This window comes from Rivihabitans pingtungensis (assembly GCF_003201855.1).
GTDB classification, from domain to species: domain Bacteria; phylum Pseudomonadota; class Gammaproteobacteria; order Burkholderiales; family Aquaspirillaceae; genus Rivihabitans; species Rivihabitans pingtungensis.
The window spans coordinates 85,569-138,196 of record NZ_QJKI01000008.1; the positions used below are offsets into that span (position 1 = coordinate 85,569).

General features: G+C 58.6%; 47 protein-coding genes and 4 tRNA genes. 23 read left to right on the top strand and 28 right to left on the bottom strand.

The window, feature by feature from the left end:
* The first annotated feature begins 373 nt into the window (after nt 1-373).
* The gene (locus DFR34_RS08175) at nt 374-3,427 is read left to right on the top strand and encodes a DotA/TraY family protein (protein ID WP_110390702.1); all 3,054 of its coding nucleotides are present in this window, start codon (nt 374-376) and stop codon (nt 3,425-3,427) included.
* A gap of 21 nt (nt 3,428-3,448) precedes the next feature.
* Here DFR34_RS08175 and DFR34_RS16850 read toward each other — a convergent pair whose 3' ends face one another.
* The 3 genes from DFR34_RS16850 to DFR34_RS16855 all read right to left on the bottom strand — a co-directional run bounded on the left by DFR34_RS16850 (nt 3,449) and on the right by DFR34_RS16855 (nt 5,152).
* Nucleotides 3,449-3,868, bottom strand: a complete 420-nt coding sequence (locus DFR34_RS16850; RefSeq protein ID WP_146215096.1) for a hypothetical protein — start codon at nt 3,866-3,868, stop codon at nt 3,449-3,451.
* Nucleotides 3,869-3,960: 92 nt separating this feature from the next.
* A complete protein-coding gene (locus tag DFR34_RS08180; RefSeq protein ID WP_110390661.1) occupies nt 3,961-4,359 on the bottom strand; it encodes a hypothetical protein in 399 nt (132 codons plus the stop codon).
* 208 nt (nt 4,360-4,567) lie between these two features.
* The gene (locus DFR34_RS16855) at nt 4,568-5,152 is read right to left on the bottom strand and encodes a hypothetical protein (RefSeq protein ID WP_146215097.1); all 585 of its coding nucleotides are present in this window, start codon (nt 5,150-5,152) and stop codon (nt 4,568-4,570) included.
* A gap of 420 nt (nt 5,153-5,572) precedes the next feature.
* Here DFR34_RS16855 and DFR34_RS16860 point away from each other — a divergent pair, with 420 nt between their 5' ends.
* Nucleotides 5,573-6,106, top strand: a complete 534-nt coding sequence (locus DFR34_RS16860) for a hypothetical protein (RefSeq protein ID WP_146215098.1) — start codon at nt 5,573-5,575, stop codon at nt 6,104-6,106.
* A gap of 1,310 nt (nt 6,107-7,416) precedes the next feature.
* Here DFR34_RS16860 and DFR34_RS08185 read toward each other — a convergent pair.
* Together DFR34_RS08185 and DFR34_RS16865 are read right to left on the bottom strand one after the other, a co-directional pair.
* The gene (locus tag DFR34_RS08185; protein ID WP_110390662.1) at nt 7,417-7,731 is read right to left on the bottom strand and encodes an H-NS histone family protein; all 315 of its coding nucleotides are present in this window, start codon (nt 7,729-7,731) and stop codon (nt 7,417-7,419) included.
* Nucleotides 7,732-7,785: 54 nt separating this feature from the next.
* Nucleotides 7,786-8,268, bottom strand: coding sequence for a hypothetical protein (locus tag DFR34_RS16865; protein WP_146215099.1), 483 nt, complete (start codon nt 8,266-8,268; stop codon nt 7,786-7,788).
* A 51-nt stretch (nt 8,269-8,319) separates the two neighbouring features.
* Between DFR34_RS16865 and DFR34_RS08190 the strand changes: the two genes are divergently transcribed.
* Nucleotides 8,320-8,394, top strand: a tRNA-Arg gene (locus tag DFR34_RS08190).
* A 282-nt stretch (nt 8,395-8,676) separates the two neighbouring features.
* Here the strand turns inward: DFR34_RS08190 and DFR34_RS08195 are convergent.
* From DFR34_RS08195 to DFR34_RS08215, 5 genes are all read right to left on the bottom strand, one after another.
* Entirely contained in the window at nt 8,677-8,889 is a 213-nt protein-coding gene (locus tag DFR34_RS08195) for a DUF1289 domain-containing protein (protein ID WP_110390663.1), read from the bottom strand.
* Nucleotides 8,889-9,818 carry a polyprenyl synthetase family protein gene (locus DFR34_RS08200; protein ID WP_110390703.1) on the bottom strand — a complete coding sequence of 310 codons (930 nt, stop codon included), beginning with the start codon at nt 9,816-9,818 and terminating at the stop codon, nt 8,889-8,891. Before DFR34_RS08200 ends, DFR34_RS08195 begins: the two co-directional genes overlap by 1 nt.
* 124 nt (nt 9,819-9,942) lie before the next feature.
* The gene (locus DFR34_RS08205; protein ID WP_110390664.1) at nt 9,943-10,122 is read right to left on the bottom strand and encodes a hypothetical protein; all 180 of its coding nucleotides are present in this window, start codon (nt 10,120-10,122) and stop codon (nt 9,943-9,945) included.
* Between the two features lie 10 nt (nt 10,123-10,132).
* A complete protein-coding gene (locus tag DFR34_RS08210; protein WP_146215100.1) occupies nt 10,133-12,574 on the bottom strand; it encodes a tetratricopeptide repeat protein in 2,442 nt (813 codons plus the stop codon).
* Between the two features lie 14 nt (nt 12,575-12,588).
* Entirely contained in the window at nt 12,589-13,401 is an 813-nt protein-coding gene (locus DFR34_RS08215) for a DUF3025 domain-containing protein (RefSeq protein ID WP_245906844.1), read from the bottom strand.
* Nucleotides 13,402-13,570: 169 nt separating this feature from the next.
* On the opposite strand from DFR34_RS08215, the gene cysG reads away from it, so the two are divergent.
* The gene (gene cysG / locus DFR34_RS08220) at nt 13,571-14,965 is read left to right on the top strand and encodes a siroheme synthase CysG (RefSeq protein ID WP_110390666.1); all 1,395 of its coding nucleotides are present in this window, start codon (nt 13,571-13,573) and stop codon (nt 14,963-14,965) included.
* A 159-nt stretch (nt 14,966-15,124) separates the two neighbouring features.
* Here the strand turns inward: cysG and DFR34_RS08225 are convergent, their stop codons facing one another.
* From DFR34_RS08225 to DFR34_RS17750, 5 genes are all read right to left on the bottom strand, one after another.
* On the bottom strand, nt 15,125-15,388 hold the full coding sequence (locus DFR34_RS08225; RefSeq protein WP_110390667.1) for a YkgJ family cysteine cluster protein: 264 nt from the start codon (nt 15,386-15,388) through the stop codon (nt 15,125-15,127).
* Nucleotides 15,385-16,158 carry an NAD-dependent protein deacylase gene (locus DFR34_RS08230; protein WP_110390668.1) on the bottom strand — a complete coding sequence of 258 codons (774 nt, stop codon included), beginning with the start codon at nt 16,156-16,158 and terminating at the stop codon, nt 15,385-15,387. Before DFR34_RS08230 ends, DFR34_RS08225 begins: the two co-directional genes overlap by 4 nt.
* Entirely contained in the window at nt 16,155-16,493 is a 339-nt protein-coding gene (locus tag DFR34_RS08235) for a nucleotide pyrophosphohydrolase (protein ID WP_110390669.1), read from the bottom strand. The genes DFR34_RS08230 and DFR34_RS08235 overlap by 4 nt, the downstream gene beginning before the upstream one ends.
* A gap of 24 nt (nt 16,494-16,517) precedes the next feature.
* Nucleotides 16,518-20,615, bottom strand: coding sequence for a P-loop NTPase fold protein (locus DFR34_RS08240; protein ID WP_110390670.1), 4,098 nt, complete (start codon nt 20,613-20,615; stop codon nt 16,518-16,520).
* A 96-nt stretch (nt 20,616-20,711) separates the two neighbouring features.
* On the bottom strand, nt 20,712-22,043 hold the full coding sequence (locus tag DFR34_RS17750; RefSeq protein WP_110390671.1) for a methyl-accepting chemotaxis protein: 1,332 nt from the start codon (nt 22,041-22,043) through the stop codon (nt 20,712-20,714).
* A 79-nt stretch (nt 22,044-22,122) separates the two neighbouring features.
* Here DFR34_RS17750 and DFR34_RS16870 point away from each other — a divergent pair, with 79 nt between their 5' ends.
* Nucleotides 22,123-22,317, top strand: a complete 195-nt coding sequence (locus DFR34_RS16870) for a hypothetical protein (RefSeq protein WP_146215101.1) — start codon at nt 22,123-22,125, stop codon at nt 22,315-22,317.
* A gap of 313 nt (nt 22,318-22,630) precedes the next feature.
* Here the strand turns inward: DFR34_RS16870 and DFR34_RS08250 are convergent, their stop codons facing one another.
* Together DFR34_RS08250 and DFR34_RS08255 are read right to left on the bottom strand one after the other, a co-directional pair.
* Nucleotides 22,631-24,604 (bottom strand): peptidase U32 family protein, encoded by a 1,974-nt coding sequence (locus DFR34_RS08250; protein WP_110390672.1) that lies wholly within the window; start codon nt 24,602-24,604, stop codon nt 22,631-22,633.
* Between the two features lie 34 nt (nt 24,605-24,638).
* Complete coding sequence (locus tag DFR34_RS08255; protein ID WP_245906842.1) at nt 24,639-25,553, bottom strand: LysR family transcriptional regulator; 915 nt, start codon at nt 25,551-25,553, stop codon at nt 24,639-24,641.
* 209 nt (nt 25,554-25,762) lie between these two features.
* On the opposite strand from DFR34_RS08255, the gene DFR34_RS08260 reads away from it, so the two are divergent.
* A complete protein-coding gene (locus DFR34_RS08260) occupies nt 25,763-27,190 on the top strand; it encodes an MFS transporter (RefSeq protein WP_211309338.1) in 1,428 nt (475 codons plus the stop codon).
* A gap of 31 nt (nt 27,191-27,221) precedes the next feature.
* Entirely contained in the window at nt 27,222-28,421 is a 1,200-nt protein-coding gene (locus DFR34_RS08265; protein WP_110390674.1) for a glycosyltransferase family 4 protein, read from the top strand.
* A 162-nt stretch (nt 28,422-28,583) separates the two neighbouring features.
* Here DFR34_RS08265 and DFR34_RS08270 read toward each other — a convergent pair.
* The 6 genes from DFR34_RS08270 to cutA all read right to left on the bottom strand — a co-directional run bounded on the left by DFR34_RS08270 (nt 28,584) and on the right by cutA (nt 32,247).
* A tRNA-Thr gene (locus tag DFR34_RS08270) sits at nt 28,584-28,658 on the bottom strand.
* 110 nt (nt 28,659-28,768) lie between these two features.
* A tRNA-Lys gene (locus DFR34_RS08275) sits at nt 28,769-28,844 on the bottom strand.
* Nucleotides 28,845-28,880: 36 nt separating this feature from the next.
* Nucleotides 28,881-28,955 (bottom strand) — tRNA-Lys (locus DFR34_RS08280).
* A 177-nt stretch (nt 28,956-29,132) separates the two neighbouring features.
* Nucleotides 29,133-30,035: a DMT family transporter gene (locus DFR34_RS17105; RefSeq protein ID WP_158281768.1), complete on the bottom strand. Its 903-nt coding sequence runs from the start codon at nt 30,033-30,035 to the stop codon at nt 29,133-29,135.
* A 146-nt stretch (nt 30,036-30,181) separates the two neighbouring features.
* Complete coding sequence (dsbD, locus tag DFR34_RS08290; protein ID WP_110390675.1) at nt 30,182-31,903, bottom strand: protein-disulfide reductase DsbD; 1,722 nt, start codon at nt 31,901-31,903, stop codon at nt 30,182-30,184.
* Nucleotides 31,903-32,247: a divalent-cation tolerance protein CutA gene (cutA, locus tag DFR34_RS08295; protein ID WP_110390676.1), complete on the bottom strand. Its 345-nt coding sequence runs from the start codon at nt 32,245-32,247 to the stop codon at nt 31,903-31,905. Before cutA ends, dsbD begins: the two co-directional genes overlap by 1 nt.
* Before the next feature lie 20 nt (nt 32,248-32,267).
* Between cutA and DFR34_RS08300 the strand changes: the two genes are divergently transcribed.
* Nucleotides 32,268-32,705, top strand: a complete 438-nt coding sequence (locus DFR34_RS08300) for an FxsA family protein (RefSeq protein ID WP_110390677.1) — start codon at nt 32,268-32,270, stop codon at nt 32,703-32,705.
* 17 nt (nt 32,706-32,722) lie between these two features.
* On the opposite strand, the gene DFR34_RS08305 is transcribed toward DFR34_RS08300, so the two are convergent.
* The 3 genes from DFR34_RS08305 to DFR34_RS08315 form a co-directional block, all read right to left on the bottom strand.
* Nucleotides 32,723-33,274: a response regulator transcription factor gene (locus DFR34_RS08305; RefSeq protein ID WP_110390706.1), complete on the bottom strand. Its 552-nt coding sequence runs from the start codon at nt 33,272-33,274 to the stop codon at nt 32,723-32,725.
* A gap of 74 nt (nt 33,275-33,348) precedes the next feature.
* Nucleotides 33,349-33,915 (bottom strand): DNA-binding response regulator, encoded by a 567-nt coding sequence (locus tag DFR34_RS08310; protein WP_110390678.1) that lies wholly within the window; start codon nt 33,913-33,915, stop codon nt 33,349-33,351.
* A 109-nt stretch (nt 33,916-34,024) separates the two neighbouring features.
* On the bottom strand, nt 34,025-35,035 hold the full coding sequence (locus tag DFR34_RS08315) for an aldo/keto reductase (RefSeq protein WP_110390679.1): 1,011 nt from the start codon (nt 35,033-35,035) through the stop codon (nt 34,025-34,027).
* A gap of 372 nt (nt 35,036-35,407) precedes the next feature.
* Here DFR34_RS08315 and DFR34_RS08320 point away from each other — a divergent pair, with 372 nt between their 5' ends.
* The 8 genes from DFR34_RS08320 (at nt 35,408) to DFR34_RS08355 (ending at nt 44,356) form a co-directional block, all read left to right on the top strand.
* A complete protein-coding gene (locus tag DFR34_RS08320; RefSeq protein WP_110390680.1) occupies nt 35,408-36,718 on the top strand; it encodes a condensation domain-containing protein in 1,311 nt (436 codons plus the stop codon).
* Nucleotides 36,719-36,763: 45 nt separating this feature from the next.
* Nucleotides 36,764-38,476, top strand: coding sequence for a thiamine pyrophosphate-binding protein (locus tag DFR34_RS08325; RefSeq protein WP_110390681.1), 1,713 nt, complete (start codon nt 36,764-36,766; stop codon nt 38,474-38,476).
* A gap of 27 nt (nt 38,477-38,503) precedes the next feature.
* The gene (locus tag DFR34_RS08330; RefSeq protein ID WP_158281769.1) at nt 38,504-39,988 is read left to right on the top strand and encodes a class I adenylate-forming enzyme family protein; all 1,485 of its coding nucleotides are present in this window, start codon (nt 38,504-38,506) and stop codon (nt 39,986-39,988) included.
* 29 nt (nt 39,989-40,017) lie between these two features.
* Entirely contained in the window at nt 40,018-40,275 is a 258-nt protein-coding gene (locus DFR34_RS08335) for an acyl carrier protein (protein ID WP_110390683.1), read from the top strand.
* Between the two features lie 42 nt (nt 40,276-40,317).
* A complete protein-coding gene (locus DFR34_RS08340) occupies nt 40,318-41,052 on the top strand; it encodes an AfsA-related hotdog domain-containing protein (RefSeq protein WP_158281770.1) in 735 nt (244 codons plus the stop codon).
* Nucleotides 41,053-41,056: 4 nt separating this feature from the next.
* Entirely contained in the window at nt 41,057-42,664 is a 1,608-nt protein-coding gene (locus tag DFR34_RS08345) for an FAD-dependent monooxygenase (RefSeq protein ID WP_158281771.1), read from the top strand.
* A 208-nt stretch (nt 42,665-42,872) separates the two neighbouring features.
* Nucleotides 42,873-43,700 (top strand): alpha/beta fold hydrolase, encoded by an 828-nt coding sequence (locus DFR34_RS08350; RefSeq protein ID WP_110390686.1) that lies wholly within the window; start codon nt 42,873-42,875, stop codon nt 43,698-43,700.
* A gap of 2 nt (nt 43,701-43,702) precedes the next feature.
* A complete protein-coding gene (locus DFR34_RS08355) occupies nt 43,703-44,356 on the top strand; it encodes an HAD family hydrolase (protein ID WP_158281772.1) in 654 nt (217 codons plus the stop codon).
* 43 nt (nt 44,357-44,399) lie between these two features.
* Here DFR34_RS08355 and DFR34_RS08360 read toward each other — a convergent pair whose 3' ends face one another.
* The gene (locus DFR34_RS08360) at nt 44,400-44,852 is read right to left on the bottom strand and encodes a DUF6841 family protein (RefSeq protein ID WP_110390688.1); all 453 of its coding nucleotides are present in this window, start codon (nt 44,850-44,852) and stop codon (nt 44,400-44,402) included.
* Nucleotides 44,853-45,015: 163 nt separating this feature from the next.
* Between DFR34_RS08360 and speB the strand changes: the two genes are divergently transcribed.
* Genes speB through argJ form a run of 3 tightly spaced genes read left to right on the top strand, consistent with a single transcriptional unit; the run spans nt 45,016 to nt 48,587 of the window.
* Nucleotides 45,016-45,882, top strand: coding sequence for an agmatinase (speB, locus tag DFR34_RS08365; RefSeq protein ID WP_110390689.1), 867 nt, complete (start codon nt 45,016-45,018; stop codon nt 45,880-45,882).
* Nucleotides 45,879-47,387 (top strand): asparagine synthase-related protein, encoded by a 1,509-nt coding sequence (locus DFR34_RS08370; RefSeq protein WP_110390690.1) that lies wholly within the window; start codon nt 45,879-45,881, stop codon nt 47,385-47,387. Before speB ends, DFR34_RS08370 begins: the two co-directional genes overlap by 4 nt.
* 36 nt (nt 47,388-47,423) lie before the next feature.
* Nucleotides 47,424-48,587, top strand: coding sequence for a bifunctional glutamate N-acetyltransferase/amino-acid acetyltransferase ArgJ (gene argJ, locus DFR34_RS08375; RefSeq protein WP_110390691.1), 1,164 nt, complete (start codon nt 47,424-47,426; stop codon nt 48,585-48,587).
* Nucleotides 48,588-49,033: 446 nt separating this feature from the next.
* Here the strand turns inward: argJ and DFR34_RS08380 are convergent, their stop codons facing one another.
* Entirely contained in the window at nt 49,034-49,339 is a 306-nt protein-coding gene (locus DFR34_RS08380) for a DUF167 domain-containing protein (RefSeq protein ID WP_110390692.1), read from the bottom strand.
* A 32-nt stretch (nt 49,340-49,371) separates the two neighbouring features.
* Here DFR34_RS08380 and DFR34_RS08385 point away from each other — a divergent pair, with 32 nt between their 5' ends.
* The 4 genes from DFR34_RS08385 to DFR34_RS08400 all read left to right on the top strand — a co-directional run bounded on the left by DFR34_RS08385 (nt 49,372) and on the right by DFR34_RS08400 (nt 52,236).
* Nucleotides 49,372-49,866, top strand: coding sequence for a Dps family protein (locus DFR34_RS08385; RefSeq protein ID WP_110390707.1), 495 nt, complete (start codon nt 49,372-49,374; stop codon nt 49,864-49,866).
* A 376-nt stretch (nt 49,867-50,242) separates the two neighbouring features.
* Nucleotides 50,243-51,157, top strand: coding sequence for an energy transducer TonB (locus tag DFR34_RS08390; RefSeq protein ID WP_110390693.1), 915 nt, complete (start codon nt 50,243-50,245; stop codon nt 51,155-51,157).
* 24 nt (nt 51,158-51,181) lie between these two features.
* Nucleotides 51,182-51,559, top strand: coding sequence for a VacJ (locus DFR34_RS08395; RefSeq protein ID WP_110390694.1), 378 nt, complete (start codon nt 51,182-51,184; stop codon nt 51,557-51,559).
* A 266-nt stretch (nt 51,560-51,825) separates the two neighbouring features.
* Entirely contained in the window at nt 51,826-52,236 is a 411-nt protein-coding gene (locus DFR34_RS08400; protein WP_110390695.1) for an acyl-CoA thioesterase, read from the top strand.
* Nucleotides 52,237-52,628: the final 392 nt, after the last annotated feature.

Consider the following 52,628-nt stretch of genomic DNA (forward strand, 5'->3'; position numbering starts at 1 on the left):
GATTATGATCCTCAATGAGAAATTCGAAAACGCGGTGAGATGTTGGGACTGGAACTCTGGGGTTGGATTGTAAAAAATACCTTATGGTGCTTGACAATTTAAAATTGTTCATTATATTTACAGGTGAACGAAATAAAATCTCCCAAAGATAATTATCTTGTTCATAAAAAGCAGATGTATAAACCATCTGCTTTTTTTGTTTTACACATTGACAATATAAATTTTTTGATTAAATTTATTAAACCATCTCTCCATCTAGTTTAAGAATCACTCCGATTCTTGAGGTGCAAATAAAAAGGCAAGTTAAATACTTGCCTTTTGTTTTTTGTTTAGTAATCTAATTAAACAACTAGAAAAATAATGGAGAGATAGTATGTATAAAATATTGTATGTCTTACTAGCAATGCTACTTCCTGGGATGGCATTTGCAGGGCCTTTTACCCCAGTATCTGATGACATCAGTGTGAAAGTCATCAATCAGATTTTTGGTGGTTTAGTCAATGGTGGTAATGATGCTTTTGCTGGTGCAATATCAACATTTAACGGTGCAGTTTTGATTGTAGGTGGAATTTTAGCCACATACACATTGTTAGCAGGAACTTTAGGAACTGCGCATGATGGAGAAATGCTTGGAAAGAAATTCTCATCAGTTTGGATTCCAATTCGTTACGCTCTTGGAACTGCTTTAGTTCTTCCAGTCGTGGGTAATGGTTACTGCATCATGCAACAGTTGGTGATGTGGCTAATTCTTCAAGGAATCGGATTGGCTGATTCTGTATGGGATTCATACATGCAAACACCAGGTGTAGCAGCAAATTTAAGTGTCAATAAAAATACTCAAGACAAAATTAAAGCACTTGCTGAAAACATTTTTATGGCTCAAGTGTGTGTTAAATCCAATGCTTATGGTGTTCAACACTCAGACAGTATTCTTACTATTGCTAGTAGATACAACTACAGCATGGTTTATGATAGTACAAAGCGTGTTTATAACTTTGGTGATCAAAAAGGTCTTACATCTGGTTGGACTACAAATGATTGTGGTGAAGTGAATTTTGGTGAATTAATTCCAAATTCAACTGTGGCTGCTGGTCCTTCCACAACTAACACCGGGCATCTTGGACCTTTAGATAATTTATTTGCAGCAACAGATATTCAACCAATAAATAAAGCACATGAAACAGCTACTGCTGCTTTAGTTGCAAGCATGGGAACTGCTGCTGATTCATTGATGGGAAAAGATACTTTAGATGCAGCAGGTGCAGCCGATATTTATAAACAGATTGATGCAGCATCAAAAACCTATCTTGATTCAATAAAATCAGCAGCAACATCAGTTGCAATGTCACCTAGTGACACAACCAAAACTGCACATCAGTATGGTTGGTTCATGGCTGGTGCTTACTTCATGAACACAGTAGTGACTAACAATAAAATAACAAATGCAATTGCAGGTGTTCCAGATAGTAAATTTGCAAAATCAGCATTCAATGATGATGCTGAAGCTACACAAGCATTAGGATTGAAAGTTTTGGCTTCTGGAAACCCTGATTATGGTTCTGCTGCTAATGCTATCAATCAGAAACAAACTATTGAGAGTTCAAGAGAAACAGAAGAACTTGGTTGGTCTGGTCGTATTGTTAATGCAATAACTCGTGGATTTACTTCAATTGATTTGTATCAGTTGAAAAATGACACAAGACATCCAGTAATTGTTATCAATGAGATGGGTAACAGACTTCAAGCATTATGGACAGGTTTAGTTGTTACATTACTTGGTGTGAGTGCAGCAGCAGGTATTGCAGCACTTTTAAAATCTTCAATCGCTACAACAGTAAGCAATATGTTGTTAGTTATTATTGGTTTCCTTGGTTTGCCAATTGTAGCATTAGCAGCTACATCATTCACAGCAAGTTACTTGATTCCAATGCTACCTTTTATGATGTGGCTTGGAATATTAGGTGGATGGTTGATTGCAGTTGTTATAGCAATCCTTGCTGCGCCACTATGGGCGATTATGCATCTTCATCCAAATGGTGATGATTTAACTGGTCGTGGTGGTAACGGTTACATGATGGTTCTTAGTTTATTATTAAGACCAGCATTAGCAATTTTTGGATTTATTGCTGCAATCACAATCTCATCTGTGATGGGTGAGTTCATCAATAAAGTGTTCTTCCAGGTGTTTTCATTCAGTCAAGGTGATGGTAAAGGATTGGGCTTCTTCATTGGTATCATTGCTGGAACTGCAATCTATGTTGCGATAATGTTCTCTTTTGTAAAGAAAACTTTTGGTTTAATGCATGTCGTTCCTGATGAATTGATGAGATGGATTGGTGGTGGCGGTGATCAGCTTGGTCACTATGCTGGAAAAATGGGTGAAGGTTCAACAGGTACTGTTGGTGCAATAGCTGCATTTACTGCTGGCCGTGGTTTAAGTCAGAATTTACAAAATACAGGAAGACAATTGAATGATCTTGGAAAGGCTCATTCTGCAACTGCGAAAAACAAAGAAAATGAAAATCAGAATAAAAAAATGCAAGGATTGAAAAACGATAAAGAATTTAATGATTTCAAAGAAAAACTTGATAGCAAGTTTGGTCCTGGCACCGGAGAAAGAATAGCATCAGCAATGGGAATTACCGCCGATAATATAGATAGTTTTGATAGTCAAGAAAAAATGTACTCTGTTGAAAGTGCTATGAAATCTCTTGAACCATACGGATCTGAAGCTCAAGATAAATTCATTGGTGCATTAGAAAAGGCATCTTTCAGTGGATTCTCTAGTCATGGTGGCAGTGCTAAAAATGCATCTAATGAACTTTCACAAGGTGTTGTTAGTGGTGAAATTTTAAGTCAAGCACAAGCACAATTTGGAAGTAATGGAGAGCAGTATTTAGCAACCGTTGCAGGTGATGGTCATGGAGGAATTGACAATGCAAAAGCGCAACGTGCATTATCTGATTTAGTAAAAGCTAAAGATGTTCTTGGTTCAAATTTTAGTTATGTGTTCAATGAAGCTGTTAGCAATCATGGTAGTAATGCTGCTGCTATGACTGCATCTATTGCTAGTGCTTATACAGCAGCTAAATCAGGTGGTGATGTTGGTGGAACTACTGGAACAGTAGTAACTGCTGAAAGCATCCCTGATAGCCAATTTGAAATTCCAATGTTCAATCCTGCAACCAATGAAGTTGATTATCCAGCAGCTAAATCAGGTGGTGATGTTGGTGGAACTACTGGAACAGTAGTAACTGCTGAAAGCATCCCTGATAGCCAATTTGAAATTCCAATGTTCAATCCTGCAACCAATGAAGTTGATTATCCAGCAGGAACAAATAGATCAGAACAACATGTTAAAATGGAAATGGATTTAACTCCCACAGAACCTGTACAAATTAAATCTGACTCTGATAATAAAATGTAAAAAAGCACCTTCGGGTGCTTTTTATTTTGAACTACTTAAAATTATTGAGTAAAGCTCTTTTGCTACTGATTCTCTTAAAAGATTAGCTAATACTACATCTTTACCTTTTACAGTCGCCAAGATTGCACCAACGCCACAATTAACATCTATTTGAATATTTGAAATATCTTTAAATGCAATGTTGTGTTTTTTTAAAATCAATCCGTCACCTGGCTGTACAAGAAGTTTTTCTTTTACCTGAACTAAGTAAAATGCAATCACTAAAACAAGTGGAATTGGTAGCAAGATAATTCCTATTAATATAAAACACAATGGAATAACAATGGCACAACTAATGATTGCCAAGATGCCAAGGATTAAACTACTTCGTTTATAATTTACTTCAATCAAGCCATCATTGTTGGTGGTTAAATTTACACTTCCTTTAATTGTTGTTTCCATGAAAATCCTTTGTTTATCGTATAATATTTATATTAAAATCAAAGTATTTTGTCAAACAGCAATAAAAAAGCACCTTCGGGTGCTTTTTTATTTTATTCAGGCTTAGGATTTTTGTAGGTTTCTTTAATCTCTTTAGCGGCTCTTGTTTGAGTGATTCTTCTAGCCACAGAATTTTTGGCACTTTCAGGAATCTCTGTTTTTTTCATATTGCAGTCGTCATCAAAATCCAACTCGTAGACAGGGATGAACTTTGACAGTGCTTTAATGTTCTCTGGTGTGGCAGGTGCCGTGAATGGAATTCCACCTACTGTAAAGAAAATAAACTTAACACCATTTGGAAGTGTCTTAATTTCTGCAAATCCAAAGCCCATAAGCTGGTTGCAATCAATTGGTGTTGATGGCTTCTGACCGTCAAGGGTGATTGTTTGTTCCACAAAAAAATCCTTGATAACAAAAAATAATGATGAAATTAATGTACAAGCCAAAGACATATGCTGTTCTCCTATTTGAGAACAACATAAGAAACTATCAATGGAAGTCAATAGTTAATAAAAAAGCACCATATGGTGCTTTATTGAGATTGTTCAGAATGTTCTTCTTCGGCCTTTTGAATTAACCAATCTAAAAATTGCTTGCTGGCTTCTGACTGGAGAAGTTCATCAAATTTTTCATTGTTAGTTTGCAATGATGACTGTTGTGTCATGCCTTACCATTTTTCTTTCTAATTGCAAGAATAGCTGCTGCATGTGAAGAAAGTGTTGGATCAGTACTGGCATCACTACCGAATTGTGTTTTATTTTCTAAAACAGCATTTATATTTCCAATACCCATTTCTCGTACTTGTTCAGGTGTTTTACCTAGTTCCATACCTAGCTTCATAGCTGTTTCACGATAAGCTTTTTGAGTGAGAATCCAATCAGCTAGAAGCATCTGTTGTTCTTCATAAGTTTTCTTGAAATCGCCTGAAGCATCGGCAATTTCTTTCATTGGACGTGAAAGTAATTTTCTGTAAAATTCATTTTGAATTTCTAGTTCAGCTTTTTCATCAATTAGCTTGGATCGTGCTATTGCTTGCTGTCTTTCCTCATATTGCATTTTAGCAATCTTACTTCTGAGAATTTCAGCAGTTTCAACAGCACGTTCATTCATTCGCGCTCTGTGTTCTGCATCCCATGCACGTTGTTCAGCATCGATAGCTCTAGCTTCGTTCTGACGCACTATTTCATTTTTACCTATGTTTTCGGCTAGTAAGCCATTGATTACTGCTGCTTGACGGGAAGACATAAAAACTCCTAACTAAATTTCGTCTATTCTAACAAATATATTGACAAAAAGCAAATAGTGTGAACCATCTGAATTTTGGTGGTATCTTTCACAATGATGCTGTTCTTGGTTAAGGGTGTCAAGAATTTCATGTAAAAGCAAAAAAATCAAGCACCTATGAGGTGCTTGATGTTTGAGACCGCCGGATGTTATCCTCATTGTGGGTCCTGAAAGAGACTTCCCCTTGTAGAGTTAATGCAAGAATGAGAAAAAACGGAGAATAAAAATGAACATTAAAAAATCATTCTCTAAAAAAACTCTAAAAGTTTTGCTTATACTTTTATTGTGGTGTATATCTAGCTGTGCATATTAAATAAGCAACTGGGGCGGCACTGTTACAGCAGTGTTGCCCCTTTTATTTTATATAAATAATTATCTTGAATGTCAATCTGGTTTGACATTTTATTTCTATTTGCGAAAATAGAACAAAAAGGAAAACCAATGAGTGATGTTATAAAAACAATAAAAGGAAAAGCTGTTGAGTTTGGAGCTTCAAAACAACTTTATCACTATGTTATTTACGATTATGTAAAGTTTAAGACTGTAGAGGATGAAGAGATAACAATTCAAAAACTTGGAGTTTTTTTGAAACTACAGAAGGATTTTGAAGATGGTAAGAATGTAGCTTTTCAAATAGCACTTGCTGAAGAATTAAAGCAAAGTGAAGGTATCAGTTATGTTTGTGGTATCCAAAAGAAAACTGGTGCAGTTTTATCTGATTCTCATCCTGTTCATACTGGATACAAAACTAGATTGTTTGCAGCGATTGCATTAACAATCATACCGCCAGGAATTTTAGCTGCTCCTTTTTACTATAAAAGAGCATTTAAAATAAAAAATGCAATCCAAGAGGTTGGTGAATTTGAACCACTGGAAAAGAATTTTGTAAGTACAGCCAAGAAAAAGAAATTTTAAAAGCACCACGTGGTGCTTTTTATTTGCTTTTCTTGATAAATACAATCATTACGAAAGAAACTATCGTATTAATTATAATTCCATGTGTAGTTAATCCTAGATTTTCTTTTGGAACCTTGGCTATCAATCCGAGTATGTTTATAATGATGTTTATAGACATAACCTGAACTCCAATCGCCATAACACCTTCTTGAATTGTTTCACTTTTAAATAGTTTTCTAACCTTTTTGTTTTGTTTTTTATATGAAGTAGCTTTCAACTTGTCAAATTTTTCGCCGTAGCAATTTTTCCTTCTTTGTTGTTTGTGGGTTTAATTTATTCTTTGCTGTACTCTTAATTCATTATTGCTAGGTACTATTTATTAATTATGCTTATATTAAGTACATGGCTTTGCTATTTTTCTACGAAAAATAGGCAAAGCCTTATCCCTTGCTGACTAGAAAAATCTCACGAATTTGAGTTCTAGTGCAATTCCGCTTTGCCTATTTTCATTCTCTTGAAAAATGGCCCTTGCAAGCCGTTAGTAACTTGCCCGAATCTTGGTTTCTTTCTACCAATCTAACGGTAGGGTGCAGGGTATCCAAGACGCTCATTTCTGAACTAAGCCTAAACCTATATTGCTAGCACCGCCCAACATCTCGCTTAAACAGGTCGTCATGAATAACCTGTCATCAGTAGCTTGAAAGTAACTCCCTCACTGCTATGCAAGGGCATTTGTGCTATTGGGCTCGTTCATTTGGCTGTTGGTGGTAACTTCTCGACTGTTACCGATCGGTCTTATCTTATGCCGTGTCGCTGTATATTTGCGCCAAACTACTCACTTTAATGAGCCATGCTATTTTAGTCACACAAATGACTGATTGAATACTTCCATTCCTTTGAAATTGTCTGTTGTGTGGGTCACAGGATTCTTCCTGGTTGCTAATTAATACCCAATCACTTAAATTCTGTTTCTTCATTCGTCGCTATGCAACCAAGAACAAACACTTCCAAATTCATGTCTTCTTCACAGATTGACCGAAACTGAGGCATGGGGCTTTTTAGTCGTTTGATTACTCTCACTGCCCATTGACATATAACACTTCAATCTGTCTTCTCAGAGCAAAAAAAATTGCTCAACAGTTTTTTCACTGGTTGAGCAATTTTTTAATATTCTGTCTTGACAAATTGTTAAAATTTAATATTATCCAATTACACAGCCTCGGAAACTGTTATTACCAAGATATTGAAAATTTAATAATTGTCAATAGCTGGTAATAGAAAATAAAAGCCAGTCAATTGACTGGCTTTTTGTTTTGTGCTGGAAGTTCTTACTTCACACGATATTCTTCAATGTCTCCACCTGCTTCAAGAATTTCTTTCACCCAATCAGGTTTGCGACCACGAGTAGCACCAGACCAAGTTTGATCACCTTTCTTGTACATCACGGTGCTTTCTTTGGTAGCTGCCTTTTTTGAAGTCTTCCCAGTTGCTGAGGAAAAACCAAGCTGTTCAGCAGTCAACCCATACTCAGAAATTTTCTTCTTGATGTCTGCAACGACAGTTTCAAGCTCCTTGGCTTTAACCTGTTCAGCTTGCTCTTGAAGCTTCTTGATTTGTGCTTGAAGTTCAGCATAGGTGGTCATTCTGGGGTCCTTGATGAAGTGATGAAGTGTGGTTTCAATTATTATCACACAACACTAAATTTTTCCATCATTGGTGCTCTGACTTCCTTTTGAAGAGAACTTGTTTTCAAACCGCTCTTTCAATTCATAGGAGTTGGCATACTTCTTCAAGCTATCAGACAACTGCAACATTGCTGTTGCTCTGTCTTCCAAAGATTGAGCAAAGGCGCGGACCATGAAGATGTGAGATAGATCCTGAACCGTGCTACTTGGTGACTTCTTGACTTTCGGTTTTGTTACTGTGGCCACTGGTGCTACTTCTTGAACTTCCTCAGAAGGTGTTGTTTCACCATTCAACAAGAAGTTAGCAACATCATAAATTGAGTAGTAAACAAGCCTTCCAATGTTCTTGAATGGAATAGGAAATCTTCCTTCCTTTCTTAGCTTGGATTGTTGCTTAGTTGGAATTCCAATTTCTTCTGCAAGTTGTTCTGGCGACATCAACAACTTACCTTTTGTCTTTTCTTTCAAATAATTAAGCAGTTGTTCTTCTACCATACATCTTGTTCCAAGAGGGTGTTGGTTGCTATACTAGCAGGCTGTGTGCAAGTCCCTGTAGTTCAATGGATAGAACAGGTTCCTCCTAAGAATCAGATCCAGGTTCGATTCCTGGTGGGGACGCCAAAGCACTATCACGGTGCTTCTGGTGATAGCTCTAAGTTATCGGCACACCATAAAAAAACCACCTTCCGAGGTGGTTTTTTTGTGCCTTCTGGTTCCAAATTTGTTCCAAGACTGGCTTGGAACTGGGTGGATTTGGAAGGATTTGACTGGGTGATGATCCAGTAAAATCAACAACTTAGCATCGTTGCGATCCCCTCCAGAATCGCTTAGGAGGGGGCCGTTATATCCATTTAACTACAGGGACTTGCGCCAAGGTCAGCGAGCGCCGACCCAAGAAAAATATTATACCGCAGGCATGTCCGGCGGTGTGGCCGCAGCGCGCTCGGCGGTGATGCGCGCCAGCACGGCTTGCTTTTGCGCGTCGTCCATCACATTCCAGAACGTTACTTCTTCAAACGTGCGGCCGCAGCCCTTGCACACCGCGTCGCCCAGCGCGGTGGAGCAGCGCGCCACGCAGGGGCTGTCCACGCCGGGGGTAAGGATGACGCCGGCCATTAGGCTTCGCGGGCCACCGACAGCCGCGCCAGCTCAATCATCGCCGTGCGGGTGTCGCTGTCCGGGATGGCGTCCAGCGCGCTGACGGCGCGTTCGGCGGCCAAGCGGGCCTGTTCGCGGGCGTAGTCCAGCGCGCCGCTGCGCTGCACTGCCGCCAGCACGGCGGCAAAGTGTTCGCGGTCGGCGTGCGACAGCGCATGGCGCACGCACTCGGCGTCGGCCGCCTCGCCATGGCGCATCACATAAATCAGCGGCAAGGTGGGCTTGCCCTCGGCCAGATCGTCGCCCAGGCTCTTGCCAATGGTGGCGGCGTCGCCGGAGTAATCCAGCACATCGTCGATAATCTGGAAGGCCGTGCCCAGGTGCATGCCATAAGCGGCCAGCGCGGCCTCTTGCTCGGGCGTGGCCTTGGCCAGCATGGCGCCCACGCGGCCGGCGGCTTCAAACAGCTTGGCGGTTTTGTACTGGATCACGCGCAGATAGGCGTCTTCGTCCACATCGGTGTTGCCGATGTTGAGCAACTGCAACACCTCGCCCTCGGCAATGATGTTGGTGGCCTCGGCCATCACGTCCAGCACGCGCAAATCCTGGGTGCCGACCATCATCTGAAACGCGCGGGTGTACAGAAAATCCCCCACCAGCACGCTGGCGGCGTTGCCAAACAGCGCATTGGCGGTGTCGCGCCCCCGGCGCAGCGCGGATTCGTCCACCACATCATCGTGCAGCAGGGTGGCGGTGTGGATGAATTCGATCATCGCCGCCTGGGTGTGAATCTGCTCGCCACAGGCGCCCAGCGCGCGCGCCGCCAGCAACACCAGGGTGGGGCGCAGGCGTTTGCCGCCCGCACCGATGATGTATTCCGCCACCTGGCGGATCAGGACAACGTCCGAATGCAGGCTGCGGCGAATCACTTGATCCACGGCGTGCATGTCATCGGCGATCAGTTGGCGAAACAGCGGTGCGGTCACGGGCAGCTCGACGGCGGGTTGAAAACAAGCTGGCAATCATACCAGACTGCGGGCGGGGTGGGCGGATGGCGCACAGCAACACCGCTTACCCATCCAGTGCCTTGGCGCACGCCACCAACGGCTCGGCCAGGTCGGCGTGGATGGCACCGCGCATGCCGAGCATCGACAGCAGGGCCTGGGTTTCCTGAACGGCGCAGATGTGCTGTCTTGGCTGGCATGGTGGTGTTTTGTTTGTCAGTGTTTGCTTTGTCTGCATCGTATGCATGCAAGAAATACTACTTACACCACTCCCGCCACATCCCCCTCAACGCCCCCGCAAACACCTCAGCAAACCTCGCCTCATCCATCAGCGGGCTGGCTTCTGTTTCTGCCCGCAGTCCTTCGCGGATGGCGTTCAGCGCCGGCACATCCGCTGCCAGCCGCTGGGCGATTTGCACATATTCTTCTGCGGTGTGGGCGATCCATTCCGGGTGGCCGACGGCGTGCAGCAGGGTGGCGCCCATGCGTGAGACAAAGCGTTCGCCGCTGAGGGTGACCAGTGGCACGCCCATCCACAGCACGTCGCAGCTGGAGGTGCCGCCGTTGGCCGGGAAGGGGTCGAGGGCGATGTCGATTTGCTGGTAGCGGCGGTATTGCCAGGCGCGGTCGCGGTGGATCAGTTGCAGGCGTTCGGCGGGCACGTCCAGGGCGGCGAAGTCGGCCAGCAGTTTGTGGCTGAGGGTGCTTTGTTCCAGTCCGGCCAGTTCCAGCAATAGGCGGCTGTTGGGCACGGCGTGCAGCACTTTGGCCCACAGCTTGAGCGTGGTGGGGGTGAGTTTGGCGATATTGTTGCAGCAGCCAAAGGTGAGGTAGCCGGTTTCCAGCGCGGGCGTGGGCCACACCGCGTAGTCGGGGTGCTGGCGTTTTTCCGGAAAGCGGATCATCGGCCGGTAGCAGCAAAACACCTCGGGCAGGCGCCAGAGTTTTTCGCTGTAATACTCGTCGGCGCCTTCGGGGTCGCCGTGGCGGTCGGTGATGCGCCAGTCGATGTGGGTCAGCCCGCTGCTGTCCGGGTAGCCCAGCCAGCCCACTTGCACCGGCGCGGGTTTGCGGGCGAACACCGGCAGGCGGTTGTTGGCGGTGTGGCCGGAGAGGTCAATCAGGATGTCGATCTGATCCCGGCGGATGCAGTTTTCCAGCTCGTCGTCGTTCAGGCCCAGCACATGCCGCCATTTGGTGCAGCAGGCTTCCAGCTGTTTGCTCAGCAGGTCGTGCACCAGGACCTGGCTGTAGCCGTACAGCTCCAGGCCCAGGTCGGGGCGGGCGGCCAGCGCTTGCAGCAGCGGCAGGGTGAAGTAGCTGACCGAGTGATTGCAAAAATCCGCCGACACCCAGCCCACGCGCAGCCGGCGTTCCGGCTCACGGCTGTTGGGGTGGGCGGCCACGCGGCCGCGCCAGGGGGCTTCAAATTGCTCGGCAAAGGCGCGGTGCCAGTGGGCGCAGTCGGCGGCGCGGGCGTGGTCGGCGTATTGCAGGGTAAGCAGCAGATTGTGCCAGGTGTCGGCTTGGGCTGGTTTGAGGCGGATGGCGTGGCTAAAGCCGGCCAGCGCGGCGTCCAGCTCGCCCAGGTCTTTTTGCACATTGGCCAGGTTGCCGTGCAGCTCGGCCATGTCCGGCGCTTGTTGCAGCGCGGCGCGGTAGCAGTCGGCGGCTTCGTTCAGCCGGCCGCGCGATTTCAGCAGATTGCCCAGGTTGTTCAGCGATTTCAGGTCGGTGGGGACCAGCGCCAGCGCGCGCCGGTAGCTGGCTTCGGCCTCGTCGCTGCGGTCCTGGCCGTGCAGGATGATGCCCAGATTGTTGTGCGCCAGCACATAGTCCGGCTTGAGCGCCAGCGCCTGCCGGCACACGGCTTCGGCTTCGCCCAGCTCGCCGCGCTCGCGCAGCATATTGGCCAGGTTGTTCAGCGCGGCCGGGTAATTGGGGCGCAGTTCCAGCGCGCGGCGGCACGGCGGTTCGGCCTCGCGGCGGCGGCCTTGTTCGTAGAGCAGCGCGCTCAGGTTGTAATGGGTGTCCACCCGGTTAGGGTCCAGCGCCAGCGCCTGACGATAGCTTTGCTCGGCCAGCGCCAGCTCGCCCACGCTGCGCGCGCTGATGCCCAGGTTGTTGAACACTTCCGGGTCGTCGGGCAGCCAGAATGTCGCTTGCTGGCCAGCTTCCAGCGCCGGTTGGTATTCGCCGTTCAGTTGAAACAGATAGGCCAGCATTTTCCAGCCATGGCCAAAGGCCGGGTATTGCGCCAAGAGCGGGTGGGTCAGCGCGCGGCAGGCGTCCAGTTCTTCGCGCTGCATATGGGCGAACATCTGTTCCTGCACCTCTGGCGGCGGGTTGGTGGCTTGCGCCCGCCCGAGCAGCTCGCTGGCCGGCAGGCCGCGCTGGCGCGCCTTCACCAGCCAGTGCTGCGCCTCGCTGTGCCGGCCCAGGCCGGTGAGCGCGTCCACCACCGCCAGCCAATACCCGCCCGGCACTTGTGGCGCCTGCAAGGCGCGCTGCAAGTGAGTCAGCGCCACTTCTTGCTGGCCGTGGTTCCAGTAGGCCACGCCCAGTTGATGATGGGCGTCGTGCTGGTCGGGGTGTTGGCTGAGGATGTCCAGATAGTCGTCGATGGCTTGGGCAAACTGGCCGGCGTGTTGTAGCGCCAGCGCGGCTTGCAGACGGGTTTGGATCGAGGGCGTGCTCATGGTGTGCTCACGGTTCAGGCTGCCCACACCGACGGCGCGCGCCGGCTGGGTCGAAAATAATCTGCATTGGCGTAAAACCCGGCGTCCTGCGCGTCAGCGTGCCAGCCGGGGATGCCCAGCACGGGCAAGGGCGCCAGCCGCGAGGGGCGGTCCAGCGTGCTCAGGCGCTCGGCCGCCAGGGCGTCCAGCCTGGCCAGCCGGGTATGGAAGGGTAGGCTAAAGAAGTCTGCGTCCACTGGCAGCAGCCAGGCTTTGCCAGTCAGGCCGATAAACGGCGCCAGCAGCATCTCCGGCAGCGCATGGCCCAGCGGATAGGCGTCGATCAGCCGGCCCCAATCGGCGCGGCGGTCTTGCCATAATTCTCCCCAGCGCATGCCGTCCACCGCCTCGGCCAGCGTCCGCTCGGCATAGGGCATCAACAGCCCGCATTCGTCCAGCAAGGTGGCGCTGTCGCGGATTGGCCCGCGCTTGGCTTCGCCAGCGGCGATGGCCGCCTGATGGCGGGCGTTCAGCGCGGTTTTCAGGCGCGGCCAGGCCAGCCAGGCCAGGGCGTTGAATAAATCATGCCAGTTGCGCGCGCGGGTGGGCACTTGCCCGGTGGCGGCGATATGGCTTTCGTAATAGGCGTCGGGCTGCAAATCCAGCACGCAGCGCAGGCCGGGCGGCAGCAGGCAGCCGGCGGCGCGCGCCTGGGCAAACAGCGCATCCAGCGCCGCTTGCTCGGGCCAGTCGGTTTGCGCCGCCAGCGGCTGAGCCACCGCCGCCCACACGGCGTAAGCGGGGCGCCTCAGCCAGGCGGTGGACCAATCGGCAGGGGCGGTGAACACCTGGGGCAAGGCAATCTCGTTCAGGACAATGGCAATGGCCGTTATCGTGGCCGATGTGGCCAAGGCCGTCAAATCGCCGCCAGCGCAGCCGCGGCGCCCGGCAATGCTATGATGAAATCCCCAAATTCAATATTCCGCCTGGCCCGTCCGGCGGCAAGAGCAGCGTGCGATGGACTTTTTACCGATTTTCATGAAAATGCGCGGCGCGCCCGCGCTGGTGGTGGGCGGCGGCGATGTGGCCTTGCGCAAGGCGCGGCTGCTGCACGAGGCGGGCTGTCGGCTGACCATCGTCGCGCCAGAATGCCACCCCGAGCTGGCCGAGTGGATCGCCAGCGGCGGCGTGCGCCAGCTGGCGCGTGGCTTTATGCCCGAGGATATCGCCGGCCAGCGCCTGGTGATTGCCGCCACCGACGATGAAGCCGTCAACGCCCAGGTCAGCGCGCTGTGCATGGCGCAAAACATCCCGGTGAACGTGGTGGACAACCCGCGGCTGTGCAGCTTTATCATGCCGTCGATTATCGACCGCTCGCCGGTGATCGTTGCCATTTCTTCATCGGGCGGTCTGCCGGTGTTGGCGCGCTGGCTGCGCACGCAAATCGAGGCGCTATTGCCGGCCGGCCTGGCGCGGCTGGGCCGCTTTGGCCAGGAAGTGCGCCCGCGCCTGAAAACCGCCATGCCCGACGCCAACCAGCGCCGTGGCTTTTGGGAGCGCCTGCTGGCCAGCCCCTGGGCCGAGCAAATGATGAACGGCGACGAAGCCCGTGCCCGCGCCGATTTCGACCGCGCGCTGGCCGAGCACAACGCTCCGCCAGTCGGCGCGGTGTATCTGGTGGGCGGCGGCCCCGGCAACCCGGATTTGCTCACCTTCCGCGCGCTGCGGCTGATGCAGCAGGCCGATGTGGTGCTGTACGACAATCTGGTGGCCCCGGAAATCGTCGAGCTGACCCGCCGCGACGCCGACCGCATTTATGTGGGCAAGCGCGCCAGCCAGCACACCCTGCCGCAAGAAGACATCAACAGCCTGCTGGTGCGTCTGGCCAAAGAAGGCAAGCGCGTGGTGCGCCTCAAGGGCGGCGACCCCTTCATGTTTGGCCGGGGTGGCGAAGAAATCGAAACCCTGGCTGAACACGGCATCCCGTTTGAAGTGGTGCCCGGCATCACCTCGGCCAACGGCGCGGCGGCATACGCCGGCATCCCGCTCACCCACCGCGACCACGCGCAATCCTGCGTGTTTGTCACCGGCCACCGCCGCGACGGCAGCATCGACCTGGACTGGGCCGCCATCACCCGCCCGCAGCAAACCGTGGTGATCTATATGGGCGTGTCCACCGCCCCGGCGCTGTGCGCCGCGCTGATCGAGCACGGCAAAGCCGCCGACACCCCCGCCGCCGTGGTCGAACGCGCCACCACCCGCGCCCAGCGCGTGCTGACCGGCACCCTGACCACCCTGCCCGGATTGATTGCCGAACACCAGATTCAATCCCCGGCGCTGATTATCGTCGGCGACGTGGTGAAACTGGCCGGGACCTTGGCCTGGTTTGATGGGGCGGGGCGGGTGGGCTAAGCGCCGCTCACCAAACGCGCCTGGCGTTGTTGCAAGCCGTACAGTCTGCGGTCTGTGCGCCTGGCCAAGGGCGCTGTGCTGAGTGCTGTGAGCGACGCTAAGCCGTCTTTGCCTGTTGTGTCGGGAAGCCAGCGCCCGCCCTGTGGGCGCATGGCTGTACTACCCCGTCAACCGCTCCAGCCGCGTCAGCCAGTGCATGGCGTATTCCTGATCTTCCCCGCACATCTCTGCCTGTGGCTGCAAACCGCCGCAGACTGCCGGGCGCAGCGGTGAGCTAAAAATCCGGCAGCGGGCGTGTTCGTCCAGTTGCGCGCAGCGCACGCCGGCCGGTTTGCCCGCTGGCATGTCGGGGATGGGGCTGGAGATGGACGGGGCGATGCAGCAGGCGCCGCAGCCGTCGCGGCAGGCCAGCGCCGCGCTCATCGGCTGCCTTCCAGCCGCGCTTGCAGCGCCTGGGCGGTTTGGCCGATGGGGGCGCGCAGGATCAGGTCAAAACAGCGGTCCATGCGTGTGGCGTCCAGGTTGATCAGCGCGCAGCGGATGCCGTGGCGCTGGGCTTCCAGCGGCAGCAGGTTGATCGGGCCGACTTCCAGCGACGAGCCCAGCACCAGCAGCACATCGGCCGCCAGCGTGTGCGTCAGCGCTTCGTCAAAGCGGTGCACCGCCTCGCCGTACAGCACCACGTCCGGCTTGAGCGCGGTGTGGCAGCTCAGGCAGCGCGGCAGCGGCTCGGCCAGCACATGGGCCAGATCGTGCATGCGGCCGCAGGCCGGGCACAGCGCCTGTTGCAGCGTGCCGTGCACTTCCACCACCTGTTCGCTGCCGGCGCGCTGGTGCAGGCCGTCGATATTCTGGGTGAGCACGCTTACCGTCTTGCCCTGCGCCGCCAGCCAGGCCAAAAAGCGATGGCCGGCGTTGGGCTGTTTGTCGCCGGTGAGCTTGAGCTCGAAAATCTCTTTGAACGCCTCCCAGAACGCCGCCGGGTTGTGCAAAAAATAGTCAATCGACAGCACATCGGCCAGGCTGGCGTTTTGCGTGTAGCGCCCCTGATACGAACGAAAATCCGGGATGCCGGATTCGGTGCTCATGCCGGCGCCGGTCAGCACCGCCACATGGCGGGCGCTGGCCAGCCAGCCGGCCAGGGTGTCCAGCGCGGCGCTGGCGTCGGTGGGGGCGTGAGGGCGGGCGATCATGATTGGGGCTCCGGGTATTTGCGCGCGTTTTTGTCCAGCTTGTCGGCCACGGCGGCGGCCATGTCCACCCCCAGCACATCGGCCAGCCGCGCCAGATAAATCTGCACATCGGCCAACTCTTCGCCCAGGTGTTCCCACTCGGCCGGGTTGTCCTGCGCCAGCGCAGCCAGCTCGGCGTCGCTGCGCCATTGCAGGATTTCCGCCAGCTCGCCGACCTCGCCCACCAGGGCAAGCAGCAGATTGCGCGGGGTGTGGTGCGGCTGCCAGTTGCGCACCTGGGCAAAGGCGCGCAACTGGGCTTGCAGCGGAGAGAGGTCAAGCGGTGGGGTGGGCATCACGGGCGCGGCAGTTAAAAAAACCTATTTTACCGCGCCGGGGGGTGAAGGGAGGGGGTTGGGGTCAACATCACCTGCCTGCGCCTGCGCCAGCAGCGCTTGTGATTCGTCATCGCCATAACGGCTGATCAGCACATCCAGCGGCCAGGTGCGCACGGGTTGACGCTCGGCCAGGCGTTGGTCCTGGAGGATCCAGTTACGGGGCTTGCTTAGGTCGATGGGCTGATCGGGGTCGATGGCGCGCAGGGTGCAGCGGCGACCTTGAAAATCTTGCAGTCGGGCGGGCCAGGAGAGGGCGAGATTGTCGGTTTGTGAGATGAAGAGGGTGTGGATCAGTTCACCAGTGCTGGCGTCCCAGAGGCGGGTGGTGCAGTCGTTGCTGGCGGTGAGGATGTGTTGGCCGTCTGGGGAGAAGGCGCTGCTATTTACCCAATGTGCATGGCCATCGAAAGAGCGCAGTAGCGCGCCAGGGTGGGCATCCCACAGTTTGGTGGTGTGGTCGCGGCTGGCGGTGAGGATGTGCTGGCCATCGAGGGAGAAGGTGCAGCTGTTTACCAAATCGGTATGGCCGTCGAAAGAGCGTAGTAGCGCGCCAGAGAGGGTATCCCACAGCTTGGCGGTGTTGTCATCGCTGGCGGTGAGGATGTGCTGGCCGTCAGGAGAGAAGGTGCAACTGTTCACCGAACGAGTATGGCCGTCGAAAGAGCGCAGCAGCGCGCCAGAGTGGGCATCCCACAGCTTGGCGGTGTGGTCGTGGCTGGCGGTGAGGATGTGCTGGCCGTCGGGGGAGAACGCGCAACTGAGTACGAAACTGGTATGGCCGTCGAAAGAGCGCAGTAGCTTGCCTGAGTGGGCATCCCACAGCCTGGCGGTCTTGTCACCGCTGGCGGTGAGGATGTGCTGGCTGTCGGGGGAGAAGGCGCAGCTGTTCACCCAAGCGGTATGGCCGTCGAAAGAGCGCAGTAGCGCGCCAGAGTGGGCATCCCACAGCTTGGCGGTGTTGTCGGCACTGGCGGTGAGGACGTGCTGGCCGTCGGGGGTGAGGGCGCAGCTGCGCACTGAATCGGTATGGCCGTCAAAAGAGCGCAGCAGCGCGCCAGAGTGGGCATTCCATAGCTTGGCGGTTTTGTCGTCACAGGAGGTGAGGATGCGCTGGCCGTCGGGGGAGAAGGCGCAGCTGTTCACCCAACGGGCATGGCCGTCAAAAGAGCGCAATAGTGCGCCAGAGTGGGCATCCCACAGCTTGGCGGTGTGGTCGCGGCTGGCGGTGAGGATGTGCTGGCCGTCGGTGGAGAAGGCGCAACTGTCAACCGAACGAGTATGGCCGTCGAAAGAGCGCAGTAGTGCACCAGAGTGGGCATCCCACAGCTTGGCGGTCTTGTCGTTGCTGGCGGTGAGGATGTGCTGGCCGTCGGGGGAGAAGGCGCAGCTGCGCACCCAATCGGTATGGCCGTCGAAAGAGCGCAGTAGTGCACCAGAGTGGGCATCCCACAGCTTGGCGGTGTGGTCGCGGCTGGCGGTGAGGATGTGCTGGCCGTCGGTGGAGAAGGCGCAACTGTCAACCGAACGAGTATGGCCGTCGAAAGAGCGCAGTAGTGCGCCAGAGTGGGCATCCCACAGCTTGGCGGTGTTGTCATCGCTGGCGGTGAGGATGTGCTGGCCGTCGGTGGAGAAGGCGCAACTGTCAACCGAACGAGTATGGCCGTCGAAAGAGCGCAGTAGTGCACCAGAGTGGGCATCCCACAGCTTGGCGGTCTTGTCGTTGCTGGCGGTGAGGATGTGCTGGCCATCGAGGGAGAAGGTGCAGCTGTTTACCAAATCGGTATGGCCGTCGAAAGAGCGTAGTAGCGCGCCAGAGTGGGTATCCCACAGCTTGGCGGTGTTGTCATCGCTGGCGGTGAGGATGTGCTGGCCGTCAGGAGAGAAGGCGCAGCTGTTCACCCAATCGGTATGGCCGTCGAAAGAGCACAGCAGCGCGCCAGAGTGAGCATCCCACAGTTTGGCAGTGTTGTCGTGGCTGGCAGTGAGGATGTGCTGGCCATCAGGGGAGAAGGCGCAGGCGGTTAACCAACCGCGATGCGTCGCCAACTTCACCAAAACCGGCGGCAAAGCCCGTGCCTCAAGTGGCGCCAATTGCGTCAACAGCTGCCCCAGCCAATGCGGGCTGGATTGCGTAAACCCATCATGGCGCACCACTCGCTCGACCAGCGGCGGCGGCAATGGCCCTCCTTGCAGGCGGTTGTGCAGCGCATCTTGCTGGTCGGCGGGGTTGTTGCTGAATAGCAACTGGAGGAACTCGTCTACATCGGCTACCCGGCCGTACATGACTCCAGCGTGCTGGCCAGGGTGAGCGCTATGGGCCTGCAAAATCAATTCATCAATGGCCGTGTCGATGCCCAGTTGCGCGAGTTGCCCCGGCAAGGCCGGGTCGTGCCAGGCGGGGATAAGTGGCGTGTCGCCTTGGCGCAGCTTGGCGTGGTCTTCGTCGCTGTTAAAGTCGCTGGGGTAGGCGGTGAACAGCGCGTGCAGGTCGAATTCGCTGCGCTGGCGGCGCGAGGCGGCCACCCGGCGGCGCAGGTCTTTTAGTGCGGCCAGCGCTTCGCCCCGGCTTTCACCGTAGAGGTTTTTTTCGGTGTTTTCGTCGGTGTCGATCAGGCCAAAATCGTGCTGGCCGTCGGCAAACCACTGGGCAATGCGCAAAAAGCGGCTGGGCTGGCGGCGGCACAGGCGAAACAGCTCGGGGGCGAAGCATTGCCAGATGGCCAGCCGCGCCAGCAGCAGGGTTTTGCTCGGCTGCTGGTCGATGCCCAGGCCAAGCTGCTGGCTGGCATCCAGCAGCATATGCAGCAGTTCGGCGGCGCGCTGGAGCTTGCGCGGCACTGGCGGCACGGCGCGGGCAAACAGCTGGCATAGGTCGCGCTGTTGCTGGGCGTGGCGCAGCAGTTGTTTGGCATGACGGACGGCTGTGGTTTCTGCCTCGTCTCGTTCTGGCTCGTCATGGCCATCTTTCACTTTGGCTTGGCGGCGCGCCAGCCGCTGGCGGGCGGCTTCGTGCTCTTCTTCCAGCGCTTTGGGCGCCAGTGCCAAGTATTCGCGGTGGGTGGCCTGATAGTCAAACAACTCCGGGTAACGCTCACGCAAAAACTGCTCCGCCTGCCCGGTTTGCGCTGGCGGCAGGCGCAGCGGCAGGTGGATGATTTTTTCCAGGTATTCAGCGCCGGTGATCGGCAGGCGGTGGCTGGCGTCGGCGCTGGCGGCCTTGCTGGCTTCAAACAGATAGTCGCGGTAGCGGTGCTGTACGCCGCGCTCCACCACTTCGTCGTCCACCGCCAGCACAAACACGCAACGCGGCACGTCGAAAAACAGCTTGATGGCCTCCAGCATTTCCAGCGCTTTTTCCGGCAGGCAGCGGTCCAGGTCGTCGATAAAGAACAGCAGATTCAGCGCCGGGTCGCTGTCGGTTAGCTCGCGCAGCTGGCGTTCAAATTCCAGATAGAGGGTGTCGTATTCGTCGAGTTTGGCGTAGTGCGCCTGTTCTGGCTTGGGGGCGTTTTTCTTGTCGAGATCTTCCGAGGCGCGAAACATTTCCAGCGCGGCTTTTGGGCTGGTTTTCAGCGAGAACTCAAAGGGAATGCCATATTCGCCCCCTTTGAATGTCACTGTGGCTTCGTAGGCGCTGGCAAAGGCCAGGGCGGCGTTGCCAAATGTTTGGTAGGTTTTGGTGAGTTTTTCCTTGAAGCTGATCCAGCTGATTTTGCTCCAGCGCGAGGCGTTTTTTTCTGCGTCTGCTTCAACTCGCTTGATCTCCGCTTGCACCTTCTTCAACAGCGGCACAATCAAATGCGGTTCTTTTTCATAGCGCCAGGCGTTGAAAAACACCGTCACCACCGGGGCCGTTTCATCCTGTTGCTGTTCAAAATCCTGCTTCACCGCGTGCAGCAGCGAGCTTTTGCCGCTGCCCCATTCGCCAAACACGCCCACCACCAGCGATTGTTCGACCGGGGAGCGGTGGCCGCGTTGGGCCTCGGGGGCGAAGTGTTTGCGGATGCGGTTGGCCACGGATTTGGCCAGTTGGGCGTGGCCGAAGGCCAGGGTTATTTTGGGGCTGGCGGGGGTGTTCATGCTGGGGGCGCGTTGGGCGGGTGGGGATGGGCTATTGTAGCGCCCAGCATGCTGGATGGGTGAGCGGCGCGCCAGGGCGGTCGCGCCGCCCGGTTTTTACGCCGTCGCCGCTTCTTTGCCGACCATGCGATAAATATCACCCGTGGCGACTTCGGTGCGTTCGGCGAGTTTGCGCACTTCGTCGGCTACCACGGCAAAGCCGCGCCCTTGCTCGCCAGCGCGGGCGGCTTCGATGGCGGCGTTCAGCGCCAGGAGGTTGGTTTGCTTGGCGATTTCGCTGATGGTGTTCACGATGGCGCCGATTTCGCGCAGGCTGGTTTCCAGGCGTTCTTTTTGGGCGTTGAAGGTTTGGCCGGCTTCGGCTTCGCGTTCGGCGGTGATGTCGGTCAGCGCGCCCACCACGCGCAGCGGCACGCCCTGGGCGTCACGGCGGGTGGCGCCTTGGGCGCGAAACCAGCGGTAAGCGCCGTTTTTCATTTGCAGCCGGTATTCAATATGGTAGGGCGTGCGGCCGCTGGTGTCGTTGAGGTGGGCGGCAAAGGCCTGGATGGTGCGGTCTTTGTCTTCTGGGTGCAGGCGGCTGGCCCAGCTGTCCAGCACATTGGGAAAATCCCGCTCGTCGCTAAAGCCCAGCAGGGCGCGGAATTGATCAGACCACCAGAACGGGTTTTTCGGGTTGACCGGGTCGCCGGCGATGACTTCCATGTCCCACAGGCCTTCGCTGAGCATGCCGCGCGCCATGTCAAAGCGCTCCAGCGTCACCCGCAGCACGTCTTGCTGGCGGCGTTGGTCGTCGATGTCGGCCAGCGAGCCGGCCACGCGCAGCGGCACGCCTTGTGCATCGCGCTGGGTGGCGCCGCGCGCGCAAAACCAGCGGTAGCTGCCGTTTTTCAGTTGCAGGCGGTAGTCGATGTCGTAAGGGGTGCGGCCGCTGCGGTCGTTCAGGTGGGCGGCAAAGGCGGCCAGCACGCGGTCTTTGTCTTCCGGGTGCAGGCGGTTGGCCCAGCTGCCCAGCACATTGGGAAAGTCGCGTTCGTCATGAAAACCCAGCAGGGCGCGAAATTGATTGGACCACCAAAATTCATTGGCCGGGTTGACGGGGTCACCGGCCTCCACGGTCATGTCCCATAGCCCTTCGCTGGCGGCTTGGTTAACCAGGCTAAAGCGCACTTGCAGGGTGTGTTGTTCGTGTTGCAAGGCGGTGTGTTGCGCGCGCAGCGCGGCCAGTTCGGCGCTTTGTGCGTCCAGCTGGGCTTGCAGCGCGGCTTCGCGCGCCTGGCTGGCGGCCAGATGGCGTTGCAGGCCGTCCAGCAGCTGTTGCTGCGCCGGGTGGCGGGCTTGCGGCCAGCTGGCGCGCTGTGGGTCGGCGTGGTGCAGGGTTTGGCCCAGTTCGGCCAGAAAGCGGGGGTGGGTAGACAGCCAGTTCATGGTCGGGGCTCCCTTGTGGGTGTCTGGGTTGAAATTGGATGGCTTGGGCGCAGGGCGGGCGGCGTGTGGGTCTGGGCCCATGGCGGAAAAATCCGCTTCTGGCCGCGCTGCTGTGCGTGAAACACTGTATTTTGTAAAAAATTTATTACATATCGTCGTGGCGACGATGGCCACTCACCACGCCCAGCAGCACAGCGGCGGCCTGAGTGGTGTCTCCGCATGGGGTGGTCGCTGGCTGGCCCTGGCGATGCATGCGTGGCTGTTGCGGTTATAGGAAGAAAGTATGGTGCAGTGCAATTACACCGCACTACAGCTTAAATATTGATTTCTATATGATATTTTTTGACAAAAGACCGGCTGCCGCACTGCGGGATGGTGGCGGCAGGCTGTGGATAAGCTGCCTGTGGATAAACTGTCCACAGGGGTGGTAAAGGGGATGGTTGGCGGGGTGTGACCGGCCTGTGGGTAAGTTATCCACAGGGTATGGGGTGAGGGTAAAAAAACCGCCCTCTCTGCGTGGGCAGGGAGGGCGGTTTTTTTGTGGCGTGGCGCGCGCTGTGCGCAATCACGCCAGACGGGGGCGGTGCTCAGCCGGGCCGGCGCGGGTGAAAAGTCACCGGCGCCACAGCCGGCAGCGACACTGGCGGCGGCGATTGGAAGATGTGTTTTTTCATTTTGCCCATCACGTGCATTTCGCACGGCCGGCATTCAAATTTCAGCGTGTAGGTCTCATTGCCGTTTTTCAGCACCATCGGGTCGGCGCGCACCTGGCCCATCACGCCTTTCACGCCCTTGGCCTGTTTCGGGCACAGATTGAAGGAAAAGCGCAGGCAGTGCTTGGTGATCATCAGGCTGACTTCGCCGGCTTCTTCGTGCGCTTCGTAAGCGGCGTCGATCAGGCTGACGCCGTGGCGGGTGTAAAACTGGCGGGCCAGGTGGTTATACACATTGGCCAGGTAGCTGAGCGAGGTTTCTGGGTAGGCGGCGGGCGGCTCTACCGGGGTTTTGCGTGGCGGGCGCGGCCATTGCGCCACGCGCAGCGCTTGCAGCTCGGCGACGGCGTCGCGGCGCAGGGCGTTCAGCAGCGAGGCCGGGGCAAACCAGGGTTGGCGCAGGCGCAGGGTGATGTCGCGGGCGACAAACATGCTGTTGCCCAGCTTGGCCAGTTGTTCGCGCAGGCTGGCCAGCGCGCGTTCGCCGTCGCGGGCCGGCTCCAGCGCCAGCGGCGCATGGCGGGTGACGCTCAGGCCGTCTTCGTCGGTCAGCGTCAGCGCCAGGCCGTCGGCGTCGTCGCTGAGGGTCAGCCACACGCCCACCCGGCGATCGGCGGATTTTTTGCTCAGCGCTTGTTCCCAGGCGTGGTCGCGGTTGCGGTGCATTTGCATGCCGGGCTTGAGCTGGGCCAGCACGGCCGGGTCGTTGGGGGTGATTTTCCAGCGCTCGCCGTCGGCGTCGGCGCCCAGGTGTTGCACGGTGTTGGCCTGCACGCCGATGACGTCGCGTTTTTTCATGAAGTTCAGGCCGTCGCCATTGCTCAGCGGATCCTGGCACACCAGCTCAAAGCTGTGGGCGTGCACCCGGCTGACCACGCCCAGCGGCAGGCCGACGAATTTGGGCGAATCAAAGGCGCCAATATCGCCCTTGCGGCCGGTGGCAAAGTAATCGGTGCTGCCGCGATGAAAGGTTTTGTCCGGGTTGGGGGTAAAGCTGATATGGCATTCGCCGCTGGAGGCGCGCGCCAGCTCGGGGCGGCGGGCCAGAATCTCGTCCAGCAGCAGGCGGTAATGGGCGGTGATGTTCTTCACATAGTCCATGTCCTTGTAGCGGCCTTCGATCTTGAACGAGCGCACGCCAGCGTCGATCAGCGCTTCCAGATTGTCGCTTTGGTTATTGTCCTTCATCGACAGCAAATGCTTGTCGTAGGCCACCACCCGGCCTTGTTCGTCGGTCAGCGTGTACGGCAGGCGACAGGCTTGCGAGCAGTCGCCGCGATTGGCGCTGCGCCCGGTTTCGGCGTGGCTGATATAGCACTGCCCGGAAAACGCCACGCACAGCGCGCCGTGGATGAAATATTCAATGGTGGCGGCGTCGCCCACCCGCGCGGCCACCTGGCGGATGTCCGGCAGCGACAATTCGCGCGCCAGCACCAGCTGCGACAAGCCAGCGTCGGCCAAAAAACGCGCTTTGTCGGCGCTGCGGATATCGCACTGGGTGGAGGCGTGCAGCTGAATGGGCGGGATGTTCAGCTCCATGATGCCCATGTCTTGAATAATCAGCGCGTCCACGCCGGCATCGTAAAACTGGTGAATCAGCTGCCGCGCCGGTTCCAGCTCGTCGTCGTGCAGAATGGTGTTGAGGGTGACAAAAATCCGCGCGTGGTAGCGGTGGGCAAATTCCACCAGCTGGGCAATCTCGCTGACTGAATTGCCGGCATTGTGCCGCGCGCCAAACCCCGGCCCGCCGATGTACACCGCATCTGCCCCGTGCAGGATGGCCTCGCGGCCAATGTCGGTGGTTTTGGCCGGGGACAGCAATTCCAGTTGATGCGGCAACAGACTCATGGGGGCTTACCTGGGGGAGTAAAAAGAAACCGGATTATAACGAAGCCGCGCACACCGCCCGCACGCATCCGCGCAACCAGCGATGCGCCGCGTCGCCTTCCATGCGCGGATGCCACATCAGCGACACAGTAAACGTCGGCGCGGCAAACGGCAGGGCAAAGCTGTGCATGCCGTCGCGCAACTGGCCGGTGTGGCGCGCTGGCACGCTGGCAATCAACTCACTGGCGCGCGCCAGCGCCAGCGCGGTGGCAAAGCCGCTGACCTGGGCGACAATCCGCCGCTGCCGGCCCAGCGCCTGCAAAGCCACATCCACCGGCCCATGCGGCATGCCCTGGCGCGCCAGCGCCACATGGCTGCCCTGACAATAGCCCTCCAGGGTGTGCAACTGCCCTATCAAGGGGTGATCCGCCCGCGCCACGCCAATAAACTGATCACGAAACAAAGCCTGCACACGCAGTTCCGGCGCCGAATCCGCGCCAATCACCCCGGTTTCCAGGTCTACCGCCCCGCTACGCAAAGCCTGGCTGTCGCGGTCGATTTTTTGCACAAAACTCAAGCGCACCGCTGGCGCTTGCGCCGCGACATGCGCCAGCAAGGTCGGGCCAAAGTTATCCACAAAGCCATCGCTGACCCGCAGGGTGAACGTGCGCGCCAGCCCGGCCACATCCAGGGCCGCCGCCGGCTGCAACAACTGTTGCGCCGCCAGCAGCACCGGCCCCACCTGCTCGCGCAACAGCACGGCACGCGGCGTGGGCGTCAAGCCCCGCCCGGCGCGCACCAATAAAGGGTCGCCGGTCACCTCGCGCAAACGCGCCAAGGCCCGGCTCATCGCCGACGGACTCAAACCCAAACGCCGCGCCGCCCCCGCCACACTGCCCTCACTGAGCACAGCATCCAGGGTGATCAATAAATTCAAATCCGGAAGGTTCATCAGGATACGGTAGCACATCAATACCTCGCGCCACACGCAACAATACCTTGAAAACCATGCGTCTTCCGCCTGCTCAGCCCGCTGCCTAGACTGGCCTGACTGAGAGCCGCTCACACAACGCTCCTGGCGTGCTTGCGCGACCTTGCCGTGTCTGCGGTCGCACGCCTGGCCAGGACCGCTGCGCTGGGTTTTGTGAGTCGCTCTTAATCACCCACCGAAAGCACGCCATGACGATATCCTCCTCGCCCCTCGCTGACCCCGCCCCGCCGCCGTGGTCGCCCATGCTGTTGTTCAGCCTGTGTTTGTCCATGCTGCTGTCTGCGCTGGGCTCCAGCCTGGGCAATGTGGCCCTGCCCGCGCTGGCGCAAGCCTGGCGCGCGCCGTTTGCCCTGGTGCAGTGGGTGGCGCTGGGCTATCTGCTTACCCTTACTGCGCTCAGCGTCAGCGTCGGGCGCTTGAGCGACAGCCTGGGTCGCCGACGTTTGCTCTTGATTGGCATCGCCGTGTTCAGCGTGGGCTCGGCGCTGTGCGCCGCCGCGCCCAGCCTGCCGATGCTGATTGCCGCGCGGGCGCTGCAAGGGCTGGGCGCGGCGTGCATGATGGCGCTGAGCATGGCTGGGGTCAGCGATTGGGCGCCGGCAGGGCGCGCCGGCCGCGCCATGGGTTGGCTGGGCAGCTTGTCGGCGGTGGGCTCCACGCTGGGGCCGTCGCTGGGTGGCGGGCTGATTGCCTGGTCGGGCTGGCCGGCAATGTTCTGGCTTAGCGCGGCATTGGGCGCGCTGACCTGGCTGCTGAGCTGGCGCATCCTGCCCGCCGACCGACCGCGCCACGGGCCGGCTGCGCCGTTTGATGGCCAGGGCGCGCTGTGGCTGGCGCTGGCCCTGGTGTGCTATGCGCTGGCCGGCGCCGCCGGCTTCACCCTCAGCGGCCTGGCCTGGCTGGCGGCCATGCTGTTGGCGACGGCGGGCCTGGTCTGGCGGCAAGGCCGCGCGCCCGCGCCGCTGATTCCGCTGCCGCTATTGCGCCACCCCGCCTTGCGCGCTGGCTTGCTTGGCAGCCTGCTGGTGTCCACGGTGATGATGGCCACCCTGGTGGTCGGGCCGTTTTATCTGACCTTTGCCCTGGGGCTGACGCCGGGCAAGCTGGGCCTGGCGGTGGCGCTTGGCCCGCTGGCCGCCGCGTTGAGCAGCGCACCTGCCGGTCGTCTGGTGGACCGCTTTGGCGCGCCGCGCGTGGCTGGCGGCGGCCTGTGTGGCCTGGCCGTGGGCGCCGCCCTGCTGGCGCGCCTGCCGCTCAGCAGCGGCCTGGCCGGCTATCTGCTGCCCATCGTCAGCATGACGGTCAGTTACGCGCTGTTCCAGACCGCCAATAACACGGCGATGATGCAATGCGCCGCCCCCCAGCAGCGCGGGGTGCTGGCCGGGCTGTTGAATGTCTCGCGCAATCTGGGCCTGACCAGCGGCGCAGCGCTGATGGGCGCGCTATTCGCCTGGGGCGTGGGCAATAGTGACATGGCCCACGCTGCGCCCGAGGCAGTGGCGGCGGGGATGCGGCTGACGTTTGCCGTGGCGGTATTGATGGTGGGGCTGGCCGGATGGCGCAGCATGGGCCGCTTGCCGGATGCAGGCAGCCAAACGCCGGCAAACACGCGATAATCCCCGTTCCGCCATTTATTCAGGACCCGCCATGCACCCCACGCCGCCCGCCCCGCGCATTGCCATTGTTGTTGACTGGTTGCAGGACTACGCCGGCGCCGAGCGGGTGCTGGAGCAGTTGCTGCTGACCTTCCCGCAGGCCGAGGTGTTTGCCGTGGTGGATTTTGTGCCGGAGGCGTCGCGCGGGTTTTTGCAGGGCAAGCCGGTGCACACCACCTTTATCCAGCGCCTGCCGCTGGCGCGGCGGCTGTTTCGTCAGTATCTGCCCTTGATGCCGCTGGCGGTCGAGCAGCTGGATTTGAGCGGTTTTGACATTGTGATTTCCAGCAGCCATGCGGTGGCCAAGGGGGTGCTGACCGGGCCGGATCAGCTGCATGTCAGCTATGTGCATTCGCCGCTGCGCTACGCCTGGGACATGCAGCACGAATACCTGCGCGAAGCGGGCATGGCGCGCGGGCTGAAAAGCCTGCTGACGCGCTGGCTATTGCACCGGCTGCGGCTGTGGGATGTGCGCACCGCCAATGGGGTGGATCAGTTTGTCGCCAATTCGGCGTTTATCGCCCGGCGGGTGCGCAAGGCGTATCGGCGCGAGGCCGAGGTGATTTATCCGCCAGTGGACCTGAGCGCCTTTATCCCGTCGGCGGCGGCGCGCGGCCAGGCTTATGTGACGGTGTCGCGCATGGTGCCGTATAAGCGGGTGGATTTGATTGTCGAGGCGTTTGCCGGCATGCCGGACAAGCAGTTGATCGTGATTGGCGACGGGCCGGAGATGGCCAAGGTGCGCGCCAAGGCCGGCAGCAATGTGCAGATTTTGGGGCATTTGCCGTTTGAGGCGATGCGCGAGCATGTGCAGCGCGCCCGCGCCTTTGTGTTTGCCGCGCAGGAGGATTTTGGCATCGCCCCGGTCGAGGCGCAGGCTTGCGGCACGCCGGTGATTGCCTACGGGCGCGGCGGCGCGGCCGAGACGGTGCGCGGCTTGCAGCAAAACCCGCCGACCGGGGTGTTGTTTGAAGAACAAACCGTCGAGGCGCTGCGCGAGGCGGTGCGGCAGTTTGAGCAGCACGCGGCGCGCATCACCCCGGCGGCGTGCCGGCAAAACGCCGAGCGCTTTGCCATTGGCGTGTTCCGTCAGCGCATGGCGGCGCTGGTGGTGTCGCGCTGGTCGGGTTTGCAGGGCGAGGTGAAGTCCGGGGTGACCGGGTTCAAGCCGATTCAGCCAAAGGCCTTGTAGCGGGAGGGCTGGCGTGTGGTGACGGCACGCCAGCGGTGAGGCCGGCGCGGTTTATCCCGATGTGGTTTTTCTGCCACGGCCCAGCGCTGGCGCTTGCCCTTCGCTGACATCTGCACGCAATAAAAAACCCTGTCAGCGCAAGCTGACAGGGTTTTTTAAGATTGGTGCCCATGGGCAGAATTGAACTGCCGACCTCTCCCTTACCAAGGGAGTGCTCTACCCCTGAGCTACATGGGCTTTGGGGTCATTCCAAATTACTTGGAACGGCTCCGTCCAAAGCATTTGCCATAACGCTGGCAAAACAAAAGGACCAAGGTTTTGGCCGTGGCCCTTTTGCAGAATTGGGGTGGTGGGTTGTGAAAGGCTCGAACTTTCGACCTACGGATTAAGAGTCCGCTGCTCTACCAACTGAGCTAACAACCCACTTGAAACTTCAGTATAACACAGAAGTTTTGTCTCTGGTGGGTCGTGAGGGATTTGAACCTTCGACCAACGGATTAAAAGTCCGCTGCTCTACCGCTGAGCTAACGACCCACTCGAGAGGTGCATACTGTACTGAATGTTGCTGACTCGCGTCAATAGGTTTGTGAAATTTTTTTAGCGCCGTGCGCAAAACTCAGCGCTGTGATGCTGGCCTGGCGTGTGGCCGCAGACAGTGCGAGTTCTACGGCAAAGTCGCACAACAACGCCTGGGAGTTTTGTGAGCGGCGCTTAATGTCCGCCGCCTCGGGCGGCGGACAAAGCCCACACCACCCCCGCCACCATCAAGGCGCCGCCCAGCAGCAGCGGCCAATCCGGCCATTGCCAGGTGTAAAGCTGGCCGTAGGCGATGCCGGCCAGGGTTTCCACCACAATCAGCTGGCCGGCCAGGGTGACCGGCAGGCGCACGCTGGCCTGGCTCCACAGCCAGGACGCCCACCAGCCGCCAATCACGCCGGTAACCAACGCCACGGCGGCCAGACGCAGCCAGGCGTCGGCGCTGACCTGCGGCCAGGGCTGGCTGAATGCCCACGCGGCCAGCGCCAAGGCAAACGGCAGCACCGCCGCGCCGAGCATGGCGCTCCAGACGCTGGCGCTGAGCGCGCCGGCGCGCAGCAGGCGGGCGTTCATCAGGCCAAACCAGGTCCAGAAAGCCAGCGCCATCAGCGCCAGGCCCACGCCCAGGGCAAAATCACCCAGGCCATTGGCCGGCAGCCGCGCCAGCGCGTCGGCGTTCACCGCCAACAGGCCGGCGCCAATCAGCGCCAGCGAGGGCCACAGCCGCGCCCAGCGCAGCTCGCCGCCGCGCAGATTGGCCGCCAGCGCCAGGGTGACCGGCAGCATGCCAACAATCAGCGTGGGCAGCGGCACGCCGATCAGGCGGATGCCGCCCACCAGGCACAGGTAATACAGCAAATTGCCGCTGACGCTGCCCAGCACCGCCTGCCGCCACAGCGGATGGCGCAGTGGCGGCGGTCGCCAGCGCAGGCACAGCGCGGCAGAAAAACCGCCAAACACGATAAAGCGCGCGGCGCTGAGTTGGGCGGGGGTGAATTCCGGGGCAAACAGCGGGGCGGCAAAGCCCAGGCCCCACACCAGGCAGGCGGTGACGGCAAACAGGATTCCGGCAAACATGAGGGTGCTCAAAAACACGGCGCACCGCCGGGCCGCTGGCCAGTGGGCGGTGCGTCAGGCTGCGCGTGGGGGGACGCGCGCCGGGTGAATATCGGGGCTGGAACGCTGCGCCGCCGCGCCGCCGCGCAGCGGTTTGTCAGTTGCGCTTATGGCGACGGCAAGGCCGCCAGTTGGCGGGCAAAATCGGCAGGTGGGGTAAAGCCTACCACGCGATGCAGCTCGCGGCCATCTGGCGTCAGCACGATGATGCCGGGCGGGCCAAACAGGCCAAAGCGCTTGAGCAGGGCCTGGTGTTCCGGCCGGTTGGCGGTGACGTCGGCCTGCAAGCGCACAAAGCGCTGCAACTGGGCGCTGACGGCCGGGTCGGGGAAAGTTTCGGCTTCCATTTCCTTGCAGGCCACGCACCAGTCGGCGTAGAAATCCAGCAACACCAGCTGCTGGCTGGCGGCCAGCCGGGCGTCCAGCTCGGCGCTGTCGGCAATGCGGCTGAACGGCGGAAACTCGGCATGCGCCGCGCCGCTTAACCCGGCCCATGGCCGCAGCGGCTGGGTGGCGCCGGTGGCGGCGCCGCCCAGCCAGGCCAGGCCCAGCGCGGCGGCGGCCAGCGCCAGCCCGCGCGCCGGCGCGCCGCCCAGCCGCCACAGCGCCAGCGCGCTGCCCAGGGCAATCGCCGCCCACAACACCAGCGGCAGCCAGCCGGGCAAAAAGGGCGCGGCCAGATACACCGCCAGCGCCAGCATCACCACGCCAAACACTGCCTTGACCCGGTTCATCCACGCCCCGGCGCGCGGCAGCACCGCGCCGCCCAGCGCGCCCACCACCAGCAGCGGCGCGCCCAGGCCCATGGCCAGCGCATACAGCGCTGCGCCGCCCAGCCAGGCGTCGCCGCTGGCGCCGATATAGCCCAGCGCCACCGCCAGCGGCGGCGCCACGCACGGGCCGATAATCAGCGCCGACAACGCACCCATGGCGAACACCGACGCCAGCCGGCCGCCGCCCAGCCGCCCGGAGGCGTCGTTCAGGCGCGATTGCCAGGCCGACGGCAGCTGGATGGCGATCACGTCAAACATCGCCAGGGCAAACACCACCATCAGCGCGGCGGCGGACAAAATCACCACCGGCTGTTGCAGCCACACGGTCAGCAGGCTGCCAGTCAGCCCGGCGGCCACGCCCACCAGCACATAGCTGAACGCCAGCCCCTGCACATAGGCAAACGCCAGCGTCAGCCCGCGCATGCGGGTGAGCCGCGCGCCCTGGCCGGCGACAATCGCCGAGATAATCGGCAGCATTGGATACATGCAGGCGGTCAGCGCCATGCCCAGCCCGGCGACAAAAAAAGAAGCCAGCAGGGCTGGCAGGCTCAGGCGATCCAGGGCCGTGTCTTGCCCGGCGGGCGGCGGGCCGCCTTGCAGCCAGCTGCTGGCCGGGCGGCTGTCCGGCGTCAGCGTGCGCTGCTCGGGCGGGTAGCAAATGCCGGCGTCGGCGCAGCCTTGCAGGCTCAGTTGCAAACGGCCTTGATCCGGCCACGGTCCGACCAGCGGCACGTCCACACTGAACACGCCCCGGTAGATTTCGGTTTCGCCAAAATACGGGTCGTGCTTGCGCTTGCCCAGCGGCCAGGCCGGCGGCGCAGTCAGCCCGGCCGGCGCGCTGGCCAGCGCCAGCTTGTTGCGGTACAGGTAGTAGCCGTCGGCAATGCGGATATTCAGTCGCAAGGCCGGGCCGACGCGCTGCGCCTCCACCTGAAACGCCTGTTCGGGCGGCAACAGGTCTTTGGGGTCGAGCGCCAGGGCCGGCGTCGCCGCCAGCGCCAGGCAGGCGGCGAGCAGCGCCAGCCAGCCGCGCCATACAGAAAAAAACACGGACATCACACGGTTTTCCGTTCACAGGGGCTTGAAATGACCTCACCCGCCACCCAACTCAGATAGGATGGCAAACCATCGGCGATCGGCCAGCTGAGAATCTCCGGCACATCATACGGATGCAGTTGCGCCAGCCGCGCCATCAAGGCCGGCGCCGCCGAGGCGGTGGTCTTGCATAGCAACGGGGTTTCCCGCGCCTCTTCCAGCTGGCCTTGCCAGTGGTAGACAGACTGCACCTCGGGCAACAGGTTCACACAGGCGGCCAGCCGTTCGCCGACCACCGCGCGCGCCAGGTCGGCGGCGCAGGCCGTGGGCGCGTTGCACAAGAGCAGGACGATTTTTTCAGACATTTGGTTTTCAAGAGGCTTTCATGCGCAGGTTTGCTTGGATTGTACTGGCATTTCCCGTCATCGAACTGATCGGGCTGGTGTTGCTGGCCGGCCGCATTGGCGGTCTGGCCACCTTGCTGTGGCTGGTGGCCAGCGCGCTGGTGGGCATGTGGATTTTGCGCAACCAGCGCCTGGGCCTGCTGCTGACCGCCTGGGGCGCGCTGAACCAGGGCGGGCAGATGTCGCTGTATCAAATGCTGTGGCCGCTGCGCTTTTTGCTGGCCGGGGTGTTGTTGATCTTCCCTGGCGTCATCAGCGACATCATCGCCTTGATTCTGCTGTTGCCGCTGCGCGGCCCGCAACTGGGCGCTGGCCAGAGTGCGCCGGGCGAAGGCCCGCGCGCGGCGAATGATTCGGTGATTGAGGGCGAATTCAGCCGGGTGGATGATCCAAAAAAACGCCTGCCGGGGCAGGATTGAGCCCAGGTGTTGGGTTGTCATTCATGTGGGGCAAAGCTGCTCAGCATGCGACGCAATGAGCGTCGATCCAGCCCCAGAAGGTCTGCCGCCTGCGAAATCGATCCGGCGTATTCTACTATCCGGTTGATGTATTCCCAGCACAACCGGTTGAAATGACTGGCTTGCCCGGGTTGTGGGTGCACCGGCGGTGGCAGGGAGGGTTTGAGGCTGGACAGGATGTGTTCGGCCGAGCTGCCCCGTGGCAGATAACCATGGATGCCAATGCGGTGACAAGCGACCATGGTGGCGATTGAACTGTGCCCAGTGACCACTACGATATGCACTTCGGGAAATTCCTGGCGAATCTTGCTTAAACCCTTCAGATTGGGACCATCGTGCAGGCGTAGCTCACTTACCACCAGTGCCGGCCTGAGCACGCGCACCTGTGCCAGCAGGGATTTGCCGTTGGCGCACAGGTGTGGAACATAGCCCCGGTGGGTAAATTCCCGGGCCAGTATCTCGGCGGGGTGGCGAAATGGGTTGGCGATGACGACATGGGTGTCGTGTCGAGGGGAAATCAAATGCTCCATGACTATCGTATGAGAGAGGGCTCCCCACTGCACCACAGCCGGCAGCAGGGTTCCGGTGGTGGAAGGGGCGGTGTCTAGCAGGTTTTTTTGCTTGTGGATGCTGTGGTGCCAACGTAGCGCGACACCATGCGGCGAAATGAGCTGCGCTCGATACCGAGGGCCCGGGCTGCCGCTGAAATGGAGCCCGATTCCAGCAAGATGTCTTCAATCAGCATTTTTTTCATGCTGGCCAGTGTCAGTTGTGCGCCAGACGATACCGTGTGGGCATTCAGCCCCAGCGCATGCAGCACCAGGGCAGGTGGTGCGGGTTTGGGCAGATAGTCGTAAGCCCCGGCATGCAGGGCCGCGGAGGCATGGCTGACCTGGGCATGGTTGCTGACGGCAATGATGCGTGCTCCGGGCTGAAGTTGGTGGATCGCTGCTATGGTGTCCTGTGCTGTGTGCCCGTCCAGCACAAAATCGATGATGCAGGCGGTGAAGTTGACGCGCCGGCATGCATTCAGTGCCCCTGTCACATCGTTGACTTTCTCTACCTGTGCGCCCGCGGCCAGCAGGCTGTCGCGCATGCGTGCCCCCCAGGGGCTTTTATCCAGTAACAGCACCCGGCAGGGCGGGGAGACCATATGGGTGGGGGTGTTCATCGCTGACTGTCCTTCTGGTGCTTGGCTTCATGACTGGGTAAGCAAGCAGACATGGCGCTGCTCGCCCGGCTGGGTAGCGGGCGTCGGGCGATCTCCTGTCTTGTGGTGTTTATTGATTGGATTGCCTGAGGATTTGCCCTGGATAGCGCTGCCCGGCAATCGCCTGCGGGGCAAACAGGGTATCCAGTTGGGCAAACAGGCCAGCGTCAATGTTGAGCGTGGCTGCGGCCTGGTTTTCCAGCAGGTATTGCGAAGTACGGCTACCTGGGATCACATGCAGATGGGGCGCTTTGTGCAGCAGCCAGGCCAGGGCCAGTTGTGCCGATGTGATGCCCAGGGGGGTGCTCAGTTCGGTTAACTGCCGTACCAACGCCAGGTTGTGCTCAAGGTTTTCTGGCTGAAAGCGGGGCAGGCGGGTGCGCAAGTCTTGCGCTGGGTCTGCCTGGCTCATGAATTTGTCATCGATTCTGGCCGTCAGGAAACCGCGCCCTAATGGGCTGAATGCCACCACGGCAATGCCCATGCTGGCGCAGGCCGGCAGGATGTCGTGTTCGATGTCGCGGCTCCAGAGCGAATATTCACTTTGCAGGGCATCCACTTTTACCATGGCATGGGCGGTGCGCAGGGTATCCAGCGACACTTCGCACAGGCCAATGGCGCCAATCTTGCCTTCTTCCTTCAGGCGCGACAGGGCGCCCAGCGTTTCTTCCAGCGGGCAGTCGGGGTCACGTCGATGCAGGTAATACAGGTCGATATGTTCCACCCCCAGGCGACGCAATGAGGCATGGCAGCATTCACGCACATAGTCACTGCGGCCATTGGCGGTGATGTGATACTTGTTGGCCGGATCCCGCACAATGCCAAACTTGGATGCCAGTACCATGTTGTCCCGGGCAGATGGGCCATGTTGTGCCAAAAACTTGCCCAGCAAGGTTTCATTATGCCCTTGGCCATACATGTCGGCCGTATCATAATGCCTATAACCGATTTCATATGACATGGCCAGCGCCCGTAATGACACGTCGTCATCCGATGCGCCATAAAACTCGCTCATTCCCATGCAGCCCAAACCAATTCTTGGTGGCTGTTTACGCCCAAGCCGGGCAGTCAAATCATTCATTTCTATTTTTCCATGGTATGCATCGCTGCGCGATTGTCTTGTGTTAAGCGGCCGGCATCACGGGGTTAAGTATTTTTACGTAGCGTGTCTGACAATTCTATTGTCATCAATATACGTTGGACATGCTACAACAACCCTCCGGGGATGATAAGCCAGTGGGACATTATGCCCCACCTGTATCCATATAAACTTTTGCCAGTGCTCTATTGAATACCCGGGTGTGATCCTGCCGTAGGGACATATTGCCTCCGGGCAAATCGCCTCATGGGCCATCTTGTGTTCGGACTTTAATATGGGCATTCATATTTTCTGTGCGAAAGGATGCTTGGCCATGTTTTTGCCTGGGTATTGCCCGTTAATCGGCGTTGAGAAATGAAGGTGAACAAATTGATTCATCGTCAACTTGGCTATATGGAAGCCAGAATGCATTTGATGCAATCCATGTTTCATGGCTCAACGCAAGGTGCGTTGGCCGTGCGCTTGGAAGGTGAATTGAATATTCAACACCTGCACCAGGCATTACAACGTGCGGTATATGACTTTCCAATCATGCGCACCGTGATTGCCGAATGTGACGGGCAGCCTTGTTTTGTGGATGGGGCGTCTGGTGCCTTGCCGGTCACGGTGGTGGCGCGTGAGCAGGATGATGACTGGCGCAAGGTGCTGGCCCGGTTGAACGATCAGCCGCTGGATGCGGCACGCCAGCTGTGGCGCCTGGTGGTACTTACCCCTACCCAGGTCACACCGGGCCAGCCGCCATGCCACGATCTCTTGCTGTGCTTGCACCATGCCCTGATGGATGGAACGGCGGCGGATACTTTTTTGCATCGTGTACTGACCTACTGCACGCATCCGGCGTGCCCACCTCAGGATGCCCGGCCGCGCAGCGTGCCACCAGCGGCCGAAACCGTACTGCCTACCAAGATGCAGATGACTTGGTCCGAGTTTGTGGGCTGGCAGCGTGAGCAGCAGGCCCAGCTGCCAGTGCTGCCGCCCTTGCCACACCTTGCCACCATGCCCTTGCAGGCCAGACGCACGGCGCTGGCGACCATGCATGTAGATGCCGGGCAATTGGCCAGACTGATGGACTGGGCAGCCAGGCAGGACGTCACATTGAATTCTGTGTTGTCTGCCGCGCTGTTGCTGGCCGTGGATGCGCACACTCCGGGGCGTGAGCAATGGGCCTTGTACACCACGTTTTCCTTGCGGCGGCTGTGTGCCGCACAGATCGATGAGCACGATGTGGGCTGTTGTATGACGGTCCTGCCTACTGTGCACCGGGTATCTGGGCAGGAGGTGGGCAGTCTGGCGCGTGAGCATCAGCATGCGCTGGCCCGGGCGGTCATGCGTCAGACCCGTGTGCCGGTTTCGGTGGATGTTGCGCAGTTGCGTGAGGCGCTGATGCCGCTGCGCCATCTGACACATTTTGTCAGTGACCTTGGCTTGACTTTTGGCGAATCCCGCTTGCAATCGGCATATGGTGATTTGCGCATCCGTCATTTTTATCCCAGTGTGAATCGCTCGCTGGGTAATTTGGCGCTGGCCGTGCATGGCGTGCGTCTGAATGAATCCTTGTTTCTGACTTTCAATCATACCGTCCCGCTGCAAAGTGCAGATTGGGTGGATCGAGTCATGTCCCGTTTTATGGATATCGTGTCGTCTTGTCCGGCGACTGGTGGGTGATGGGCATGAGTTTATTGGTACGCAACTTTATCTGGATGACACTCCATGACTGATACTGTAATGGCAGCAGATGCTGCGCCCATTCAAGCAGGGCACGCTGAAACCACGCTTAAATTTGCCGAGGTATTACTGAAGGAAATTCGGCGTCGTGGAATCAAACGTGTGTTTGGGGTGCCTGGGCGAGAAAATGCCGGGATTCTGTTCAATGAAGTCGAAGACCTGGAGTATGTGACCACCCGGGTTGAATTCACTGCCGGGATTGCTGCCGATTTTACTGGCCGACTCACCCGCAAGCCACAAGTGTGCTTTTCCACCATGGGGCCGGGTGCCACCAACATGACCACGGCCATGGCCTCGGCGATGTTGAACCATTCACCGCTGATTCTGATCTCGGCCCAGCTGGAAAGTGACGACAATTATTACAACCTGACCCACCAGTGTGTGGATCAAGCTGCAGTCATGGCACCGTTGTGCAAATGGTCGTATGAGCTGAAAAGCCCGCAGGATTTACCTTGGGCTATTGATCGCGCCTTTCGTCTTGCCGTGACCGAGCCGGTCGGGCCGGTGCATCTGGCGATTCCCACTGATTTTTTCAAACAACCCATTCGCGTCAGTCACGATTTGTCACGTGAATTGCCGCAACGGATTCTGTGCGAAGAAGGCCCGCCAGATGAACAGACGCTGGCGCAAATCCACCATATGCTCAAGCAGGCTCGCCAACCGGTGTGCCTGATTGGCGAAGGCACGGTACGCATTGGCGCAGAAAAAGCCGTGCTGGATTTTTGCCGGGCCTGGAATATTCCGTTTGTCACTGCCGCCAACGCCAAAGGGATTGCGCCATTTGCCGATCCACTGAATTACGGTGCGGCCAGTCCATACATGGAAGGCATCATGGGCTATCACGCACTGGCCGACATGTATACCCCGGTGGATTTGCTGCTGTGTGTCGGCTATCAGTATGTGGATGATCTGCTGCCAAAAATGTGGGCATACGGTGAGCCCAAGCAGGTTGTGGCCATCAGCAGTCACGCCATCACGGAAATTCACGCCAAGTTTTCTCCTGATGTCAGTGCAGTGGGCAATCTGCCGTTGATTCTCTATGACTTGACCGAGCGCGGGGTGGATCGCAAGCCATCGCGGCCGATGGACACGCTCAAGTCCGTATACCGCTCAATCATTGACGGGCAGCGCACCGTCAATGGCCGTCTGACTCCCATCCAGGTGCTGGATACGGTTAATCGGAATCTGGGGGACGGCATTTTGTGTACCGATATCGGCTATTACCGTCACCACGCGATCTTGTTCAGTGATCCTCCCGCATCCGGGCGCTTTTTTACCGATGCAGGGCTGTCCAGCTTTGGTTCTGGCTTGCCCAGCGCCATTGCTGCGCAAATTGCCTGCCCCGACCGACAAACCTTTCTGGTGTGCGGCGATGGCGGCTTTCATTCAGGCAGTGGCGATCTGGAGACGCTTGTACGCTATCAACTGCCGGCCATTGTGATTGTCATGAACAATGGGGCTTTTGAGCTGATCGAGCTGTACCAGAAGCGTAATAACAAAACCCATAACCCCAAAGTGGTCCGGCTGGGCTCGGTGGACTTCGTCAAGCTGGCCCAGGCCAATGGTTGTCGTGGGGTGCGTGCTGACAGCATGGAGGCGTTGGAAGCCGCCATCCGTTCGCATGACCGGCGTCAGCCGCTGGTGATCGAAGTGCCGATGGAATACCGCGATCGGGATTCATTCCGTGAGTCATTCTGATTGACCGGCTGCATGGGGAAAGCTTGCATGAGCACATTGATTGCACATTTTGACGCCATGGCCTTGCGCCATGGCGACAAGCCGGCGCTGATCCAGGAGCATCGCCAGATCAGTTACGGCCAATTGCGTGAAGCCAGTGAACGTCTGGCCCAGGCGCTCAGCGAGGCGGGCCTGCGCGCAGGTGCGCATATTGCGCTGGATGGCGTCAACGAAATCGAGTTTGTCATTGCCTATCTGGCCATTGCCCGCATGGGGGCATGCCTGGCTCCGATCGACAGCCGCTTGTCTTTGCCGGAAGTAGATGTGTTGCTGGCTGATTTTCAGCCTGGTGCCTGTCTGTTGCTGGATGAGGGTTCGCCATTATCCCAAGCCATGCAGGCGCGATCCGACTGGCAGGTGCTGTCCTTGTCCGGGCCAGATGAGCCGGCGGTGACGCTCTGGCTGGACCCACTGCGCTGCCATGCCACACCGGCACAAGCCGGCGATCTGGTGGTGCAGTATTCCTCCGGTTCCACTGGCAAACCCAAAGGCATCATCCTGAGCCGGGACAATATTTTCCACAAGGTCAACAACTGGAACATCACGCTGGATATCAGCGACAAGGATGTTTTTTTGTGCACGCTGACACTGAGCCATTGCTACGGCATGTATGTGCACACCCTGGCCGGCTTGCTGGCGGGGGCGGTGGTGCATCTGCCCCGCCTGGCCGGGCTGACCCCCGGTCGCATCCTGCGCATGCTGGCTGACTGGCAGGTGACCGTGTTTGGCTCTTTACCCTATATGTATCAGCTCTGGCTGGCCGTGCCGGCAGAGCGGGTGCGGCTGGACAGTGTGCGCTATCTGATCAGTGGCAGCGCCCCGCTGCCCGAGGTGACCGCCCGCGCCTTTCATGACACCTTCGGGCGTAATCTCAATCAGGTGTATGGCCTGACGGAAATCGGCCTGATTACCTTCAACAAGCACGGCAACAACCCGATGTCGCTGGGCTGGCCCACGGCCAATATGGTCTGCCGGGTGGTGGATGAATCGGGCCAGGAATGTGCCGTGGATCAGCCGGGCGAGTTGCTGGTGCGTTGCGCTTCCATGGCACGTGGCTATCTGGACAACCCCGAAGAGGCGCGGGAGATGTTTCGTGATGGCTGGTTGCACACCAAGGATGTGGTGCGCCGTGCCGCCGATGGCAGCTTTGTGATGTGCGGGCGGCTGTCCCAATTCATCAACGTGGGTGGCAACAAGGTGTCGCCTGCGGAGGTGGAAAACACCCTGCTGGCCCATCCTGCCATCAAGGAGGCGGCGGTAGTGGGGCAGCGTGGTGCCGCGGGTGAGGATGTGGTGGCGTTTATCGTGCGCCAGCCTGGCCAGCCGCATCTGGAGCCGCGCGATGTCTTTCAGTATTGCGCTGAGGCGTTGTCCGGCTACAAGCGCCCCCGGGTGGTGCACATCATCGATGCCTTGCCCAAGAGCCCCTTGGGCAAGGTACTCAAGGCCCAGTTGTTTACCTGCCTGGGCTGAGCCATATCCCTCTGCCACGAGACCCTCACATGAATGTTTTGAATTCCGCCGAAATTTATGCCCGGCTATTGCCTTTGCTGCACCAATCGACATCGCGCCCGCTGGATGCCCCAGTCTCTCCGGACGACCGGCTTGAACAGGATCTGGGCCTGGATTCGATCGGATTTCTCACCCTGGGCCTGTATCTGGAAGAAGCCTTTGGACTGGATATCGGGGCCGATGTCGAGGCATATGGCCAGGTGATCACGGTAGCCGACATGGTGGACTTTGTGGCGCAACGCATTTGAACGCATGGCTGGCTGCCCCGGCCAGCCATGGTGGAGATGAGCATGAGCTGTTATCTGATAGTGGGCGATGCCTACGATACATTTTCCCGGCATGAGGGTGTGCTGGGCATTTCCCAGGCTTTGCGACTGTTTGCCGAGGTGCCGCCCGAGATGCCAGGGCGGGTGATCATCGGGCAGGGTATTGCCGAATCGGCGCGGGCGCAGTTGCTGGCATTGTTGCCGCCGGAGGTGGTGTTGGATGGGCTGGCCACCCAAGGTGACCCGGCTCCGCTGTGGTTGACCCACAAAACCCGGCGGGCCCATGTGCTGATTGCCGAGGCGGGAGCACCGGGCGAATTGAGCTATGACTACCACCTTATTCTGGATGATGCGGACGACCGTCTGTGTGATCACGTCACGGGTCAGCATGTCAGCGCCATGCTGCTGATGGAGGCCGGCCGCCAGGCGGTGATTGCATCCATCGAGCGACAATATCCCGCCGTGGCTGGCAAATGGGGCATCGTGCTGGACAAACTCACCGCCAGCTTTGCCAGTTATGCCTTTCCGGTGCCTACTCACCTGCGGGTGATCATTCAACCCTGGGGTGAGGCCAGCAACAAGCATGTGCAGGCTGCCTTGAGGGTGGTTTTCCAGCAGGCCGATGTCGAAGTATGCCGCATGCAGTTTGATGTGCAACTGTACAAGCAGGCTGCGCTGGAAAGCATTGAAAAGCGCAAGGCCAGGGCTTTGGTTGACACCCTGTTGGCCTCCCATCCCGACAACGCTGCCCTGGTGTAATGTCATGAATGATCCTCGTCCTGTTTCCCTGGCGTCTGCCGAGCCAGTGCTGATTGTCGGGGCTGGCCCCACCGGGCTGACCCTGGCTTGCGCGCTGGCCCGCCATGGTGTGCCTCATGTCCTGATTGACCGCAAGGCCCATGCCTCGCATGAAAGCAAGGGCCTGGCGGTGAATATTGCCTGTCAGTTTCTGTTTACCCTGCTGGGCACCCCGATGCAGCCCGGCCCCCATGGCTGCCGGCTGGAGCGTCTGAATCTGCTCTGGCAGGGCCGCGCATTCAGTGCCATTGATTTTCGCCATCTGGATTTTCCGATCCGTTCGCTGATTTCCCAGCCCCAGCCGGATACCGAGCAACAGCTGGAGGCCGCCCTGACCATGCTGGGGGGCGGTCAGCCACGCTGGCAAACCGAGCTGGTGGGCCTGGCATCTTCCGACAATGGGGTATGGGCCAGTTTGCGCGGCATGGATGGCGAGACCCGGCGCGAGCATTTTTCCTGTGTGGTGGGCTGTGATGGCAAGCACAGCCTGGTGCGCGAGCATCTTGGTGCCACCATGGATGGGCATGGTTATCCCATGCATTTCGTACTCGGCGATTTTGAACTGGACTGGCCGGGTGAGCCGGGGCAGGTGTATTACCATGTGCATCCGCAGGATTTTTTCATCCTGATCCCCTTGCATGGGCGATGCTGGCGTGTGGTAGTCAAATACGACGGTGATGTGCCTGCGGAGCAGCCCTTGGTGGATGCCATGGTACGTGAACCGGTGACCCGGTTGCTGGGTCGTGACATCTTCCGTAGTGCGTCCAGTTGGCTGTCCCGTGCCCCATTTTACGGGCGGGTGGCCGGGTATTTGCGGCAAGGGCGCTGCTTTATTGCTGGCGATGCTGCGCATCTGGTCAGCCCGATTGGCGGTACGGGCATGAACGCCGGCATGCAGGATGCATTCAATCTGGCCTGGAAATTGTCACTGTGCCTGCGTGGCCAGGCCCTGGCCGCTTTGCTGGACAGCTATGAGCCGGAACGTCTGGAAGCTGTGCGGGCCAATGGGGATGCCACGGATCTTGCCACCCGGCTGATTGCCCGCCTGAATACCGATCTGACACCACTGGCCCCGCTGTTGCCCAAGATGGGTAACCGCGCTGTCTGGCGCACACAACTGCCACGCCAGTATTCCGGGCTGGCACAACACTACTCGCAAGGCATGCTCGTGCCGAAGCAAAATCCTCTGGCCGGCGGCTTTGCCTTGCCGATGCTGGATGTGGTGGCCTGGCTGGCGAGCCATGGACAGCACCCGCCATCGGATGCCTTGTGGCTGATGGTCGGAGCCGGTGCGGATGCGGATCTGCCCGGGCTGAGTACGCTGGCACAACGCTATCCCACGCAATTGCGGGTGGTGTATCTGGGGTCGCCAGCGGCCATGCCTGTCGCAAGCGGTGTCTTTGCCGCTCCCTGGCCGGCATCGGTACCTGTGCCAGTGCCATTCGGGCAGTTGCAACTGTGGCGCCCGGACGGGGTGATTGCTTTTGCCGGCGAGCATCGACAACTGGACGCGCTGAGCGACTGGCTGGCCGACTGGCTGGTGCCGGCGCAAGCGCCGGTGGGGGCTGGGTAAGCCGACGTCACACCGTCCATACGATCTTCCTGATGTTTGGTGCTGTCTGCGACAGCAGACAGCACAAAGCCGTATGACACGGCCGCGCAGCAACGCAGGAAGGTTTTGTGAGCGGCTTTCACGACTTCCGGACAGCGCGCCGGGGTGATCGTGCCTGCCGGATATCGCCTCTGGCACTATCTGGCGCTGTTTTGTGCAAGGAGGGTGCATGCGCACATCCATGTTGTCGCTGTCCTGTGGCCAGATTGAAATTCTGGAATCCATGGGCACCGGGCCCGCCGTCTTGCTGTGCCATGGCAACTCTGCGGCGGCAGAGGTGTTTTCTGACTGGCTGGCCGGGCCGCTGGGGGCCCGGTATCGGCTGATTGCCATGAGTTTTCCCGGCCATGGTGCCTCAACGCCGGCGGCTGACCCGGCGCAGGATTACACCATTGCCCGGCTGGGCGAGGTTGCCGTGGAAGTGGTCGCCGCACTTGGGCTGCATCACTATGCACTGCTGGGGCAAAGCCTGGGTGGCCATGCCTTGCTGGAAACATTGGATTGCTTTGCCGGTGCCTGCGGCCTGGTGTTGTTATCGGCCCCGCCATTATCACTTGATACTCTGAGCGAGGCGTTTTTACCCGATCCCTCCGGTGGGCTGCTGTTTACCGGAGCCTTGACATCAGACGAAGCCCGCCAGCTGGCCGGATGTTTTGTGGCCGACCCCGCAGCCGGGACATGGCAAAGTTTGCTCCCGCTGATTTTGCGCACCGACCCTGCCTTTCGTCCCGCCTTACTCGCCAGTCTCCAGCAGGGCGCCATGCGTGATGAGCGTAGCTGTCTGGCCCGGGCGCCATGGCCTGTGGCGGGGCTGTGTGGCAGTGCCGACCGCTTTTTGCGACAGGGCGCCGCATCCGCAGTGCCGGCCGACATATGGTGGCGTGGTGGGCCGGTGCAACTGGCTGGCGCAGGCCATGCCTTGCAGCTGGATGCCCCGGCCGCCAGTGCCGATCTGGTGGCGGCCTATCTGGCCGAGCGTTTTGCTCCGGGAGCATGAGCATGCCGCGTTATGCCTTTTTTGATCTGGATGGCACCTTGATTCGCGACACCAGCCTGCTGTCTTTTCAGGCCTGGCGGATGGCCAGCGTCAGTGAGCGTGATCAATGGGCGGCCACCATGCAGCAACTGGCGCAATGGCGTGCTTCAGGGGTATCCAGGGCTCACCAGAATGCCTGGTTTTATCAGCGGCATTTTGCTGGCTTGCCGCTGGCCCTGGCCCGCGAGCAGGCCGAACAATGGTTGCTCTGCCGTATGGCGCAACCCGGGTTTTTTCATGCCGGCACGCTGGCCGCCTGGCAGGCTCTGCGTCAGCAGGGCGTCAGCGGCGTTATGGTGACCGGGTCATTTCGTGAAGTGGCGCAGGCCGTGGGCGCCAGGATTGGCATACACACCTGCTTGTGTGCCCCTTTGCGGGTGAGTGAGGGGTGTTATACCGGTGAGCTGGATGGCCTGCCCATGATTGGCGAGGGCAAAGCCCAGGCAGTGCGCAAATTCTTGCAGACGCACCAGGCCGATCCTGCCGGGTGCAGTGGTTTTGGCGATGATATTTCCGATGTGCCTTATCTATCCTTGTTGGGTCAGCCCCATGCCGTGGCCGGCACATGTGCAGCCCTGCTGCAGCATGCGCGCCAGCAGGGCTGGCCGGTTCTGTAAGTATTGCCACGGCCGCCGCGATGTAGCGCGGTGTGAGCATGGCTCAGGGGCTTGGTATTCCATCTCCGATGGGCGTCATCGACAGGATGGATTGCCCGGGCTCCAGCAAATAAACCGCCGCCACTTTCCAGTCGTGTTCTGTCCGGCGCAGCACATACACATTGTGCAAGGTTTTGATCAACTGCCCTGCCGCATCGCGTAGCCACCAGCGCACCACACAGTCAGCCAGCCCTTCCCCCAGCGCTCGGACTTGATCCAGCTGCCAGTGCGCTGTACGCAAGCCGGCCAGACGCAACTGATCAATGGCTGCGGTGAATGCCGTGGTTAGGGCTTCCGCATCGACGCATACCCTGGCGTCCTGACTATCCAGTGCCAGTGTGGGCGCTTGCCAGAACGCCGCAACGGCGGTGGCGTCAAGGTGTTCGAAAGCTGCCTGATATGCCGTCAGCCAGCGATGGATATCCTGGTGCAGGTGCAAGGGAGTGGGTGAAGTCATGGCAAGCCACACGCGTCAAAAATACCAGCATCGCCGGTCTGGCCGGATGACGCCATGAGGCCAGATGTCCCGCTGCCAGGGGGATATTTTGTCTCATGGTGTCCGTCTGTCTGTCCGCCTACCATGCCTGTCCTGGCGTGATTGAGCAGAAAGAGAAGTGAGCATGAGCGTTGTCGAACCCCGGGTAATCACCGTGCCCTATGAAGAAGGGGCATATTGGCGCAAAGGTGCCAAGGAGGGCCCGGAAGCCATTTTGCGTGAGGCCGCCAAGATCCGGCCGTTTTCTCTCGCCAGCGGGCGCCGTAACCCCTATGTGCTGGCTGACGTGATGGGCAACAGCCCGCGCATCGAGCCATACGCCAAATTGCGCTCGCTGGATGCCATCGAAGCACATGTTCGCCATATACTGGAACAGGGGCATGCACCAGTGATCCTGGGGGGGGATCATTCCATTTCCTTGCCCGTCATTCGGGCCATGGCAGCCAGATATGGTGCCCGACAATTCGGAGTAATCCATTTTGATGCGCACTCGGACACCTTCGATGAAGTGGATGGTTTTGCCTATCACCATGGCGCGGTATTCCGCAATATCGTTGAAGAGGGCCTGGTGGCACCTGAGGCGATTTTTCAGTTTGGATTGCGCGGCTTTGTGCGGGATGATGGCCTGACATTTGCCGACCAGCATGGCATCCGTTATGTCCTGATGGATGACTTTCGTCGCCAGGGCTGCCAGTTGGCCCAGTATTGCCCGCCAGACATGCCGTACTTTGTTTCCATTGACATTGATGCGGTGGATCCCGCGTTCGCACCGGGCACCGGCACCCCGGTGCCGGGCGGTTTCACTAGCGCGGAAATGCTGGGCCTGGTGCGGCAATTGTCCGCTTTTCAGCTGATCGGCCTGGATCTGGTGGAGGTGGCGCCAGTTTATGACGTTGCCAATATTACTGTGCTGCTGGCGGCCCATCTGCTGTGCGAAAGCCTTACCCATCTGCATTTTGTCCAATTGGCCACAGAACAGGTGGTGGCATGATGCAGGGGTTTGTGCTGACTCATCAGGCGGGCCTTGATCTGGCCACGCGCCCAGTGCGCCTCAGTGCGTCCGGCATGCGCGACATCCGCCGGCAGGCTACCCGGCATGGCCAACTGGAAAGCATCACCGTGGCGGCCATGGCCGCGACCACGTCTGCCAATGTCTGGTTGTGTGGCCAGATCACCAATGAGCACGCCATCCGTCGTTTGTTGGCCGAGCGGGGCCATGTGGATGATGGCCGGTCTGGCTGGTTGCATCACCTGTACCGGGAATACGGCTATCACGGGTTTGCCTTGCTGGAAGGACTGTTTGCCGGCGCCTTGCTAGATGATGGCGCGCTGGTGCTGTTTGCCAGCAAGACCCCCGGCCCGACGCTGTACTACAGCATTGATGCGGTCAGCCGCACGGTGTGGGCCAGTACCGAGCTCAAGGCGCTGCCGTTGGCCCGGCGTACCCTTCTGCCCTTGACCGACATTCTGGCACGTGATGCCAGCTGTCAACGTCACGCCACCTGCCTGGCCGATGTGTGGCGGGTAAGCGCCGGATATTGTGTACAGATTGATCTGGCCGATGTGCCTTCGGCAAGCGAACAGCCTTATTACTCGGTGCTGCGTACAGTGAATATCCTGGATGAAGCCACGGCAGCCTCCCGGATTTATGCCACCCTGAGCCAGGTGATCCAGCGTTTGCCCGGCCAGCATGCCCATTGCCTGGTTTCGGGTGGGCTGGATTCCAGCATTGTGGCCAGTCTGGCCCAGGCGCACTTTACCCGGCTTGATCTATTTACCCTGGGCAGTACTGCCCGCAATGAATTCGACAAGGCCGATGCCCTGGGCCGTGCGCTGGGTTTGCCGGTCACCCGGCTGTTGATCGACGAAAGCCAGTTCCTGCATTCCTTGCCGGAAGTGATTGCCCTGGTTGAACATGGCTTCAGTACATTCATCGAATATCTGATCCCGGTGCATCTGGCACACAAGCAAATCAGCAGCCGCGCAGATATCATGCTTTCCGGATATGGCTCGGATGTGCTGTTTGCCGGATTTGCCAAGGCCGGCCACGATACCCGTACCGTAGCAGAACTGGTGTCTTCCGAATATGCCAGCACCGCCTGGTCCAACGAGGCTTCGCAATGTCTGGGCGCAGCCATGGGCATGGAGATTGGCTACCCGTTCTTTGATAGCGAGGTGGTGGATCTGGCCTTTGCCATTGATCCGTATCTGAAACACAAGAATGGGGTAGAAAAATACATTTTACGCCAGGCGTTCCACGGTAAAATAAATGCTGAAGTCCTATGGCGTCCCAAGGTCGGCATTCATGAAGGCACTGGTTGTGAAGATTATTTCACCGGCCAGCTGAGTGAACGTGGCGCCGATCGCACACGTCTGCTCAAGGATGCGCTATGCCACGCCGTGCTGCGGGAAATTCTCGAACAGGATCGTGAGCCTGCCGACATCGACATGGTGGCGCTACGTCAGGCCGTGCTGGCCGGCGTGATGCCGCGCTGATCCCCCTGTTGCCTGATCACACATGAAGAAGCACACATGACCGAACATGCCCTGCCCCAACCCAAAGGTTTTCTGACTGCCGTATCCAATATCGGCATCAAGGATGAGACCGAGGATTTTGTCTGCATATATTCCGAGGCGCCTTGCGTTTCGGCCGGCGTCTTTACCCAGAGCCGTTTTGCCGGCCCCAGCGTGCTGTTGAGCCGTGAGCACCTGGCACACGGCAACAATCGCGCCATTGTGGCCATTTCCAAGAATGCCAACGTGGCCACGGGTGCCGAGGGTGAACGCGATGCCCGCGATATCGTGGCCGGCATTGCCCAGGCGCTGGCCATCTCGCCCGAGCATGTGCTGATTGCCTCCACGGGGGTGATTGGCCGACGTTATCCGATGGAAAAAATCCGTCCGCATCTGGCCAGCCTGCGCACACATCTGCACGCTGCCGATTTTGCTGCGGCTGCTCGCGGCATCATGACCACCGATCTGGTGCCCAAGCTGGCAGTGGCCAGGGTCGGTGATGCCGTGCTGCTGGGGATCGCCAAGGGGGTGGGCATGATCGAGCCGAACATGGCTACTCTGCTGACCTTCTTCATGACCGATGCCGCGATTGAGCGCGAGCAACTGGATGCCGTGTTCCGGCGAGTGATGGACAAGAGCTTTAACTGCCTGAGTGTCGATACCGATACCTCCACCAGCGATACGGCTCTGATTCTGGCCAATGGCCTGGCCGGGCCTGTCGATCTGGCCGCGTTCGAGGCTGCCCTGCTGGATATCTCCCTGCAACTGGTGAAAAAAATCGCCCGCGATGGCGAGGGCGCCACCAAGATGCTGGAGGTCACGGTCGAGCACGCCCGCGATGATCGTCAGGCCAAACGGGTGGCCAAGGCCATTGTGAATTCGCCGCTGGTCAAGACCGCCGCCCATGGCGCCGATCCCAACTGGGGGCGTGTGGTGATGGCAATTGGCAAGTGCGATGACGAACTGGATATCGACCCGGCCAAGGTCAGCGTGGCGTTTGGCGATATGGAAGTCTACCCCCGCCAGCTGGGCGAGGCGGCCCTGGCCGAACTCAAGACCGTACTGACCCGTGATGAAATTGTCATCCGTGTCAGCCTGGGGCTGGCAGAAGGCCGGGCCACGGTCTGGGGCTGCGATTTGTCTGCCGGTTATGTCAAGATCAACGGTGAATACACCACCTGACCCTGGTTGCCACACTGCCCAGGCACACGCCGCCACGCTGGATTTTCTGACGCGGGCGGCGTTTTTCATGCTGGGGCCGCGGGCGCTTCATGAGCAGGCTCTGGCTCCTGGCAACAGCTATTTGGTCAGAGCTGATCTGTGAAGGGCCACTCACAGAACCCTCCTGCTCTGTCTGCGCTCGTCTGGCCAGGACCGCTGTGTTGGGTTTTGTGAACGGCGCAGGTGATCTATCCGGATTGAATCAGACTATCACTGCGATAAAATTTTTGTCATGGCCTTGCCCGCGCCACCGGGGTAATCTTGACCTTAGCGCCGCTCACCAAACCCTCCTGGCGTCGTTGCACGGCCTTGCCGTACTCCTTGTACTGTCTGCGGCCGCGCACCTAGCCAGGCGCGCTTCGCTGAGTTTTGTGAGCGGCTCTTGACGCTGACGCGGTCAAACCGGGCTACTCGCTGGCCAGCGCGGCGCGAATCGCCGCCGCATCCAGCGGGCACGGCTGGATTTCCACCAGCTTGCGCCGGCTGGTGTCGCCGCTGCGCAGGCTGACCGCCCGGTTGGGCACGCCCAGCCGTTCGGCCAGAAACGCCAGCAAGGCGGCGTTGGCCTTGCCGTCCACCGGCGGCGCGGCCAGGCGGATTTTCAGCGCATCGCCATGCGGCCCGGCCACCGAGGTTTTTTTCGCCCCCGGCTGGATATGCAGCGCCAAGCGCGCAGTCGAGCCGGACAGTGTCAACCAGTCTGTTGTGTTCATTGCACAAGTTTAACCCAATCCAGGAGCTGACCATGGCCAAAGCCAAAACCCCGGCGGTGCAAGCCGTCAATATCGGCATCGGTGAAAAAGAACGCGAAGAAATCGCCCAAGGCCTGTGTCGGCTGCTGGCGGACACCTACACCCTGTATCTGCGCACGCATTATTTTCACTGGAACGTCACCGGCCCGCAGTTTCGCACCCTGCACCTGATGTTCGAGGAGCAATACAACGAGCTGTGGACGGCGGTGGACATGGTGGCCGAGCGCATCCGCACCCTGGGCTACCCGGCGCCGGGCACCTATAGCGAATTCGCCAAACTGACCAGCATCGAAGAAGTGGTGGGCGTGCCGGCTGCCACCGACATGATCAAGCTGCTGGTGGAAGGCCACGAAGCCGTGTGCCGCACCGCGCGCACCCTGCTGGCCCCGGCGGATGCGGCGGCGGATGAATCCACGGCGGATTTGGTGACCCAGCGTTTGCAGGTGCATGAGAAGACTGCGTGGATGTTGCGTAGTTTGTTGGCGTAGGGGGTGGACTGCGCTAGCGCGCAGGGCGGCCGTATTGAGGCAGCAGACGGTGGCGCTTAGCCGGTTTACCCCCCCGTAAAGCGCGCCGAGCATCGCAGGAAGTCAGGGGGCAGTCCGCCACGGCTAAGCGGCGGCGCAGCCGACGCGCCATTCCGTGGCGGCCCTGACTTTCGAGAAGCACAGGGCACCCAGCCCGAAGGGATGGGCGCGCGTCCCGGGTCGCCTTTCTTTTCCCCCTTTTCTTTGGCGAGACAAAGAAAAGGGGTCGGGTGCGGGGCGAAGCCCCGCCCTCAATCAAGCCTCTGCGCGCCAGCGCAGGCGCTGAACGTCCACGCACCAAGCAACCCCCACCCTACCCCGTGTTACACTTGCCAGCATGACCGACTTGGCTGCCCACACCGTCATGACTGCCCGGCTTTCTTCTTTTTCTGCCATACCCCGCACCCTGCTGCTGGCGGCTGGCGCTTCGCTGCTGCTGCACTTGGCCGTGGTGCTTGGCGTGCGCTTTGTGCCGCCCGATCCGCGCGCCTGGCTGGGCGACCGCACGCTGGATGTGGTGCTGGTCAACAGCCGGCACAGCGAGGCGCCGAAAAAAGCCGATGCGCTGGCGCAGGTGAACATGAACGGCGCCGGCAACACCATCGACCCTGGCCTGCGCGCGCGCACGCCGCTGCCGGCCACTTCGGTGCAGCATGAAGCCAGCCGGCCCAGCGTGGCGCAAAGCCCGCGCCCGTCGGTGGCGCCCACGCCGCCCAGCGAAAGCGAAGTGATTTCCGCCGCCAAGAGCCGGCCGGCGCCGCAGCAGGCGATTGCCCGCCACACCCCGCAGCACCCGGACAAGGGGCTGAACCCCACCGACCTGTTGGCCCAGGCGCGCGAGATCGCCCGGCTGGAAGGCGAAATCGCCGAAAAAACCAGCGCGCTGCAATCGCAACCGCGCCGCGCCGATTTTGGCGGACGCACCCGCGAATACCGTTTTGCCCGCTATGTGGAAGACTGGCGGCTGAAAATCGAACGCGTCGGCAACCTGAATTACCCGGAAGAAGCCCGCCGCAACGGGATTTATGGCAGTCTGATCCTCAGCGTGGAGATCAACGCCGACGGCAGCCTGAAAAATATTCGCGTGGATCGCAGCTCTGGCCATGCCGAGCTGGACGACGCCGCCCGGCGCATTGTCAAACTGGCCGCGCCGTATGCGTCTTTCCCTGAGGCGCTAAAGCGCGATTTCGATTATCTGCGCATTGTGCGCACCTGGACTTTTACCCGCGAGAACCAGCTCGCTGCAGAATAAACTTGCCGATTTGGAGACCCGCCCATGTATGAAGTCAACCGCAGCATCGCCATCATCAAACCCAAGCAGCCGTTTTTCGACTGGCTCAACGCCCTGCCCTTCGAGCAGGACGAAGCGCTGACGCTGACCGCGCTGCGCCAGGACTGCAACGCCCTGCTGATTCCGCCGGCAGAAGACTTTGAAGACGCCCGCGACTTTATCCGCACCCGCTGGCGCGGCCTGTTTGAAGCCGAACTGGCCGACTGGTGCGACGATGACACCCTGTGGCCGGAAAAGCTCACCCCCAATCTGTTCCAGCAATGGTTTGACGTGGAAATCCACTCGGTGCTGACCGACCTGGTGGAAGAGCCGCTGGAGCGCGAGCAGTTTGCCGAGCTGGATTTGAGCCAGGACGAAGACTGATTGACGGGGTAGGGAGCATAAAAGCCGGGAGCATAAGCAAACACTTGTTTAAACTCCCCGCATCGCGCTATCTTCATGACAGGCGGGCCGTGGCCCGCCTGTTTTGACATCATTCGCCGAGTCGCTCACAAAACCCAGCGAAGCGATCCTGACCAGGCGCGCGCAGACAGTGCAAGCAGTACGGCCAGGCCGCGCAACAACGCCAGGAGGGTTTGGTGAGCGGCTCTTAACATCATTCGCCGGTTTATTTTCTGGAGCCTCCCCCCATGCATCACACCCCGATCAAGGTTCGCGGCTATCACCTGGACCTCTACGGCCACGTCAACAACGCCCGCTATCTGGAGTTTCTGGAAGAAGCGCGCTGGGCCTACTTTGAAGCCACCCACGGCCTGGAATGGTTCACCGAATCCGGCTTGGCCTTTGTCGTGGTCAATATCAACATCAACTACCGCCGCCCGGCCTTCATGAACGAGCAGCTGGTGGTGCACACCGGGGTGAAATCGCTGTCCAACCGCAGCGCGGTGATCCACCAGCGCATCACCCTGGACGATATGAGCACGGTGGTGTCGGAAGCCGATATCACGTTTGTGCTGTTCGACGAGAAGCAAAACAAAGCCATCGTCATCGACGGCGACGCGCGCAAGATGCTGGAGGCGATGTTGGAGCCCACTACCTGACCCATCGACTGGTGTGCGCTGCTCACAAAACTCCGCTGATATTGCGTATGAATTTGCTGTTTATTGTGGCTCGCCAAGCCAGGGCGGTGACGCAAGGTTTTGTGAGCATGCTGATATGGCCAGGGTACATGTGTCGCATTTATGATGAGCAGTAGCTATGATCACATTCGATGACATGGCTTTCTCGTCAAAAAAATGCTATTGTTTTTTGCTGTCTTTAAGTTTTGTTTTTGGTGCCTGTTCTCTGTCACCATAATCCTCTAGAGCATGTTCTGAACCATCCCAACAACATCAGGAAGGTGCGGCAGCATCAACATGGCAAACGCCACGTAATGTAATCCAGCCAGCGTCTGCGGCAGCTTCTCGTAAGCTCTGGCCAAACGCCGGAAGCG

Bases quoted from the DNA above. Each gene is read 5' to 3' on its own strand.
- DFR34_RS08175 (WP_110390702.1), top strand. From the start codon at position 374: ATGTATAAAATATTGTATGTCTTACTAGCAATGCTACTTCCTGGGATG.
- DFR34_RS16850 (WP_146215096.1), bottom strand. From the start codon at position 3,868: ATGGAAACAACAATTAAAGGAAGTGTAAATTTAACCACCAACAATGAT.
- DFR34_RS08180 (WP_110390661.1), bottom strand. From the start codon at position 4,359: ATGTCTTTGGCTTGTACATTAATTTCATCATTATTTTTTGTTATCAAG.
- DFR34_RS16855 (WP_146215097.1), bottom strand. From the start codon at position 5,152: ATGTCTTCCCGTCAAGCAGCAGTAATCAATGGCTTACTAGCCGAAAAC.
- DFR34_RS16860 (WP_146215098.1), top strand. From the start codon at position 5,573: ATGTCAATCTGGTTTGACATTTTATTTCTATTTGCGAAAATAGAACAA.
- DFR34_RS08185 (WP_110390662.1), bottom strand. From the start codon at position 7,731: ATGACCACCTATGCTGAACTTCAAGCACAAATCAAGAAGCTTCAAGAG.
- DFR34_RS16865 (WP_146215099.1), bottom strand. From the start codon at position 8,268: ATGGTAGAAGAACAACTGCTTAATTATTTGAAAGAAAAGACAAAAGGT.
- DFR34_RS08195 (WP_110390663.1), bottom strand. From the start codon at position 8,889: ATGGCCGGCGTCATCCTTACCCCCGGCGTGGACAGCCCCTGCGTGGCG.
- DFR34_RS08200 (WP_110390703.1), bottom strand. From the start codon at position 9,818: ATGCACGCCGTGGATCAAGTGATTCGCCGCAGCCTGCATTCGGACGTT.
- DFR34_RS08205 (WP_110390664.1), bottom strand. From the start codon at position 10,122: ATGCATACGATGCAGACAAAGCAAACACTGACAAACAAAACACCACCA.
- DFR34_RS08210 (WP_146215100.1), bottom strand. From the start codon at position 12,574: ATGAGCACGCCCTCGATCCAAACCCGTCTGCAAGCCGCGCTGGCGCTA.
- cysG (WP_110390666.1), top strand. From the start codon at position 13,571: ATGGACTTTTTACCGATTTTCATGAAAATGCGCGGCGCGCCCGCGCTG.
- DFR34_RS08225 (WP_110390667.1), bottom strand. From the start codon at position 15,388: ATGAGCGCGGCGCTGGCCTGCCGCGACGGCTGCGGCGCCTGCTGCATC.
- DFR34_RS08230 (WP_110390668.1), bottom strand. From the start codon at position 16,158: ATGATCGCCCGCCCTCACGCCCCCACCGACGCCAGCGCCGCGCTGGAC.
- DFR34_RS08235 (WP_110390669.1), bottom strand. From the start codon at position 16,493: ATGCCCACCCCACCGCTTGACCTCTCTCCGCTGCAAGCCCAGTTGCGC.
- DFR34_RS08240 (WP_110390670.1), bottom strand. From the start codon at position 20,615: ATGAACACCCCCGCCAGCCCCAAAATAACCCTGGCCTTCGGCCACGCC.
- DFR34_RS17750 (WP_110390671.1), bottom strand. From the start codon at position 22,043: ATGAACTGGCTGTCTACCCACCCCCGCTTTCTGGCCGAACTGGGCCAA.
- DFR34_RS16870 (WP_146215101.1), top strand. From the start codon at position 22,123: ATGGCGGAAAAATCCGCTTCTGGCCGCGCTGCTGTGCGTGAAACACTG.
- DFR34_RS08250 (WP_110390672.1), bottom strand. From the start codon at position 24,604: ATGAGTCTGTTGCCGCATCAACTGGAATTGCTGTCCCCGGCCAAAACC.
- DFR34_RS08255 (WP_245906842.1), bottom strand. From the start codon at position 25,553: ATGTGCTACCGTATCCTGATGAACCTTCCGGATTTGAATTTATTGATC.
- DFR34_RS08260 (WP_211309338.1), top strand. From the start codon at position 25,763: ATGACGATATCCTCCTCGCCCCTCGCTGACCCCGCCCCGCCGCCGTGG.
- DFR34_RS08265 (WP_110390674.1), top strand. From the start codon at position 27,222: ATGCACCCCACGCCGCCCGCCCCGCGCATTGCCATTGTTGTTGACTGG.
- DFR34_RS17105 (WP_158281768.1), bottom strand. From the start codon at position 30,035: ATGTTTGCCGGAATCCTGTTTGCCGTCACCGCCTGCCTGGTGTGGGGC.
- dsbD (WP_110390675.1), bottom strand. From the start codon at position 31,903: ATGTCCGTGTTTTTTTCTGTATGGCGCGGCTGGCTGGCGCTGCTCGCC.
- cutA (WP_110390676.1), bottom strand. From the start codon at position 32,247: ATGTCTGAAAAAATCGTCCTGCTCTTGTGCAACGCGCCCACGGCCTGC.
- DFR34_RS08300 (WP_110390677.1), top strand. From the start codon at position 32,268: ATGCGCAGGTTTGCTTGGATTGTACTGGCATTTCCCGTCATCGAACTG.
- DFR34_RS08305 (WP_110390706.1), bottom strand. From the start codon at position 33,274: ATGGAGCATTTGATTTCCCCTCGACACGACACCCATGTCGTCATCGCC.
- DFR34_RS08310 (WP_110390678.1), bottom strand. From the start codon at position 33,915: ATGAACACCCCCACCCATATGGTCTCCCCGCCCTGCCGGGTGCTGTTA.
- DFR34_RS08315 (WP_110390679.1), bottom strand. From the start codon at position 35,035: ATGAATGATTTGACTGCCCGGCTTGGGCGTAAACAGCCACCAAGAATT.
- DFR34_RS08320 (WP_110390680.1), top strand. From the start codon at position 35,408: ATGAAGGTGAACAAATTGATTCATCGTCAACTTGGCTATATGGAAGCC.
- DFR34_RS08325 (WP_110390681.1), top strand. From the start codon at position 36,764: ATGACTGATACTGTAATGGCAGCAGATGCTGCGCCCATTCAAGCAGGG.
- DFR34_RS08330 (WP_158281769.1), top strand. From the start codon at position 38,504: ATGAGCACATTGATTGCACATTTTGACGCCATGGCCTTGCGCCATGGC.
- DFR34_RS08335 (WP_110390683.1), top strand. From the start codon at position 40,018: ATGAATGTTTTGAATTCCGCCGAAATTTATGCCCGGCTATTGCCTTTG.
- DFR34_RS08340 (WP_158281770.1), top strand. From the start codon at position 40,318: ATGAGCTGTTATCTGATAGTGGGCGATGCCTACGATACATTTTCCCGG.
- DFR34_RS08345 (WP_158281771.1), top strand. From the start codon at position 41,057: ATGAATGATCCTCGTCCTGTTTCCCTGGCGTCTGCCGAGCCAGTGCTG.
- DFR34_RS08350 (WP_110390686.1), top strand. From the start codon at position 42,873: ATGCGCACATCCATGTTGTCGCTGTCCTGTGGCCAGATTGAAATTCTG.
- DFR34_RS08355 (WP_158281772.1), top strand. From the start codon at position 43,703: ATGCCGCGTTATGCCTTTTTTGATCTGGATGGCACCTTGATTCGCGAC.
- DFR34_RS08360 (WP_110390688.1), bottom strand. From the start codon at position 44,852: ATGACTTCACCCACTCCCTTGCACCTGCACCAGGATATCCATCGCTGG.
- speB (WP_110390689.1), top strand. From the start codon at position 45,016: ATGAGCGTTGTCGAACCCCGGGTAATCACCGTGCCCTATGAAGAAGGG.
- DFR34_RS08370 (WP_110390690.1), top strand. From the start codon at position 45,879: ATGATGCAGGGGTTTGTGCTGACTCATCAGGCGGGCCTTGATCTGGCC.
- argJ (WP_110390691.1), top strand. From the start codon at position 47,424: ATGACCGAACATGCCCTGCCCCAACCCAAAGGTTTTCTGACTGCCGTA.
- DFR34_RS08380 (WP_110390692.1), bottom strand. From the start codon at position 49,339: ATGAACACAACAGACTGGTTGACACTGTCCGGCTCGACTGCGCGCTTG.
- DFR34_RS08385 (WP_110390707.1), top strand. From the start codon at position 49,372: ATGGCCAAAGCCAAAACCCCGGCGGTGCAAGCCGTCAATATCGGCATC.
- DFR34_RS08390 (WP_110390693.1), top strand. From the start codon at position 50,243: ATGACCGACTTGGCTGCCCACACCGTCATGACTGCCCGGCTTTCTTCT.
- DFR34_RS08395 (WP_110390694.1), top strand. From the start codon at position 51,182: ATGTATGAAGTCAACCGCAGCATCGCCATCATCAAACCCAAGCAGCCG.
- DFR34_RS08400 (WP_110390695.1), top strand. From the start codon at position 51,826: ATGCATCACACCCCGATCAAGGTTCGCGGCTATCACCTGGACCTCTAC.